General features: G+C 46.2%; 58 protein-coding genes, 1 tRNA gene and 1 pseudogene (2 of these 60 running past the window's edge). 42 read left to right on the top strand and 18 right to left on the bottom strand.

Features of this window, described 5'->3' with window-relative positions; all coding sequences use genetic code 11:
- Positions 1–512, top strand: partial view of an exonuclease domain-containing protein gene (locus FD967_RS07550; protein ID WP_215325371.1) — the 3' portion only. It extends 625 nt beyond the left edge of the window; 512 of the gene's 1,137 nt are visible here — the last part of the coding sequence; its start codon lies off the left edge, out of view; its stop codon occupies positions 510–512.
- A 1-nt stretch (position 513) separates the two neighbouring features.
- The gene (locus tag FD967_RS07545; RefSeq protein WP_215325369.1) at positions 514–786 is read left to right on the top strand and encodes a hypothetical protein; all 273 of its coding nucleotides are present in this window, start codon (positions 514–516) and stop codon (positions 784–786) included.
- A 15-nt stretch (positions 787–801) separates the two neighbouring features.
- Here FD967_RS07545 and FD967_RS07540 read toward each other — a convergent pair whose 3' ends face one another.
- Positions 802–1,044, bottom strand: a complete 243-nt coding sequence (locus FD967_RS07540; protein WP_215325367.1) for a GIY-YIG nuclease family protein — start codon at positions 1,042–1,044, stop codon at positions 802–804.
- Positions 1,045–1,158: 114 nt separating this feature from the next.
- On the opposite strand from FD967_RS07540, the gene clpB reads away from it, so the two are divergent.
- From clpB to FD967_RS07515, 5 genes are all read left to right on the top strand, one after another.
- Positions 1,159–3,753, top strand: a complete 2,595-nt coding sequence (gene clpB, locus FD967_RS07535; RefSeq protein WP_215325366.1) for an ATP-dependent chaperone ClpB — start codon at positions 1,159–1,161, stop codon at positions 3,751–3,753.
- A gap of 48 nt (positions 3,754–3,801) precedes the next feature.
- On the top strand, positions 3,802–5,040 hold the full coding sequence (locus FD967_RS07530) for an MFS transporter (RefSeq protein ID WP_215325365.1): 1,239 nt from the start codon (positions 3,802–3,804) through the stop codon (positions 5,038–5,040).
- Between the two features lie 282 nt (positions 5,041–5,322).
- Complete coding sequence (gene aceA, locus FD967_RS07525) at positions 5,323–6,621, top strand: isocitrate lyase (RefSeq protein ID WP_215325364.1); 1,299 nt, start codon at positions 5,323–5,325, stop codon at positions 6,619–6,621.
- A gap of 113 nt (positions 6,622–6,734) precedes the next feature.
- Positions 6,735–7,175, top strand: a complete 441-nt coding sequence (locus FD967_RS07520; protein ID WP_215325363.1) for an HIT family protein — start codon at positions 6,735–6,737, stop codon at positions 7,173–7,175.
- 35 nt (positions 7,176–7,210) lie between these two features.
- Entirely contained in the window at positions 7,211–8,086 is an 876-nt protein-coding gene (locus FD967_RS07515) for a DMT family transporter (RefSeq protein ID WP_215325362.1), read from the top strand.
- On the opposite strand, the gene FD967_RS07510 is transcribed toward FD967_RS07515, so the two are convergent.
- The 5 genes and pseudogenes from FD967_RS07510 to FD967_RS07490 all read right to left on the bottom strand — a co-directional run bounded on the left by FD967_RS07510 (position 8,083) and on the right by FD967_RS07490 (position 12,444).
- A complete protein-coding gene (locus FD967_RS07510) occupies positions 8,083–8,508 on the bottom strand; it encodes a DUF1841 family protein (RefSeq protein WP_215327233.1) in 426 nt (141 codons plus the stop codon). The genes FD967_RS07515 and FD967_RS07510 overlap by 4 nt on opposite strands.
- The gene (nth, locus tag FD967_RS07505) at positions 8,501–9,157 is read right to left on the bottom strand and encodes an endonuclease III (RefSeq protein ID WP_215327232.1); all 657 of its coding nucleotides are present in this window, start codon (positions 9,155–9,157) and stop codon (positions 8,501–8,503) included. Before nth ends, FD967_RS07510 begins: the two co-directional genes overlap by 8 nt.
- A 2-nt stretch (positions 9,158–9,159) precedes the next feature.
- Positions 9,160–9,843: pseudogene (rsxB, locus tag FD967_RS07500) on the bottom strand (electron transport complex subunit RsxB); the annotation flags it as partial.
- 60 nt (positions 9,844–9,903) lie between these two features.
- A complete protein-coding gene (locus tag FD967_RS07495; RefSeq protein ID WP_215325358.1) occupies positions 9,904–11,202 on the bottom strand; it encodes a polyhydroxyalkanoate depolymerase in 1,299 nt (432 codons plus the stop codon).
- A 42-nt stretch (positions 11,203–11,244) separates the two neighbouring features.
- Positions 11,245–12,444 (bottom strand): amino acid aminotransferase, encoded by a 1,200-nt coding sequence (locus FD967_RS07490; protein WP_215307952.1) that lies wholly within the window; start codon positions 12,442–12,444, stop codon positions 11,245–11,247.
- A 149-nt stretch (positions 12,445–12,593) separates the two neighbouring features.
- Here FD967_RS07490 and uvrB point away from each other — a divergent pair, with 149 nt between their 5' ends.
- From uvrB to FD967_RS07440, 10 genes are all read left to right on the top strand, one after another.
- Positions 12,594–14,747 carry an excinuclease ABC subunit UvrB gene (gene uvrB, locus FD967_RS07485; RefSeq protein WP_251369128.1) on the top strand — a complete coding sequence of 718 codons (2,154 nt, stop codon included), beginning with the start codon at positions 12,594–12,596 and terminating at the stop codon, positions 14,745–14,747.
- A gap of 117 nt (positions 14,748–14,864) precedes the next feature.
- Positions 14,865–15,434 (top strand): Fe-S cluster assembly transcription factor, encoded by a 570-nt coding sequence (locus FD967_RS07480; protein ID WP_215325357.1) that lies wholly within the window; start codon positions 14,865–14,867, stop codon positions 15,432–15,434.
- A 43-nt stretch (positions 15,435–15,477) separates the two neighbouring features.
- The gene (locus FD967_RS07475; protein WP_371819285.1) at positions 15,478–16,737 is read left to right on the top strand and encodes an IscS subfamily cysteine desulfurase; all 1,260 of its coding nucleotides are present in this window, start codon (positions 15,478–15,480) and stop codon (positions 16,735–16,737) included.
- A 57-nt stretch (positions 16,738–16,794) separates the two neighbouring features.
- The gene (gene iscU, locus FD967_RS07470) at positions 16,795–17,181 is read left to right on the top strand and encodes a Fe-S cluster assembly scaffold IscU (protein WP_046330506.1); all 387 of its coding nucleotides are present in this window, start codon (positions 16,795–16,797) and stop codon (positions 17,179–17,181) included.
- 19 nt (positions 17,182–17,200) lie between these two features.
- Positions 17,201–17,524: an iron-sulfur cluster assembly protein IscA gene (gene iscA, locus FD967_RS07465; protein WP_046330505.1), complete on the top strand. Its 324-nt coding sequence runs from the start codon at positions 17,201–17,203 to the stop codon at positions 17,522–17,524.
- The gene (hscB, locus tag FD967_RS07460; protein WP_215325356.1) at positions 17,490–18,029 is read left to right on the top strand and encodes a Fe-S protein assembly co-chaperone HscB; all 540 of its coding nucleotides are present in this window, start codon (positions 17,490–17,492) and stop codon (positions 18,027–18,029) included. The genes iscA and hscB overlap by 35 nt, the downstream gene beginning before the upstream one ends.
- An 18-nt stretch (positions 18,030–18,047) precedes the next feature.
- Complete coding sequence (gene hscA, locus FD967_RS07455) at positions 18,048–19,913, top strand: Fe-S protein assembly chaperone HscA (protein WP_215325355.1); 1,866 nt, start codon at positions 18,048–18,050, stop codon at positions 19,911–19,913.
- Between the two features lie 18 nt (positions 19,914–19,931).
- On the top strand, positions 19,932–20,270 hold the full coding sequence (fdx, locus tag FD967_RS07450) for an ISC system 2Fe-2S type ferredoxin (RefSeq protein ID WP_215325354.1): 339 nt from the start codon (positions 19,932–19,934) through the stop codon (positions 20,268–20,270).
- 49 nt (positions 20,271–20,319) lie between these two features.
- Positions 20,320–21,435, top strand: coding sequence for a DUF3300 domain-containing protein (locus FD967_RS07445; protein ID WP_215325353.1), 1,116 nt, complete (start codon positions 20,320–20,322; stop codon positions 21,433–21,435).
- Positions 21,436–21,452: 17 nt separating this feature from the next.
- Entirely contained in the window at positions 21,453–21,821 is a 369-nt protein-coding gene (locus FD967_RS07440; RefSeq protein WP_215325352.1) for a Rap1a/Tai family immunity protein, read from the top strand.
- A 152-nt stretch (positions 21,822–21,973) separates the two neighbouring features.
- Here FD967_RS07440 and FD967_RS07435 read toward each other — a convergent pair whose 3' ends face one another.
- Entirely contained in the window at positions 21,974–22,873 is a 900-nt protein-coding gene (locus tag FD967_RS07435; protein ID WP_215325351.1) for a LysR family transcriptional regulator, read from the bottom strand.
- Positions 22,874–22,955: 82 nt separating this feature from the next.
- Between FD967_RS07435 and FD967_RS07430 the strand changes: the two genes are divergently transcribed.
- The 7 genes from FD967_RS07430 to FD967_RS07400 are packed head-to-tail and all read left to right on the top strand — an operon-like array spanning position 22,956 to position 28,366.
- Positions 22,956–23,687, top strand: coding sequence for a succinate dehydrogenase/fumarate reductase iron-sulfur subunit (locus FD967_RS07430; protein WP_215325349.1), 732 nt, complete (start codon positions 22,956–22,958; stop codon positions 23,685–23,687).
- The gene (locus FD967_RS07425; RefSeq protein WP_215325347.1) at positions 23,684–24,034 is read left to right on the top strand and encodes a succinate dehydrogenase; all 351 of its coding nucleotides are present in this window, start codon (positions 23,684–23,686) and stop codon (positions 24,032–24,034) included. The genes FD967_RS07430 and FD967_RS07425 overlap by 4 nt, the downstream gene beginning before the upstream one ends.
- On the top strand, positions 24,031–24,390 hold the full coding sequence (gene sdhC / locus FD967_RS07420) for a succinate dehydrogenase, cytochrome b556 subunit (RefSeq protein WP_215325346.1): 360 nt from the start codon (positions 24,031–24,033) through the stop codon (positions 24,388–24,390). The genes FD967_RS07425 and sdhC overlap by 4 nt, the downstream gene beginning before the upstream one ends.
- Positions 24,391–24,401: 11 nt before the next feature.
- Positions 24,402–25,277: a fumarate hydratase gene (locus tag FD967_RS07415; RefSeq protein ID WP_215325345.1), complete on the top strand. Its 876-nt coding sequence runs from the start codon at positions 24,402–24,404 to the stop codon at positions 25,275–25,277.
- 8 nt (positions 25,278–25,285) lie between these two features.
- Entirely contained in the window at positions 25,286–25,897 is a 612-nt protein-coding gene (locus tag FD967_RS07410) for a fumarate hydratase C-terminal domain-containing protein (protein ID WP_215325344.1), read from the top strand.
- On the top strand, positions 25,894–27,612 hold the full coding sequence (locus FD967_RS07405; RefSeq protein WP_215325343.1) for an L-aspartate oxidase: 1,719 nt from the start codon (positions 25,894–25,896) through the stop codon (positions 27,610–27,612). Before FD967_RS07410 ends, FD967_RS07405 begins: the two co-directional genes overlap by 4 nt.
- A gap of 10 nt (positions 27,613–27,622) precedes the next feature.
- A complete protein-coding gene (locus FD967_RS07400; protein ID WP_215325342.1) occupies positions 27,623–28,366 on the top strand; it encodes a sulfite exporter TauE/SafE family protein in 744 nt (247 codons plus the stop codon).
- A gap of 64 nt (positions 28,367–28,430) precedes the next feature.
- On the opposite strand, the gene FD967_RS07395 is transcribed toward FD967_RS07400, so the two are convergent.
- On the bottom strand, positions 28,431–29,348 hold the full coding sequence (locus tag FD967_RS07395) for a tripartite tricarboxylate transporter substrate binding protein (protein WP_215325341.1): 918 nt from the start codon (positions 29,346–29,348) through the stop codon (positions 28,431–28,433).
- A gap of 357 nt (positions 29,349–29,705) precedes the next feature.
- Here FD967_RS07395 and FD967_RS07390 point away from each other — a divergent pair, with 357 nt between their 5' ends.
- The 7 genes from FD967_RS07390 (at position 29,706) to FD967_RS07360 (ending at position 35,845) form a co-directional block, all read left to right on the top strand.
- On the top strand, positions 29,706–30,716 hold the full coding sequence (locus tag FD967_RS07390; protein ID WP_215325340.1) for an Ldh family oxidoreductase: 1,011 nt from the start codon (positions 29,706–29,708) through the stop codon (positions 30,714–30,716).
- Positions 30,717–30,749: 33 nt separating this feature from the next.
- Positions 30,750–31,031, top strand: coding sequence for an SAF domain-containing protein (locus FD967_RS07385; protein WP_015421504.1), 282 nt, complete (start codon positions 30,750–30,752; stop codon positions 31,029–31,031).
- A gap of 41 nt (positions 31,032–31,072) precedes the next feature.
- Entirely contained in the window at positions 31,073–32,245 is a 1,173-nt protein-coding gene (locus tag FD967_RS07380; RefSeq protein ID WP_215307912.1) for a UxaA family hydrolase, read from the top strand.
- Between the two features lie 9 nt (positions 32,246–32,254).
- Positions 32,255–32,974: a GntR family transcriptional regulator gene (locus FD967_RS07375; RefSeq protein ID WP_215325339.1), complete on the top strand. Its 720-nt coding sequence runs from the start codon at positions 32,255–32,257 to the stop codon at positions 32,972–32,974.
- 4 nt (positions 32,975–32,978) lie between these two features.
- A complete protein-coding gene (locus FD967_RS07370) occupies positions 32,979–33,971 on the top strand; it encodes a YeiH family protein (RefSeq protein ID WP_215325338.1) in 993 nt (330 codons plus the stop codon).
- An 88-nt stretch (positions 33,972–34,059) separates the two neighbouring features.
- Entirely contained in the window at positions 34,060–35,319 is a 1,260-nt protein-coding gene (gene soxC, locus FD967_RS07365; protein WP_215325337.1) for a sulfite dehydrogenase, read from the top strand.
- Entirely contained in the window at positions 35,309–35,845 is a 537-nt protein-coding gene (locus tag FD967_RS07360) for a c-type cytochrome (RefSeq protein WP_251369010.1), read from the top strand. The genes soxC and FD967_RS07360 overlap by 11 nt, the downstream gene beginning before the upstream one ends.
- A gap of 19 nt (positions 35,846–35,864) precedes the next feature.
- On the opposite strand, the gene FD967_RS07355 is transcribed toward FD967_RS07360, so the two are convergent.
- Entirely contained in the window at positions 35,865–36,029 is a 165-nt protein-coding gene (locus tag FD967_RS07355) for a hypothetical protein (protein WP_215327275.1), read from the bottom strand.
- Between the two features lie 106 nt (positions 36,030–36,135).
- Entirely contained in the window at positions 36,136–36,912 is a 777-nt protein-coding gene (locus FD967_RS07350; protein WP_215325335.1) for a ferredoxin--NADP reductase, read from the bottom strand.
- A gap of 149 nt (positions 36,913–37,061) precedes the next feature.
- On the opposite strand from FD967_RS07350, the gene FD967_RS07345 reads away from it, so the two are divergent.
- The 3 genes from FD967_RS07345 to FD967_RS07335 are packed head-to-tail and all read left to right on the top strand — an operon-like array spanning position 37,062 to position 38,341.
- The gene (locus FD967_RS07345) at positions 37,062–37,334 is read left to right on the top strand and encodes a hypothetical protein (protein ID WP_215325334.1); all 273 of its coding nucleotides are present in this window, start codon (positions 37,062–37,064) and stop codon (positions 37,332–37,334) included.
- A 40-nt stretch (positions 37,335–37,374) separates the two neighbouring features.
- Complete coding sequence (locus FD967_RS07340; RefSeq protein ID WP_215325333.1) at positions 37,375–37,860, top strand: isoprenylcysteine carboxylmethyltransferase family protein; 486 nt, start codon at positions 37,375–37,377, stop codon at positions 37,858–37,860.
- A gap of 28 nt (positions 37,861–37,888) precedes the next feature.
- Complete coding sequence (locus FD967_RS07335; protein ID WP_215325332.1) at positions 37,889–38,341, top strand: OsmC family protein; 453 nt, start codon at positions 37,889–37,891, stop codon at positions 38,339–38,341.
- Between the two features lie 82 nt (positions 38,342–38,423).
- Here the strand turns inward: FD967_RS07335 and lysS are convergent, their stop codons facing one another.
- The 4 genes from lysS to FD967_RS07315 form a co-directional block, all read right to left on the bottom strand.
- On the bottom strand, positions 38,424–39,980 hold the full coding sequence (gene lysS / locus FD967_RS07330) for a lysine--tRNA ligase (RefSeq protein WP_215325331.1): 1,557 nt from the start codon (positions 39,978–39,980) through the stop codon (positions 38,424–38,426).
- 34 nt (positions 39,981–40,014) lie between these two features.
- Positions 40,015–41,119, bottom strand: a protein-coding gene (prfB, locus tag FD967_RS07325; protein WP_215325330.1) for a peptide chain release factor 2 whose coding sequence is annotated in 2 segments (ribosomal slippage) — positions 40,015–41,037 and positions 41,039–41,119 — 1,104 coding nt in all. Because the reading frame shifts where the segments join, the coding sequence is not laid out codon by codon here.
- A gap of 28 nt (positions 41,120–41,147) precedes the next feature.
- A complete protein-coding gene (gene recJ / locus FD967_RS07320) occupies positions 41,148–42,893 on the bottom strand; it encodes a single-stranded-DNA-specific exonuclease RecJ (RefSeq protein WP_215325329.1) in 1,746 nt (581 codons plus the stop codon).
- Entirely contained in the window at positions 42,890–43,849 is a 960-nt protein-coding gene (locus FD967_RS07315) for a hypothetical protein (RefSeq protein WP_251369009.1), read from the bottom strand. The genes recJ and FD967_RS07315 overlap by 4 nt, the downstream gene beginning before the upstream one ends.
- 67 nt (positions 43,850–43,916) lie before the next feature.
- Between FD967_RS07315 and FD967_RS07310 the strand changes: the two genes are divergently transcribed.
- The 4 genes from FD967_RS07310 to FD967_RS07295 are packed head-to-tail and all read left to right on the top strand — an operon-like array spanning position 43,917 to position 49,227.
- Complete coding sequence (locus tag FD967_RS07310) at positions 43,917–45,179, top strand: lipoprotein-releasing ABC transporter permease subunit (RefSeq protein ID WP_215325325.1); 1,263 nt, start codon at positions 43,917–43,919, stop codon at positions 45,177–45,179.
- Positions 45,172–45,867 (top strand): ABC transporter ATP-binding protein, encoded by a 696-nt coding sequence (locus tag FD967_RS07305; RefSeq protein WP_215325323.1) that lies wholly within the window; start codon positions 45,172–45,174, stop codon positions 45,865–45,867. Before FD967_RS07310 ends, FD967_RS07305 begins: the two co-directional genes overlap by 8 nt.
- Positions 45,864–46,724, top strand: coding sequence for a TatD family hydrolase (locus tag FD967_RS07300; protein WP_215325321.1), 861 nt, complete (start codon positions 45,864–45,866; stop codon positions 46,722–46,724). Before FD967_RS07305 ends, FD967_RS07300 begins: the two co-directional genes overlap by 4 nt.
- A 4-nt stretch (positions 46,725–46,728) precedes the next feature.
- Positions 46,729–49,227: a DNA internalization-related competence protein ComEC/Rec2 gene (locus tag FD967_RS07295; RefSeq protein ID WP_251369008.1), complete on the top strand. Its 2,499-nt coding sequence runs from the start codon at positions 46,729–46,731 to the stop codon at positions 49,225–49,227.
- A 235-nt stretch (positions 49,228–49,462) separates the two neighbouring features.
- Here the strand turns inward: FD967_RS07295 and FD967_RS07290 are convergent.
- Positions 49,463–49,539, bottom strand: a tRNA-Met gene (locus tag FD967_RS07290).
- Between the two features lie 156 nt (positions 49,540–49,695).
- Here FD967_RS07290 and FD967_RS07285 point away from each other — a divergent pair.
- From FD967_RS07285 to radA, 3 genes are read left to right on the top strand one after another with little or no spacing between them, the layout of a single operon-like run.
- Positions 49,696–51,636 (top strand): potassium transporter Kup, encoded by a 1,941-nt coding sequence (locus FD967_RS07285; protein WP_215325320.1) that lies wholly within the window; start codon positions 49,696–49,698, stop codon positions 51,634–51,636.
- A 59-nt stretch (positions 51,637–51,695) separates the two neighbouring features.
- The gene (locus FD967_RS07280) at positions 51,696–52,142 is read left to right on the top strand and encodes a hypothetical protein (protein WP_251369007.1); all 447 of its coding nucleotides are present in this window, start codon (positions 51,696–51,698) and stop codon (positions 52,140–52,142) included.
- Positions 52,143–52,146: 4 nt separating this feature from the next.
- Positions 52,147–53,511, top strand: coding sequence for a DNA repair protein RadA (gene radA / locus FD967_RS07275; RefSeq protein ID WP_215327227.1), 1,365 nt, complete (start codon positions 52,147–52,149; stop codon positions 53,509–53,511).
- A 12-nt stretch (positions 53,512–53,523) separates the two neighbouring features.
- On the opposite strand, the gene prmB is transcribed toward radA, so the two are convergent.
- Genes prmB through dapD form a run of 3 tightly spaced genes read right to left on the bottom strand, consistent with a single transcriptional unit; the run spans position 53,524 to position 56,456 of the window.
- A complete protein-coding gene (prmB, locus tag FD967_RS07270) occupies positions 53,524–54,420 on the bottom strand; it encodes a 50S ribosomal protein L3 N(5)-glutamine methyltransferase (RefSeq protein ID WP_215325318.1) in 897 nt (298 codons plus the stop codon).
- 39 nt (positions 54,421–54,459) lie between these two features.
- Positions 54,460–55,611 carry a succinyl-diaminopimelate desuccinylase gene (dapE, locus tag FD967_RS07265; RefSeq protein ID WP_215325317.1) on the bottom strand — a complete coding sequence of 384 codons (1,152 nt, stop codon included), beginning with the start codon at positions 55,609–55,611 and terminating at the stop codon, positions 54,460–54,462.
- Positions 55,612–55,628: 17 nt separating this feature from the next.
- A complete protein-coding gene (dapD, locus tag FD967_RS07260; RefSeq protein WP_215325316.1) occupies positions 55,629–56,456 on the bottom strand; it encodes a 2,3,4,5-tetrahydropyridine-2,6-dicarboxylate N-succinyltransferase in 828 nt (275 codons plus the stop codon).
- Between the two features lie 174 nt (positions 56,457–56,630).
- Here dapD and smc point away from each other — a divergent pair, with 174 nt between their 5' ends.
- Positions 56,631–57,353: the 5' portion of a chromosome segregation protein SMC gene (gene smc / locus FD967_RS07255; protein ID WP_215325315.1), read on the top strand. Its footprint extends 2,799 nt past the window's final position; only the first 723 of its 3,522 coding nucleotides appear in the window; its start codon is at positions 56,631–56,633; its stop codon lies beyond the right edge, outside the window.

Genomic DNA, 57,353 nt, shown 5'->3' with positions numbered 1-57,353 from the left:
ACATTTTTTATGGTGAGAATCAAATCCCGCTGTATATCGGTAAAAGCATTTCTCTACGCAGTAGGGTAATGGGTCATTTTCAAGGCGCGCTTACCCAGCGCAAGGAAATGAAGCTTTCGATGCAAGTCAGAGATATTGATTGGATTGAGACTAGCGGAGAGTTGGGCGCATTGATTTTAGAATCGCGACTCATTAAAGAGCGCATGCCCAGTATGAATATCAAATTGCGCCGCTCAAAGGATCTCTGCGCCTGGAAATTGGAGCTTGCTGAGGATGGTGTACTCATTCCTCATCTGGTGGGTCATCGCGAATTAGACCCTGGCATTCAAGAAAACTTATTTGGCTTGTTCTATAGCAAGCGAGAGGCCAATGCTTACCTCAAAGCGATTGCGAAAAAATATCGCCTCTGTGAGGCGCTGCTCGGTCTGGAGAAACGGATTGAAGGTAAAGCTTGCTTTGGCTATCAAGTAAAGCAATGCGGTGGCGCCTGTATTGGGGGGTTCTCCTATTGACTTGCATAATCTTCGGCTCAAAACTGCTTTGGAATTATTTCAGGTTCAAGTCTGGCCATATCCTGGGCCAGTGGCAGTAAAAGAGGCGGGCCACATGCATGTGGTGGATCGTTGGCGTTATTTAGGTACTGCTATAAACGAAGAAGAGCTCTATGAGTTGGCTGATTCAGGAGAGGCTGAGTTTGATCTAGATATTTACAAGATCTTGAAAAAAGCACTGACTGGAAGTTTCAAGAGTCAGGTGATTCCTTTAGCAATCAAAGATACTGCGTAAGCATTCACTAAAAGCCTAGGCTTTAAAAAACCCCAGCTTTTCTGATCTTGGTAGTTTCTTCAATCTAGCCTCGGCCTTAGATGCTTCAGATCGATCTGGGTGCTCTTGGCTCGCTAGAAGGATTACTGGTCTGCGAGCCCTCGTATAGCGAGCGCCATCCCCTGAATTATGAGCTGCCAAACGATGTTCTAGGCGATTGGTAATGCCAGCGTAATAGCTGCCATCAGAGCACTCTAAGAGGTAAACAAGCCAGGTCAAAATAGGGGTCAATTCACTTAAAAAGAGGTCTAACAGACTTGAAATTATGCAGAATGCCCCTATATTCTATAGATATAAACGCATAAAAATAGATAGAGCAGATAGGACTTAAAAATGAGAATAGATAAATTAACTACGAAGTTTCAAGAAGCGCTCAGCGAGGCACAAAGCCTTGCTTTAGCAAAAGACAATCAATATATCGAGCCAGCCCATTTGCTATTGGCAATGCTGCGTGACTCAGATGGTGGTGCCAAGAGTTTATTGACACGCGCTGGCGTCAACGTACCAGGTCTTGAAAAGGCAGCAGAGAAACTCATTGCGAATCTCCCAGAAGTGCAGGGCACTGGCGGGGAAGTTCAGCTTGGGCGTGATTTAAGCAACTGGCTGAACTTATGCGAAAAAGAAGCCAATAAGCGCAATGATCAATTTATTGCTGGCGAACTGTTTTTGCTAGTAGTGGCGGATGATAAGGGTGAGCTCGGCAAGATTGCTCGTGAGAATGGTTTAAATCGTAAATCGTTAGAGGCGGCTATTGATTTAGTGCGCGGAGGAGAGTCAGTGAATAGTGCAGATGCTGAAGGTCAACGTGAGGCCTTAAAGAAATACACCATTGATTTAACTGAGCGGGCTCGTATGGGTAAGCTCGATCCTGTGATTGGTCGTGATGATGAGATTCGTCGTACCATTCAGATTCTGCAACGTCGCGGTAAAAACAACCCGGTGCTGATTGGCGAACCAGGTGTTGGTAAGACTGCCATTGTGGAGGGATTAGCCCAGCGTATCGTCAACGGTGAAGTTCCTGAAACCCTCAAGAACAAGCGTGTCCTCGTATTGGATATGGCCTTGTTACTGGCGGGCGCCAAGTACCGTGGTGAATTCGAGGAACGTCTAAAGGCTGTTCTGAGTGATGTTGCTAAAGACGAAGGTCAAACCATTATCTTTATTGATGAGATTCATACGATGGTGGGCGCGGGTAAGGGCGATGGTGCAATGGACGCCGGCAATATGCTCAAGCCTGCTCTGGCACGTGGTGAATTGCACTGCATCGGCGCAACCACTTTAGATGAATACCGCAAGTACATTGAGAAGGATGCTGCACTCGAGCGCCGCTTCCAAAAAGTGATGGTGGAAGAGCCTAGTGTAGAAGCCACTATTGCCATCTTGCGCGGTTTACAAGAACGTTATGAGCTTCACCATGGTATTGAGATCACGGACCCTGCCATCGTGGCAGCAGCAGAGCTATCTCATCGCTATATTACCGATCGTTTCTTGCCAGATAAGGCTATCGACCTCATTGATGAGGCTGGCTCACGTATTCGGATGGAGATTGATTCCAAGCCAGAGGTCATGGATAAGCTGGAGCGTCGTCTGATTCAACTCAAGATTGAGCGTGAAGCGGTTAAGAAGGAAAAAGATGAGGCGTCACAAAAACGTCTTGGCTTGATTGAAGATGAGATCAAGCGCTTGGGTGCTGAGTATGCTGATTTAGAGGAAATCTGGAAAGCGGAAAAGGGCGCTGTATTAGGCGCCGCTCATCTTAAAGAGGAGATCGAAAAAGTCCGTGCTGATATTGCTAGATTGCAACGCGATGGTAAGTTAGAGCAAGTTGCAGAATTGCAATATGGCAAATTACCTGAGCTTGAAGCCAAGCTCAAATCTGCTGCGGCTGCTGAAGCCAAGGGCGATAAAGATGGCGTAGTCAAGAACAAGCTCTTGCGTACACAAGTCGGTGCAGAAGAAATTGCTGAGGTAGTTTCTCGTGCTACTGGTATCCCGGTATCGAAGATGATGCAGGGTGAGCGAGATAAGTTACTCAAGATGGAGGAGTTGTTACATCAGCGCGTAGTTGGTCAAGAAGAGGCTATTCGTGCCGTATCTGATGCTATCCGTCGTTCCCGCGCAGGTCTTTCTGAAGAGAATCGCCCTTATGGCTCATTCTTATTCTTAGGGCCTACTGGTGTGGGTAAGACTGAGCTTTGTAAAGCCTTGGCTGGTTTCTTATTTGACAGCGAAGAGCATCTTATTCGTATCGACATGAGCGAGTTTATGGAGAAGCATAGCGTTGCCCGTTTAATCGGCGCGCCTCCAGGCTATGTTGGCTACGAAGAGGGCGGTTACTTAACTGAACAAGTACGTCGCCATCCATACAGCGTTATCTTGTTTGATGAGATTGAAAAAGCGCATCCGGATGTCTTTAATGTGCTCCTGCAGGTATTGGACGATGGTCGCTTAACGGATGGTCAAGGTCGCACCGTAGATTTTAAGAACACCGTGATTGTGATGACCAGCAATATTGGCTCACATCTGATTCAGTCGATGGTTGGCAAGAAGCAGTTGGAGATTAAAGAAGCGGTATTCGAAGAACTGAAGAGTCATTTCCGCCCTGAGTTTTTAAATCGGATTGATGAGATCGTAGTCTTTCATGGTTTGGATAAAGGCAATATTGCCAATATCGCGAAGATCTTGCTTAAGAACTTGTCAGATCGTTTGGCTAAAATTGATATGCAGATGGATGTCAGTGATGCCGCTTTAGGTAAGATTGCGGAAGTCGGTTTTGATCCTGTATTTGGAGCAAGGCCACTAAAGCGTGCGATTCAGCAATATATCGAAAACCCAGTTTCCAAGATGATCTTGGAAGGAAAGTTTGGCCCTAAGGACACCGTTCCTGTGGGTGTTGATAAGAACGGCGATTTCAGCTTTAGTAAGTAATTCATCAAAAAATCAGCAGGAATATGCCTGCGCCAGTAAACTCGGTACATGACTGACGCTCTAAAAATGAGGCGCGCTAGTGATGTCCGGGTTGTTGGTCTCATTAGCCTGGCTCATGGCAGCTCCCATTTCTTTCATTTAATTCTGCCACCCATGTTCCCATGGTTGAAAGCAGAGTTTGGCTTTAACTATGCTGAGCTAGGTTTGCTCATGACCATCTTCTTTGTGGTCTCTTGCATTGTTCAGGCCGCATCTGGATTTTTAGTAGATCGTATTGGCTCTCGCCCTGTCTTGTTTGCTGGTGTGGCTTTGCTTGCATTGGCTGCGCTTATTTACTCACAAAGTAATGGCTACGCCATGTTGGTGCTGGGTGCAGTCATTGCAGGTTGTGGCAATGGCGTATTCCATCCAGTAGATTACACGCTGATTAATCACAAAATTTCACCACCGAATTTGCCTTACGCCTATTCTATTCATGGGGTAACGGGCTATATCGGCTGGGCTGCTGCTCCAGCATTGATGGTCGCTGTAACAACCATAGCAGACTGGCGCATTGCATTTTTGTCAGCTGCAGTGCTAGAGGCGCTGATTTTGGCAACTCTCTGGGTGAGTCGGGCTCGTTTAGTAGATGACGTGCAGGCGAGACGTGATGAATCAGAGGCTAATCATATTGCGAACAATCCCGGTGGCGCACCCATGAGTACTTTTGGTTTTCTGAAGTTACCTGTCGTTTGGCTCTGCTGGATTTTCTTTTTCTTTAGTATGGCTGCTACTACCGGCTTGCAATCATTTGCCCCAACTGCGCTTTTTAAAATCTACGACATTGCCGTGAGTTCTGGTAATTATTATTTGACCCTCATGTCTTTGGGTGGCGCTGGAGGAATGTTATTAGGCGGCTATTTGGCCACCAAATTAAAAGTGCCTGAGCGCATCATTACGATCTGCTTCACTGTGAACATTGTTATGGGCCTTTTAATGGCTACAGGTTTAGTGCCTGCGGAGTTAATCATCATTGGTTTCATTGTGATTGGACTTGGCTTAGGAATAGCTGCACCATCCCGTGACTTGATGATTCGCTCTGCAACTCCCTCTGGCTCATCGGGCAGGATTTACGGTATTGTTTATTCAGGTATTGATTTAGGCGCTGCCCTAAGCCCATTGATCTTTGGAATCTTCTTAGATGTAGGCTTGCCAAAGCTCTTATTCATTGGCGTGGCTCTTCTCCAGCTCATGATTATTTTGATTGGATTTAAGGTTGCGAGCATCGGCACCCCCAAAGCTAGCTAAAGCAGCCAATTCTTTTCACAATGTGAAAAGTCATTTCCGTACGCAAAATGCAGTGCAACATTGCAACCTAGGCATGATTTTGTTGTTTGGATTTATATTTCATATTATAAAAATTTAATTTCAAGTACTTGAATTTATTGAGTTAATTATTTTTATTTCACCCTAAAATAGTTCTTGCATGCTTTCCCCAGATACTTAAACTCTTATATAAGACATAAGACTTTATTGTCGGTACTGAGTGTCTCAATATTGGATGTACTTGTTTAACTTAGGGAGAAAAACATGGCAGATCGCAAAGCAGAAATTGCAGCACTACAAAAAGACTGGGATACCAATCCACGCTGGAAAGGTATTACTCGTGGTTACACGGCTGAAGACGTAGTTCGCCTTCGTGGCTCGTTGAAGATTGAGCACACCTTAGCTAAGCATGGCGCTGAGCGTCTCTGGGAATTGGTGAACAACGAAGCCTACGTTAACTGTTTGGGTGCTTTGACTGGTGGTCAAGCAATGCAACAGGTTAAGGCTGGCGTTCAAGCTATCTACTTGTCAGGTTGGCAAGTTGCTGCTGACGGTAACTCCTCTGCAGCGATGTACCCAGACCAATCCTTGTATCCAGTAGATTCAGTTCCAAAAATGGTTGAGCGTATCAATAACTCATTTCAACGTGCCGATGAAATCCAAACTGCTAAAGGCATTTATAAAGGTGACGCAGACTATATCGAGTATTTCGCCCCAATCGTTGCTGATGCTGAAGCAGGCTTCGGTGGTGTATTGAATGCATTCGAGTTAAGCAAAGCATTAATCAAACAGGGTGCAGCTGGCGTTCACTTCGAAGATCAATTGTCTTCCGTTAAGAAGTGCGGTCACTTGGGAGGCAAAGTATTGCTGCCTACGGCTGAGTCAGTGCAGAAATTGATTTCTGCACGTTTGGCTGCTGACGTAATGGGAGTTTCAACAATCATCTTGGCTCGTACCGACGCGGAAGCTGCTGACTTGTTGACATCAGATTATGATGCAAACGACAAGCCATTCTTGACGGGCGAGCGCACTCCAGAAGGCTTCTACAAAACACGTAAGGGCTTGGATCAAGCGATCTCCCGTGGCTTGGCATATGCCGCTTACGCTGATATGGTGTGGTGTGAAACCGGCACACCCGACTTAGATTTTGCTCGTAAGTTTGCTGAAGCCATTCGTGCGAAATTCCCGGGCAAGATGTTGGCTTACAACTGCTCACCATCCTTCAATTGGAAGAAAAACTTGGATGATGCAACGATTGCGAAGTTCCAGCGCGAATTAGGTGCAATGGGTTACAAGTATCAATTTATTACCCTCGCTGGTATTCACTCGATGTGGTACAACATGTTCGATTTGGCTCAAGACTACATGAAGCGCGGTATGAGTGCCTACATCGAGAAAGTGCAAGAGCCAGAATTCGCTGCTCGTGATCGTGGTTACACGTTCGTATCGCATCAGCAGGAAGTGGGTACTGGTTATTTCGATGATGTCACTACAGTAATTCAAGGTGGTAAGTCTTCAGTAACAGCATTGACTGGTTCTACAGAAGAAGAGCAGTTTCATTAAGAAATCCCTAGTTAGTTCATAATAGAACAGTAAAAGAATCCGCCCTTACTGTTACGGCATCTAAATTACCCCACAAGGGTGACTTAGATGCCGTTTTCGTTTACATTCTTCCCATGACTAATTGCGTACTCTGTAAAGAAGAGCTTAGACCTGAAGAAGGTCAATTGATCTGGCGTGGAGATGACTGCCGAGTCATCCTGGTGAATGATCCTGATCTGCCTGGCTTTTGCCGTGTGATCTGGAATCACCATATTGCTGAGATGACCGATCTGACCTATGGTGAGCGCGAACATCTGATGTCGCTAGTCTTTGCGGTAGAGGAGGCGATAAGGCATGTGATGTGTCCAGATAAGGTCAATATTGCAGCCTTAGGCAATATGGTTCCTCATATACATTGGCATGTGATTCCAAGGTATCAGGACGATGCCTTCTTTCCAGGATCTGCGTGGTCAAAAAAAGTTCAAGAATTACCGCCGAGTAAATTAGCGGAACGCCAACAGCTTGCCAGTCAATTGCCCGCAGCAATTAAAGCTGCTATCGCCACACTTTCTTAAAAATGGTTCAGTAGTTTTTTCTCCCAAGGTTGATAGTGAATAAAGAAACTAAGGGAATGCTCATTGGTTTTATTGGTATTCTTGTTTTTAGCCTAACCTTGCCGGTAAGTAAAATTACTGTTCAAAGCTTTAATCCTTACTTCATTGCATTTGGTAGAGCTTCCTTAGCCGGTTTAGTTGCTTTAAGCTATCTTGCGTATAAGCGAGTACCGCTCCCCAGTAAAACTGACTTAGTAAAGTTTGCTGTGATTGCATTGGGTGTAGTTTTTGGATTTCCAATTTTTACTACATTAGCTATGAAGGAGGGCTCGTCCTCTCATGGCGCTGTTATTTTGGGGATGATGCCCTTAGCTACGACAGTGATTGGAGTCATTCGCTTCAAGGAGCGCCCCTCTATCGGTTTTTGGCTTGTATCAATTTTAGGTGCTGCACTGGTAATGATGTATGCCCTTCTTAAAAGTGCTGGAAGTTTTACCTATATCGATATCCTGCTCGTGCTGGGCGGCATTTGCGCTTGCGTGGGGTATGTGGAGGGCGGGGAACTATCTCGAAAGATGAACCCACGTACTGTAATTTCCTGGGCGCTAGTGATTTCATTGCCTATTAATATCGTGGCAACTTACTTCACATTTTCTTCATCGTATTGGGGTGCTGATGTAGTTGCTTGGACAAGCTTTGTCTATCTGAGTATATTTCCGATGTATTTAGGCTTTTTCTTTTGGTATGAAGGTCTAGCTATCGGCGGAATTGCAAGGGTCAGCCAAGTTCAATTGATTCAGCCTTTTTGTACACTGCTGGCCTCAAGTTTTTTCTTGGATGACCGCATCACCTTAATGAATATGGTCTTTGCTTTTTTGGTTGTCTCTACCGTAATTCTGAGCAAGCGAATGCTCGTGAAGCGCAGTCACTAGATCAGTTTCTGTAGCGCCTCAAGATATTTCTCGGGGCTGAGTGCTTGTCCCTCACGTTGCGCCTCCCACATGACTTGTCCCAAGCATTCCATCATGGCGTGCTGAGCTTCATGTTCAGACCCCATCCTCTTTGCTAACTTTTCGGAGACTTCTTTAATACCTAGTGGTTGATCAATGGAGATTTGCTCACTAATTGACAGGTGCATTGAGAGATGCAAGAAGGGATTGGTCTCACCGCGCTCTGGCGTGTAGTCTTGTGCAATTGCGCCTTCCGGATCTGCTAGGAGAGCATGATATTCCGGGTGCTCCACCATCCAGTCGCTAGCAAGCGTTTCCATTGGCGTCAGAATTTGATCCCCAATTTTCTTCTTCCAGGTGTCACAAAAAAAGCGCCTTACCTCTTCGCGGGTGGGGTTAAATATTGCCACGAACTTTTCCTTTGCCAGTTTTCTGTTTAAAGCCGCAGAGAGGCTCAACAATACAGTGTTCACAATCAGGATTACGGGCCTTGCAGGTATATCTGCCATGCAGGATAAGCCAATGGTGCGCATCCATTAAAAACTCTTTCGGGATGCGTTTGAGTAACTGTTCTTCAACTTTCACAACATCTTTACCAGGCGCCAAACCAGTTCGGTTCGAGACTCTAAAAATATGGGTATCGACTGCCATAGTAGGTTGACCAAAGGCAGTATTGAGAATCACGTTCGCAGTTTTTCTGCCAACCCCTGGGAGTAACTCTAGCTCTTCGCGATTTTGAGGTACTTCGCCACCATGCTTTTCAAGCAGCAGTCGACAAGTCTCTTGAATATGTTTGCCTTTGGAGTTGAATAAGCCAATGTGCTGGATGAAGGGCTTCACACCTTGCTCGCCCAGATCCAGAAGGGCTTGAGGCGTATTGGCAATCTTAAATAGCTGACGCGTACCTTTGTTTACTGAAATATCGGTTGCCTGTGCCGATAGCAATACAGCAATGAGTAGTTCAAACGGGGAGCTATATTCCAATTCGGTTTCTGGATGGGGATTGTTTTCCCTGAGTAGCCCAAAGAAAGCCTGGCGCTTTTGCAGATTCATCATTTTTGTTGCTGGGCTCGCGCGATAGCAGCGGCAATGATGGCTCGCTTTCTTTCCTGCTCTTTTAGGGCGGCTTCTGAATCAGGATTCTCCGCGTTCACGATAACAAGTTTGGCGGCAGCTTTCTTTGCTAGTCGCTCGTCATTGTCACGTTGCTCGCGATCCAATCGGACATTACGAGCTGCATATCTTGCGCGCGCCATATCCGCTAATTCTGGAGACCAGGCATCCCAGCCAGTTTGTTTGTCAGTCACATCGAGCATGGTGATGCAGTCTACAGGGCAAGGAGGAATGCATAGATCACAACCCGTGCACCAATCACCTAAGACCACATGCATCTGCTTAGAGGCTCCCACAATGGCATCTACAGGACAAGCCTGGATACAGAGCGTGCAACCAATACAAGTCTTAGGGTCGATGAATGCAACAGGTCTAGGGCGCTCTAAGCCGCATTCAGAATTGATCGTAGGGTGTAGCTCAAACGCATCTTGAGGAAAGGTGGGTGCCAGCATTGCGCTCAGGCGTTTAATGCCTTCTACTCCGCCGGGAGGGCAGCGATTGGGCAAGGTCTCGCCAGTTGCCATTGCTTCTGCATAGGCTCGGCAATCTGGGTAACTGCATTTAGTGCATTGGGTTTGAGGAAGAATATCCTCGAGACGATCTGCAAGTTCTTTCGTCTGCTTCATGTTCATTGCAATTTGCACGCCCTAAAACGAGAAGCGCGACTCGAAAGTCGCGCCGCTGATTTATGCAGACTTTGAGCCCTCTAGTTTGGGAGGTCTAGCACGGGTTTTCTTCTGAACGCCTTGGTGCTCACGAATAAACGATTTAATCTTTGGATACACCTTTTCGCGCCAACGACGACCTGAGAAGATGCCATAGTGACCAGCGCCAGCAACTTCGTAGTGATCCTTATCGGCTTTTGGAATTCCTGCGCACAAGGCATGTGCTGCGCGAGTTTGTCCGCTACCGGAGATGTCGTCTAACTCACCTTCTACAGTAAGAAGCGCAGTTTTTTTAATATCTTGTGGTTTCACTAGATCGCCAGATACTGCCCATGTACCATTCGGTAGGGAATAGTCTTGGAATACAGTTTTGATTGTGTCTAAGTAGAACTTGGCGTCCATATCGAGAACAGCGTTGTACTCGTCATAAAAACGAATATGCGCTTCAGCGTCCTGCTCATCGCCGCGGACTAAGTTTTGGAAGTAGTCCCAATGCGACTGCATATGGTTCTGTGGGTTCATGGCAATAAAGCCAGTGTGCTGTAAGAAACCTGGATAGACTTTGCGGCCTGCACCAGGATAGCTTGGAGGTACTCTGTAAATCACATGACTTTCAAACCAGTCATAAGACTTTTGATCCGCTAAGTTGTTAACAGCGGTTGGTGATTTGCGTGCATCAATTGGGCCGCCCATCATAATCATGGAAGCCGGTGTTTTTTCTCCGGCCGAGGCCATCAATGAGATTGCGCCTAAGGTAGGAACTGTTGGCTGACAGACAGAGATAACATGTAAGTCCTCCGCACCGATCGCGCGGATGAAATCTTGAATATAGTGAACATAATCATCTAGGCCAAAATCCTCAGCGTCCGCAGGAACAATGCGAGCATCAATCCAGTCAGTGATATAGACCTTGTGATCTTGTAAGAGTGTGCGTACTGTATCGCGCAATAAGGTGGAATGATGTCCAGATAGGGGTGCAACCACCAACACCACTGGATCATCTTTCAGTTTCTTGATGATATCGAGATCGTCAGAGAAGCGCTTAAAGCGAATGAGGTTGCAGAATGGTTTAGCAACAATCGTTCTTTCATGAATCGCTACTTCGCGACCATGTGCCTGTACAGAGCGGATACCAAATTCTGGTTTCTTATAGTCTTTACCAAGACGATAGAGAAGTTCATAACTTGCAGCTAGACGTTCAGACCCCGGAACCTTTGATGCTGGATTGGAAGCGTTGATAAATGCTTCAGACGCAGCGCGAGCCCATGAGCTCATTGGTTGAAGTAAGGCTTTTTGAAATTCGTGTAACTGATATAGCATGATGCCTCCTGATAATCCAGTGTAACCGCTTATGACGCCTTGTTATGCTAATACACGAGCGATTGCTTTAGCTACCTTATCAATATTTTTAGTATTGAGGGCGGCTACACAAATACGACCTGTGGAGAGGGCGTAAATACCATCTTCCTTTTGTAGTCGTTCAACTTGTTCAGCGCTTAAGCCAGAGTAAGAGAACATGCCACGCTGAGCCTCAATAAAAGCAAAGTCTTGCTTTACGCCAGCAGCAGCCAATTTTTCTACGAGACCATGACGCATTGCTTTAATGCGATCACGCATCTGCGCTAATTCATCTTCCCACAGCTTTCTGAGTTCTGGTGAATTCAAAACAGCGGCAGCAATCGCAGCGCCGTGAGTCGGGGGATTGGAATAATTTGTACGAATTACGCGCTTCAATTGAGAGAGGACACGAGTGGATTCATCTTTGCTTTGCGTCACGATAGACAAAGCGCCAACGCGCTCACCATACAGTGAGAACGATTTGGAGAAAGAGCTCGACACAAAGAACGACATGCCAGACTGAGCAAACAAACGAACTGCAATACCATCTTGCTCAATCCCAGCGGCAAAGCCCTGGTAAGCCATATCTAAAAACGGGATGAGTTCTTTCGCTTTGCAGATATCGATCACTTGACGCCATTGCGCTTCGGTAATATCAGCACCGGTTGGGTTGTGGCAGCAAGCATGCAGCAATACGGTGGTGTATTTTGGGAAAGACTCTAAAGACTTCACCATGCCATCAAAATCTACGCCGCGGGTTTTGCCATCGAAGTAGGTGTACTCAACTACTTCAAAGCCAGCGGATTCAAAAATGCCGCGGTGGTTTTCCCAAGTTGGATTGCTAATTGCGCAAGGCGCATTTAAGTTAAGGCGCTTGATAAAGTCAGCGCCAACGCGCAATGCACCAGTTCCGCCAAGACACTCAGCAGTAACCACGCGACCATCTTTAATGAGGGATGAGTCGGTGCCGAACAATAAGTTCTGAACTGCGCTGTTGTATGGATTTGGGCCTTCGATTGGAATGTAGCTGCGTGGTGAGTGCTTTGCAACAATCGCCTCTTCAGCTTGAATCACCGCTTTCAAAAGAGGTACCTTGCCTTCGTCGGTGTAATAAACGCCAACACCTAGGTTGACCTTGTCTGCGCGTTGGTCGGCAACATAGGCTTCTGTGAGGCCAAAAATAGGGTCTTTAGGGGCTAGCTGGACTGAAGTAAAAAGGTTCATTTGATGGTCAAAAAAGGTGGATAAGGGGATATTTCAGTTAAATTTGCTTTAAGTGGCTGTTTTTGAGGCTAGATTCAACTATTTCCAAATAAAAACGGCAAAATCGATGTTTGTACAAAATTCGCTGTGAACTAAAACTTACAGTTGAAATGATAGCTGAGATGCCCCCCAAGTTGCCTAAAACTTCCTCGAATTCCCAAGTTGCCGAAAGCAAGAAAACCCCTGTAGCCGATCCTTTGGGTGAGGTGGGCCACGATTTAGACCCAGCCAAATTCGTTTCCTTCCCAGATTCCCCATTCCATCTCTATCAGCCATTTCCGCCCGCAGGCGATCAGCCGGCTGCAATTGACGCTTTAGTGGCCGGCATTGAGGATGGTTTGACCTTTCAGACGCTGTTGGGGGTCACTGGCTCGGGTAAGACCTTCACCATGGCTAATGTGATTGCGAGGACAGGTCGTCCCGCCATCATTTTTGCCCCAAATAAGACCTTAGCTGCCCAGCTCTACAGTGAGTTTCGGGAATTTTTCCCTAAAAATGCGGTGGAGTACTTTGTTAGTTACTACGATTACTACCAGCCGGAGGCCTACGTTCCGACACGCGATTTGTTTATTGAAAAGGATTCATCTATCAATGAACATATTGAACAAATGCGATTATCTGCAACCAAGAGTTTGCTGGAGAGGCGCGATGTCATCATCGTAGCCACTGTGTCCGCAATTTACGGTATTGGTAATCCGGGTGACTATCACAGCATGGTGATGACTTTGCGCCCTGGCGACAAGATGAGTCAGCGCGATATTTTGATGCGCTTAATTGCGATGCAATACGACCGTAATGAAACCGATTTCAAGCGCGGTGTTTTTCGGGTCCGGGGTGACACGATTGATATTTTTCCGGCTGAGCATAATGAATTAGCGGTGCGCGTTGAGCTGTTTGATGATGTTATTGAGAGCTTGCAATTCTTCGATCCACTCACTGGAAAGATTCGTCAGAAGATTCCACGCTTTACCGTTTATCCAAGCTCGCACTACGTCACGCCGCGTGATACGGTTCTCAAGGCAATTGAAACCATCAAAGCAGAGTTACGCATTCGCTTAGATGAATTTGTAAAAGACGGCAAGCTGGTTGAAGCGCAGCGTTTAGAGCAGCGTACCCGCTTTGACCTCGAGATGCTCAATGAATTAGGCTTCTGCAAAGGTATTGAGAACTACTCTCGCCACCTCTCAGGCGCTATGCCTGGTGAGGCGCCGCCTACCTTGGTGGACTACTTGCCCAATGACGCACTCATGTTCTTAGATGAGAGTCATGTCCTCATAGGTCAGCTCAACGCGATGTATAACGGCGATAAGTCTCGCAAACATACCTTAGTAGAGTTTGGATTCCGTTTGCCTTCAGCAATGGATAACCGCCCACTCAAATTTACTGAGTTTGAAACCAAGATGCGTCAAACCGTGTTTGTCTCTGCAACGCCGGCTGATTACGAAAATACGCATACGGGACAAGTGGTAGAGCAAGTGGCAAGACCAACCGGATTAGTCGATCCAGAAATCGAAGTATTGCCAGCAAGTACTCAAGTTGATGATCTGCTGAATCAGATTCATGAGCGTGTCAAAGTCCATGAGCGTGTTTTAGTAACGGTATTAACAAAACGTATGGCTGAGCAACTCACGGATTACTTATCGGATAACGGAGTAAAAGTACGCTACGTACACTCCGATATTGATACGGTGGAGCGAGTTGAAATTCTGCGTGACTTACGTTTAGGTGTCTTTGACGTATTGGTAGGTATTAATTTATTACGCGAGGGCCTAGATATTCCAGAGGTCTCTTTAGTCGCCATTTTGGATGCGGATAAAGAGGGCTTTTTGCGTTCTGAGCGTAGTTTGATTCAAACTATTGGTAGGGCGGCACGAAACGTCAAAGGTAAGGCGATTTTGTATGCTGACCGCATTACCGATTCCATGAAGCGGGCAATGGGCGAAACAGAGCGCCGCCGCACCAAACAAATTGCTTTCAATAAGGCGAATGGTATTGAGCCGCGGGGCGTTAAAAAGCGTATTAAAGACATCATTGATGGGGTCTATGACGTTAAAGAGAAGCGCTCTGAGATGCAGGTTGAGCAGGAGCGGGCACGCTATGAGGATATGAGTGAGAAGGATTTAGCGAGTGAAATCAAGCGCTTAGAGAAGCAAATGAACTCTGAGGCCAAGAATTTGGAGTTTGAAAAGGCTGCCTCTACCCGCGATAGATTGACTAAGGTGAAGGAAATGGCTTTTGGGGCACGTTCCCGGGACGCCATTTAAGTTGAGGGGTTAATGCCCGAGCAATTTAGTGGGGTATATGGTAAAGTTGAGTGGAATGGTCGGGTATTACCCGCCCGACTGTTAGCTGTCCATAACAATCCATTACCAAGGTGACATATGAGACTTACAACTAAAGGCCGTTTTGCAGTAACCGCAATGATCGATTTAGCCCTGCGTGAGACGCACGGGCCTGTAACTTTGGCTGGAATTAGCCAAAGACAGAAGATTTCCCTCTCGTATTTAGAGCAATTGTTCGGCAAGTTACGCCGTTTCAATATCGTTGAAAGTACTCGTGGTCCTGGCGGTGGTTACACCCTAGCCCGTAAATCTGAGGAAATTAGCGTAGCCGATATTATTGTGGCCGTAGATGAACCCCTAGACGCAACTCAATGCGGCGGCAAAGGAAGCTGTCATACCGATGAAGAAAGCCAAGGTCATTGCATGACTCATGATCTTTGGTCAAACCTGAATGCCAAGATGGTGGAGTACTTGAGTTCCGTGTCTTTACGAGACTTGGTGCAACAGCAATCTGGACGCGGGATCGTATTGCATGATTTGCGCCCCAAGAAAATCAAGGCTGACAGTGTTAAGGCAGAAAAGCTAGCACCAGCAGTCGCAGCAAAGAAAGAAGACGCCCCGAAGCGCCCTCTTGTGAATTCTGTTTTTAATCTAGCTCGGCAAAGTTAATCCAAGAGATTAATCTCCTTACCTATTAATCGATAAGCAAAAAATGAACGCACCGCAAGACATTCCCCAGCAGTCAATACCGATGTTTAGTCCTAAGCATTTCCCGGTTTATATGGACTATTCGGCTACTACTCCGATTGATCCGCGCGTGGTAGATAAGATGTTGCCTTACTTGCGTGAGCAGTTTGGTAATGCCGCATCTCGTAGCCATGCCTACGGTTGGGCTGCAGAGGAAGCGGTTGAGTGGGCGCGTTCAGAAGTGGCTCAGTTGGTTCATGCTGACCCAAGGGAGATTGTATTTACTAGTGGTGCAACCGAGAGCATTAATTTGGCGCTCAAAGGTGCGGCACACTTTTATAAAGATCGTGGCAACCACATCATTACCGTGAAGACAGAACATAAGGCCACCTTAGACACTTGTCGTGAGCTCGAGCGCGAAGGTTTTGAAGTGACTTACTTAGATGTCATGCCAAACGGTTTGATTGATTTCGCTCAGCTGGAAGCAGCAATGAAGCCAGGCACTATTTTGTTGTCAGTGATGTACGTCAATAATGAGATTGGCGTGATCCAAGATATCCCACGTATTGGGGAGCTATGCCGCTCACGTGGTGTGATTTTTCATGTGGATGCAGCGCAAGCCACCGGTAAAGTTGAAATTGATTTAGAGAAAACTAAAGTGGATTTAATGAGCTTTTCTGCTCACAAGTCCTATGGTCCTAAAGGTATCGGCGCCTTATTTGTGCGTCGTAAGCCCCGTATTCGTATTGAGGCGCAGATTCATGGTGGCGGACATGAGCGCGGTATGCGTTCTGGCACTTTAGCCGTCCACCAAATCGTTGGTTTAGGCGAGGCTTTCCGTATCGCACGCCTTGAGATGGCCTCGGGCAATGCTCGCATCCGCGCGTTGCGTGATCGCTTGCTCAACGGTTTGAAGGATATTGAAGAGGTTTACGTTAACGGAGACATGGAGCATCGTGTTCCGCATAATCTCAACATCAGCTTTAACTATGTTGAGGGTGAGTCGATGTTGATGGCGTTAAAAGATCTGGCCATTTCCTCTGGTTCTGCATGTACTTCAGCATCCTTAGAGCCCTCTTATGTATTGCGCGCTCTTGGTCGTAATGATGAATTGGCGCATAGCTCAATTCGTTTTACTTTGGGACGCTTTACTACTGAAGAAGAAGTAGATTTCACGATCAAATTAGTTAAAGAGAAGATTGCGAAGCTACGCGAACTTTCACCTCTGTGGGAAATGTTTAAGGATGGTATTGATCTCAGCACCATCCAGTGGGCAGCGCACTAAGTAATATTGAATATATTTAAGCAAGTTAGAAGACAAAAGAGATAACGAGGAAATACCATGGCATATAGCGACAAAGTAATTGATCATTATGAAAATCCCCGCAATGTGGGTTCTTTTGAAAAAGGCGATGACCAAGTAGGTACTGGTATGGTCGGTGCACCTGCATGTGGTGACGTAATGAAGCTACAGATTCGTGTAAACGATCAAGGCGTGATTGAAGATGCCAAGTTCAAGACCTATGGCTGTGGTTCCGCGATTGCATCCTCCTCATTAGTCACTGAGTGGGTTAAAGGCAAAACCTTGGATCAAGCCTTAGAGATTAAGAACTCCTTGATTGCTGAAGAGTTAGCTTTGCCACCAGTAAAAATTCATTGCTCTATCTTGGCTGAAGATGCCATCAAAGCAGCAGTGGCTGATTACAAAGAAAAGCATCCGGCCCTGTAAAGATAAAGAGGCTTTCATCATGGCAATTACCTTAACCGACAAAGCAGCTAAACATGTTCAGCGCAATTTAGATAAGCGTGGAAAAGGTTGCGGCTTACGCTTAGGTGTTCGCACTACTGGTTGCTCAGGCTTGGCCTATCAACTGGAATATGTGGATGAGGCTGCTCCTGAAGATGCGAAATTTGAATCTAATGGCATTACCATCTTTATTGACCCCAAGAGCTTAGCCTATTTAGATGGCACCGAATTAGACTTTGTACGTGAAGGTTTGAACGAAGGCTTTAAGTTCCAAAACCCGAATGTAAAAGATGAGTGTGGTTGTGGTGAATCCTTCCGCGTCTGACAATTACTTTCGTTTCTTTGGTTTAGAACAGCAATTCAACCTAGATTTGTCTGCATTGGATCAAGCCTATTTGTCGATCCAAAAAGAAGTGCACCCTGATCGCCATGCTCGCGGTAGCGATACCGAGCAAAGATTGGCAATGCAAATGGCTACCTTAGCAAATACTGCTTTTCAAACTTTGAAAAATCCCATTCAGCGTGGGCTCTATCTTTGCCAACTTCACAAAGTGGATGCGCGCCTCGAGACTAATACGGCTATGCCGGCTGCTTTTCTGATGAAGCAAATGGAATGGCGTGAAAGTCTCGAAGATCAGGATGAGGATCTCGGTGCTCTGGAAGCTCTAGCTGAAGAGGTTGATCAAGCTAAACGAGATCTCTTGGTAGAAATTACACAGGCTATCGATGGGGCTAAGAACTATGAGCGCGCAGCTGAGTTACTCAGGGGCCTGCTTTTTATCGATAAGTTTGCCCTAGAGCTAGATGATGCTATCTCAGCTTTGGTATAGCTTTACACATTAGACCCCATGGCCTTATTACAAATCTCCGAACCTGGTAAATCACTTGCTCCGCATCAGCGTCGGATTGCGGTTGGAATTGATCTGGGTACCACCAACTCTTTGGTGGCGATTGTGAGAGATGCCTTGCCCAAGGTGCTCCCTGATTCAGAAGGGCGAGAATTACTCCCTTCAGTGGTGCGTTATCTCCCAAATGGCAGAACCCAAGCGGGTTTTGAGGCTGCAGAAAGCATTGTCTCTGATCCTAAAAATACGATCGTTTCTGTGAAACGTTTCATGGGTCGGGGTATTGTTGATGTAGAGAATATCGAAAGCACTCCCTACGACTTCGTTGATGAGCCTGGGATGCTCAAGATCAAAACGGTAGCGGGTGACAAGAGTCCCATTGAAGTTTCAGCAGAAATTCTGGCACGCTTGCGCCAATTGGCAGAAGACTCTGTTAATGATGACATCGTTGGTGCAGTGATAACCGTGCCCGCCTACTTTGATGATGCTCAGCGTCAAGCCACTAAAGATGCTGCAAAGTTGGCTGGCATTGAAGTTTTACGTCTCCTCAATGAGCCTACTGCTGCTGCCATTGCCTACGGTTTAGATAACGCCTCCGAGGGCATTTACGCAGTTTACGATTTGGGTGGCGGGACTTTTGATATCTCCATTTTGCGTATGAGCAGAGGGGTATTTGAAGTGCTCTCTACTGGCGGCGATTCTGCTTTGGGCGGCGATGATTTTGACCATCGTCTCTATTGTTGGGTGATTGAGCAAGCTAAGCTTCCACCACTGTCGATTCAGGATCACCGTAAGCTCTTACTCTCTTGCAAACATGCTAAAGAGCAATTGAGTCATAACCCATTAGCACGTGTTCATGAAACCCTTGCAGATGGCACTGTGATTAACGTGGGAGTGAGTCAGGCACAGTTTTTTGATATAACCCAAAACTTAATTAACAAGACTTTGGCTGCCGTGAAGAAGGCTTTGCGCGATGCCGGTCTTAAGGCTGATGAAGTCAAAGGCGTCGTGATGGTTGGTGGAGCAACTCGCATGCCTCATGTACAACGCGCGGTTGGCGAACTCTTCGGCACCAAACCCTTAAATAATCTCAATCCAGATCAGGTTGTCGCTTTAGGTGCCGCAATGCAGGCTGACTTACTTGCTGGCAATCAAAGTAAGGATGATGAGTGGCTCCTCTTAGACGTCATTCCACTATCGCTTGGTATTGAAACCATGGGTGGATTGGTGGAAAAAATTATTCCTCGCAATACACCCATTCCGGTAGCGCGTGCTCAGGATTTCACGACTTTTAAAGATGGCCAAACTGCCCTAGCGATTCAGGTGGTGCAGGGCGAGCGAGAGTTGGCACAAGACTGTCGATCTTTAGGTAAGTTTGAATTGCGTGGCATCCCGCCAATGGCTGCAGGCGCTGCCCGCATTCGTGTGACCTATCAAGTAGATGCGGATGGATTGCTTTCTGTAAGCGCCATGGAGCAAGTTTCAGGTGTGCAAGCCTCAATTGATATCAAGCCATCCTATGGTTTGACTGATGCTGAGATTGCCCGCATGTTGCAAGATGGATTTGCTTCGGCCAAAGTGGATCTCCTATCCAGATCTTTGCGTGAAGAGCAGGTGAATGCACAGCGTTTATTGGATGCTGTGCAAACTGCTTTGGATTCTGATCGTGGATTGTTGAATCCTCAAGAGCAGGCTGAGGTTGATCAAGAAATGGTCGTCTTGCAAAAGATGCTTACAGAAGAAACTGACAGTGCCATTCTCAGAAAAGCAGTCGATCATGCTGCCAAGGCAACCGACGAGTTTGCCCAAAAGCGCATGAATGCCAGTATTAAGAGGGCATTAGCCGGTAAGAATGTTGCAGAAATTTAAGAAAAGAAAATTACCAAAATGACTCAGATCGTTGTTCTACCCCATACCGAGTATTGCCCTGAAGGTGCGGTGCTTGAAGTCACTCCAGGCACCTCTGTTTGTGAAGCTTTGCTAGAAAATAATATTCCGATTGAACATGCTTGCGATATGGTCTGCGCTTGCACTACCTGTCATGTGATTGTGAAAGAGGGTTATCAGAGTCTGAATGAGCCTGATGAGAATGAAGAGGATTTGTTAGACCGTGCATGGGGCCTGAATCCTCAGTCTCGCTTATCTTGCCAGGCTATTGTGGCGCGTCAGAATTTAGTCATTGAGATCCCGAGGTACTCTATCAATCACGCTAAAGAAAATCACTAATTTCTGGCTCGGTATTACACTCTAGAAATACAAGAGGATTAATGAGTGTATGAATATTCAGAATAAAGTAGGATATTTGATTGGGCTTACAGCGCTCTTGAGTGCTTGCTCAAATAATAGTGATCCCTATCAAAATATGGATTACCCACAGTCCTACACTCAAAGTGGTGGCTATAACAGTTCACCACAGTTGATCTCATCAGAGCAATTGCAGTCCCTGCTTTCTCCGATTGCCTTATATCCAGACTCCTTGCTGTCATTGATGCTGTTGGCATCAACTTATCCACTAGAGGTGGCCGAGGCCTATAACTGGCGCAATAGCAACTCCAGTCTAAATGGCACTGCATTGCAAGATGCTCTCAAAGTGCAATCGTGGAACGATAGCGTGAAGTCACTGATCTCATTCCCGCCAGCATTCAATATGATGGGTAGTAAATTACAGTGGACCCAAAATCTGGGTAATGCTTATAAGCTACAACCAGCAGATACGATGAAGGCGGTGCAGGTTTTACGCAAGCGTGCCGTTCAAGCTGGAACTCTCAAAACAAATCAGCAAATTACAGTAAGTACTGACGCTAACTCGAACGTATTAATTGGTCCCGCCAACACTCAACTTGTCTACGTGCCGAGCTATAACCCCACTGTTGTTTATGGGGCGTGGCCTTATCCAGATTACCCGCCATATCCTGCTTACAACCCTGCCTGGGGAATGATGTCATTTGGTCTTGGGATGGCAGTAGGTGGCGCCTTTTGGTCCACACCTAGCTGGTCTGACGGCACGATTAATGTGAATAATACAAATTCTCCTGGAAGAACGAATAGGGGGCTAATTGGCCCGAGTAGCATTCAGAACCAACAGCGACTTCTGAGCGATTGGAAAAATAATGCGACTCCACAAGATCGACAGGCCGCAAGAGCGGCCGGACAGAGGGCTGACAATGCCTTTCAAAAAAATGCTACGCCACAAGAGCGCGCTCAAGCTGATCGCCTAAATCAAGAGGCCAGAAATGATTACCAGCAGGATCGAAACAATCCAAATGCCTACCGTGAGGCAGCCCAAGAAAATGCCATGCGAGACCAAGCGCGATATGACCGAATGAATGATGACCGATTCAGTGGTCGTGGTGGTTTTGGTGCTGGTCGTATGGGTGGATTTAGGCGCTAATCTTTAAAGAAGACACTATGAAACTATTCCGGACAATCTCACTCGTCATTGGTGCGGTCTTACTGTTGCAGGCAAACACTTTTGCTCAGTCTGACTTGCCTAAGAATGATGCATCTACCGCTGCATTGGTTGAGCTGTGCAAAAATTTTAACGATGCGGATGCGCAGAACTTTTGCTTTGGCTTTGGCGAGGGTGTTTATCAGGCCTATCTTGCCAACCGAAATTCAAAACAAAAGCCGAGCATTTGCTTCTCATCGGAAACTGGCACAAGAGAAGTCATTCTTCAGGAGTTCCTGACTTGGAATCAAAATAACCCCCAATTCAATCAGGAGCGCGCAGCTAAGACGCTGGATCGATTCTTTAAAGCAAAGTATCCCTGTAAATAGCGGGTGCTTAGGCACTAACACCCATTGCACCAATGTAAGGCATTGCGCACATTAAGTAAGCAATACTTCATTGGGGTAGGCTTTCACTGGAATACGATGAAGTTGTTGTTCATTCTTAGGCAGTACCTCCATAGTTTTTCTTTCAAACCACCCTACGGGGTGGTTTTTCTTTTTGTAATAACTTCATCTAAGAAGTATTTCTTAATCTCTTGGGTAATATTTTCACGAGAATGTTTACGTTTTTCTAGTAAGCCAACTTTTCGGTAAATTGTTTTTCCAGGCAATTCAGATATCTTTAATTGGCGGTCATTTTCCCAAGAGACGTTAGCTAGCTTGGGAACAATGGAATACCCAAGCCCCTGTCTTACAAGCTCAATAATCGCCTCTACTGAATTGAGCTCCATACCTTCTTTAATATTTAATTTATTTGCCCGAATGGTTTGATCTACGAGGTGGCCAGTCCATGTGTTTCGCTCAAAACGGATAAATGGAAATTGATTTGCCAACTCCTTTGGTGTAAATCCTTTTTTATTTTTGATTGCCGGATAGATCACAATCATAGGCTCTGTATATAGTTCGGTCCATTGAATATTTTGGGGTAATACATAGGGTGACTCAGTCACTATTGCTGCATCCAGGCTACCTTCGATTACTTGCTCCAGAAAGTTACTAGAAAGACCTGCAATGAGTTTAATTTCAAGTTCTGGATAGTTCTGCTTGAGCTCATTCAATGTATTTCCAAAGGCACCCATTAAGGTTGAGACCAGTGCGCCTAGAACAATAGTGCCACTGAGTTCGGATTTAAAGTCTGACCCCAAGGCCTCGTAGCGGACAATAATTTCCTGAATTGGTTCAACCAATGATCTGCCATGGTGATTGAGGGTCATGGAGCGTTTGGTTCTATCAAATAGCTCAACACCAATATCTGCTTCTAACAGTTGCAATTGCTGTCCTGCGGCAGCAGCCGTAAGGCCTATTTCACGTGCAGCGGCTGCCACGCTCTTATGCCTTGAAATAGCCAGGAAGTTCTTGAGTACTCGAATGCTAGACATGGGTTTAAATATAAAGTATTTTTTTATCTCGTAGAAAATTATATTCGATTTATTTTTTACTATCTATCGATATAATGAGTTCATGTCTAATACAGATCTCAAAGTAAAAGTCTGGCGCGGCGCTCAAGAGGGTGAGTTTGTTGAGTATTTGGTGCCTCGAAATCCAAATCAAACGGTGCTGGATGTCGTTACCTTTATTCAGCGTAAGCTAGATCCAACTCTCAGCTACCGATTCGCTTGTCGGGTAGGTATGTGTGGTTCTTGCGCCATGACAGTGAACGGCGTTGCTCGCTGGACCTGTCGTACTCACGTTTCCAAAATTGTTGAAGGGGATTCCCTGGAGATTGCCCCTCTGAATAATCTGCCAGTCATTAAAGACCTTGCTACAGATATGCGAGAGTTCTTTAATAAGTGGAAGGGTGCGGTTGGTTTCTTCAAGGGGGATAAAACCCGTCATGATGATTTTGCAAGAGTAGAGCCGCAGTCACCTGAACGTCAATTAGCCAATGCTGGTATCGAATGTATTGGTTGTGCAGTGTGCTATTCCTCCTGTGAAGTTGTTCAGAGCCGCCCTAACTACCTCGGGCCAGCCGCCTTGAATCGTGCTTGGACCTTAACGAATGATGTGCGTGATGTGCAGCAATTAGATCGACTTCGTGCTGTTGCTGGTGATGAAGGTTGCCACGCATGTCATACGCAGGGATCCTGTACAGAGCGTTGCCCTAAGAAGCTTGAACCTACGGCTAGTATTGCTGGCTTGAAAAAGTTAGTAGCAAGAGCTGCTGTGCGAGGAAGCAAGTGGGGCAAGTTATGAGTCAAGCCGTGATGCAGGCAAAGCTTTGGTATGCCCAAAGAATCAGCGCCATGGTTTTAGGTCTTTGCGTCAGTATCCACCTGGTCATCATTTTTTATGCAATACGCGGCGGCTTAACTGCTGAGGAAATTCTGGGGCGTACTCAAGGCAATATTGCTTTTGCTATTTTTTATGAGATTTTTGTTTTAGCCTGCTTTGTACATGCGCCTATTGGCTTGGCCAATATTCTCGAAGAAACGTTTTCTAAGGGATTCATTTCTAAGACCCTATCTTCGCTCCTAGCAATCCTGATTCTCATTCTTGGAACCACAGCAGTGATTGGCGTCTATACCGGAGGTGCGTTATGAGCCCGAGGCCAAAGCTCGATTTACGCGCGAAGTCTCATCTCTCCTACTTTGCTTATGCATGCCATCGCTTCTCCGGACTGCTACTCGCTTGCTTCATCCCCTTACATTTCTTAATGCTGTCTCAGTCTTTGCGTGGCGCCAGTGGGTTTGAGCGCTATCTGGGCTTAACGGATTTTTGGGCTTTTAAATTCGGAGAGTGGGCGTTGGTTATTTTGTTAGCGATCCATTTAGTGGGCGGAATTCGACTCATCATGATTGAGTTTGGCTCATGGCGCGGATTGCGTAAGGCTTGGACCCAAGTAGCTATTTTGTTTGGTATTACTTGCGGCCTTCTATTTTTGTATTTGGCAAATTGATTGGGTAATTTATGCGGTTGCAAATGAAAGCAGTTGAGGAGGCTTGCAAGGAGCTCTATATTCGCGCCTTAAAAGTGCTGCCAGATGATGTCAAAGCGGGTATTGAGCGCTTAAATCGGGGCGAATCAGATGCACGTGCACAGGTGGTCCTCAAAACCATGATCACCAACATAGCTGTTGCAGAGCGCGAGGATAATCTACTTTGCCAAGATACTGGTTTGCCAATTTACAAAGTCAAGATTGGTCGTAATGTGCAGCTTGATGGCATGGAGCTCAAGGCGGCGATTCGTAAAGGTTGCGAGCGTGCAACTACTGAATACCCATTGCGATCTTCTGTAGTACATCCGATTACGCGCAAGAATAATCACACATCTTGCGGTATTGATATGCCGGCAATCAGCATCGATTTTTGTGATGATGAAGAGATGATTGAAATCGAGATGGTTCCCAAAGGTAGTGGTTCAGAAAACAATTCCTTTTTGAAGATGGCTATTCCTGCTGATGGAATTAATGGCGTTAAAGCATTTGTTATCGAGAGCGTTGTTTCTGCGGGAGGCAAGACTTGTCCGCCAACCATCGTCGGTGTTGGTATCGGTGGCACCTCTGAGCAATGTGTTGCCATGGCTAAGCGTGCCGCTACAAGAGCATTGGGTAGCGTATGCAGCGATGAAGAAGGCGCCAAGTTAGAGCAAGAATTAACTGCTGCCGTGAATAAATTGGGTATTGGCCCTCAAGGCTTGGGTGGTGATGGCACAGCGTTTGCCGTGCATATAGAGCTTGCCCATACTCACATCACCTTAAATCCAGTAGCTGTCAATATGCAGTGTCACTCAGCGCGTAGAGCGCGAGCAACCTTCACGCCTGATGGTGTGACTTACGGATTCTAGGAATCAAGATGGCCCACTATAACCTTCCAACTCCTGTTAGCGAATCGGATATTCGAAAGCTGCGTATTAATGACACAGTGACTCTTCAAAATACTTTATTTGGTATTCGGGATGCTACGCAGATTCATATGTTTGATAAGGGTCGAAAAACTCGCTTTGATCTCAATGGTCATGCAGTGATTCATACGGCGCCGAATGTGCGCAAGGTGCCTGTGAGTGTGGAGTTTCCGGCTGGATACCAACCCATCTGCATTGGCACCACTACCTCAGATCGCATGGAGCGCTTTACTCGCCCATTGATGACTGAAAATGGTGTTCGAATGATTGTAGGTAAGGGCGGTATGCGGGAAGAATCTGCCGCAGCGTTTCAGGTAATTGGTGGCGTGTATCTGGCAATTATTGGAGGTACAGCAGCACTTGAGACAACCTGGATTGAGCAAATTGAAGACGTTGACATGGATGATCTCAATCCAGAGTCTCTGTGGCGCTTCAAGATTAAAGACTTTGGCCCTTTGCTAGTGGCAATGGATAGTCATGGTGGCAGTATTTATCAAGAAGTGAAAAGTGATGTTGCGCGTAACAAAGAGGCGGTATTAAAGAGCTTAGGAATTTCCTTATGAATATCAGCACTCTTGAGACAGACATTCTTATTCTAGGTTCTGGTGGTGCAGGACTTTTTGCGGCTCTGCACGCCCACCAAACCAATCCAAATCTACATATCACTATTGCTGTAAAGGGATTGCTAGGTAAATGCGGTTGTACTCGAATGGTGCAAGGTGGCTATAACGTTGCACTGGCAGAGGGGGACTCTGTTGAACGTCATTTTATGGACACAATCGAGGGTGGTAAATGGTTGTCAGACCAAGAGTTAGCCTGGACGTTGGTAAGTAAGGCGGTTGAACGCATTCGTGAGCTTGAGAATGAGCTCGGCTGCTTCTTTGATCGCAATCCAGATGGCACAGTTCATCAAAAAGCGTTTGCAGGACAAACTTTTGACCGCACTGTCCACAAGGGCGATTTAACTGGAATTGAAATTATCAGTCGACTGGCTGAGCAAGTGTGGGCTAGAGGAATTCACCGTCTTGAGGAGCATAGGGCGGTTGAGTTAATCCATAGCGTGGATGGAAAGTCACTCGCTGGTGTATTAATGCTCAATATGACGACTGGTCAGTTCACACTGGTACGAGCTAAAGCGGTTTTGTTAGCTACAGGTGGCGGACCAACAATGTACAAGTACCACACACCTTCGGGTGACAAGAGTTGTGACGGCCTAGCCATGGCACTTCGTGCGGGTCTTACTTTGCGCGACATGGAGATGGTGCAATTTCACCCAACCGGACTTCTCGCTGGCTTAGACACTCGTATGACGGGTACAGTTCTAGAGGAGGGTTTACGTGGCGCTGGTGGCTATCTCTTGAATGGAAATCAAGAGCGCTTCATGGGTAACTATGATCCGCGTAATGAGCGCGCTACACGAGACATTGTTTCTAGATCTATTAATTCTGAAATAAGAGCCGGTAGAGCAACTCCGAACGGCGGTGTCTATATTCAGATGAGTCACTTAGGTCCTGATAATGTGCGCAAGCTATTTAAAGGTATGGTCGAGCGATGTGCTGACAGTGGCTTTGATTTGGCAGGAGATCTAGTAGAGGTGGTTCCAACTGCGCATTACATGATGGGTGGTCTTATATTCAAGAAAGATTGCAGCACTGAATTGCCAGGACTTTTTGCGGCCGGAGAAGATACCGGCGGTGTTCACGGAGCAAATCGCCTTGGCGGCAATGGTGTTGCAAACTCAACGGTATATGGCGGTATAGCTGGCGAGGAAATGGCACATTGGGTGATGTCTCAAACTTTACAAGAGTGCAATATGGATGAGGTGCGCATGAGCATTACAGCGCATGAGGCTCCATTAGAGCGGCCAGCAGGTGATATCGAATCGATTCGAGATGCTCTTGCAGAGTGCATGTGGGATGACGTAGGTATATCTAGAACTAAAGACAGTTTATTGCGTGCTCGTAGCAAGTTAGATCAGTTAGGTCAGCAGTTAAACCAAATGGGAGTGGGTGACATTCAAAGGCAGTACAGTGTTACATGGCAGGATTGGATGAATCTAAATAATCTCATTTTGGTGAGCAAGTCTGTCACAGAGGCCGCTCTTTCTCGTGAAAACTCAAGAGGGGCACACTATCGCGAGGATTTTCCTGATGCAGGATCTTTGGAAGACTCTTATTTCACGGCAGTCCATCTGCAATCTCGAGGTTTAAAAATTGAAAATAGACCCGTTCAATTTACGATGGTCAAGCCGGGCGAGACAGTCTTAGTAGAGGCTTAATATTTTTGAATTGATTGAGCCAGCCTCATTAGCGCTAGCAGCTTTAATAGTTCTTTGCGGATTCTTCATCTTTGGCATTTCTGGATTCGGCTCGTCAATAGTATCTGTACCTCTATTGGTTCAGATGTATCCGCTAAAGGTTGTGGTACCAATGATGGTCATCATTGATATCTGCGCCTCACTTTATGTCGGCAGGAAGTCATCCGGCGATGCAAACATTCAAGAATTGAAATGGCTATTTCCTTTTAGCTTAATCGGAATGATATTGGGTATTTTTTTATTGATAAGAGCACCAAGCGAGCCCTTGCTGTTAATTCTTGGGCTATTTGCAGCCATTAACGGTATTCGTGTTTTGGTTCAGAGAAATATCGAGTCCAGAGATCCGATTAAAAAATGGTGGGCAGTACCATTTGGATTCTTTGGTGGTGTATTTACAGCCCTTTTTGCTACAGGGGGACCGGTGTACGTCTCTTACCTCGGTTTAAGAATTAATAATCCCAAGGTGCTTCGTGCAACGATGGCATTCGCTATTTTTATGCTGACATTTTTGCGGCTAACCTTAATGCTAGTTACGGGACTCATCTTGAGCTGGGAGGTAATCGGCCTTGCGGTTTGCCTACTGCCAGTGACTTTCTTGGGAATTTGGGCAGGCTCCCATGTTCACACTAAACTTAGCAATGCTTCTATGCGTATCGCCTATGGATCAATATTGGTGTTTGCGGGTTCAATGTTGTTGCTTAGACAGATTACATAAAATATTTTCTAGGCAAATAAAAAGCGAGGATGAATCCTCGCTTTTTATATCCCGCTAGCAATGATTACTGAGTGCTAATATTGCGCCCCTTAATCACTTTCTCCCAATTGGCTAACTCAGCTTTAATCTGAGCATCAAAGTCTTTCTGAGAATTCATAACCGGGGTTAAGCCGTTAAGATCCAAGCTCTTTTTCATGGCTTCCGAGTTCACTGCCTTTATGGTAGCGTCATAAATCTTATCGGTAATCACCTTGGGCGTATTAGCTGGCGCAACCAATCCAAACCAACCAGTACTTTCAAAACCAGGGATACCGCTTTCAGCCACTGTTGGTACATCAGGAAGCTGCTTAACTCGTTTTGAACTAGTAACCGCAATTGGCTTAATTTGTCCGGTTTTTGCAAACCCTGTTGCAGCTGTCAAATTACCGACCATGAAATCAATTTGACCGGCTACGAGATCGTTAATGGCTGCAGACTCACCCTTGTAAGGTACGTGAGTTGCGGGAATGTTAGCTGCGTAGGTGAGGTTCTCACCAGCCATATGAACCTGGCTACCGATACCCGCAGATCCAAAATTGAGATCTTTGGTTTTTGCATAGGCAATAAATTCATTTAAGTTCTTAACGGGGATTTTGCTGCTAACAGATAGCAGCATTGGGCCGCTAGCAACATTAGTAATGTTCACAAAATCCTTGCTGTAGTTGACCGGCAACTTTTTATATAAACTAGGATTCACGGTAAGCATACTTCCGGAGGCAAGCATGATGGTGTAGCCATCTGCGGGCGCTTGCGCTACAAATTCGGCAGCGATATTGCCGCCAGCGCCACCTTTATTTTCAACAATGACGTTTTGCCCCAAATCTTTTGTTAACTGCTGGGCTAAGAGTCGCCCAAGAATATCAGTAGTACCACCGGCCGCAAAAGGAATAATTAATTTGATTGGCTTTGTTGGCCAGGATTGCGCTGTTGCTAATTGAGGCAAAGCAAGGGTGAGCGCTCCTACTAGTAAAACTAAACGTCTACTTAAATTATATTTTTTATTCCCAAACATCGGTGACCTCCAGTGGTAATTTAATCTTTATATCTTAGCTATATAGCTATGAAAAAAATATACTCGACTGCTACTTAATAGTTATATGCTTATTCAATACTTCTATCTCCTCCATCCATCCTGCGGTACTTCGAGATACTCCTGGCACCGCACCACGAATTGGGTATTGCAACATATCTAAATCATCTATATGATTCAGATATGTTAGCTATTTTGTTCCCTAAAGCTAGGTCTAGTCAAGCCCTGAAAAACCCTGCTTTTGAGCGACCTCATTCATAGGGGGCAATCATGAACTTAACCTATCCAGAGATTCTTGCCTTGGCACATTTAGGTCTTCAGGCTGCCGGGATCAATTCAAAAGCAGCTTATGAGACCGCACAGTTTCTGGCGCTGGCGGAGTTAGATGGGCTAGCCTCGCATGGCTTGGCGAGAGTTCCCCAATATGCTGCGCATGCAAAAAATGGCCGCATTGAATTAGATCCCAAGTTAAGCGTCCGTCCATTTAAAACGGCGGCTGCTTTGGTTGATGCGTGTGATGGTCTGGCTTTTCCTGCACTTCGGTTTGCAACCGACCTGTCTGTCAATCTAGCCTCAAAAAATGGTCTTGGTTTGGTAGCTGTTACCAATAGTCATCATTTTGGTGTTGCAGGGCATTATGTTGAGGCTGCGGCACGAGCTGGTTACGCCTCTCTGTTATTTGGAAATACTCCAGCTGCGATGCCTATGGTTGGCGGTACGAAAGCAATCTTTGGGACTAACCCACTAGCCGCAGCTTTTCCCACCGCCAGCGGCGACCCTTTAGTTATAGACATGTCACTCTCTGCGGTAGCCCGCGGAAAATTGTTGGTTGCGGCAAAAAATGGTCAATCGATTCCAGAAGGGTGGGCATTGACTGTGGATGGTAAGCCAACTACTGACCCACAAGAAGGCTTAAAGGGTTTAATGCTCCCTTTGGGTGGTGATAAAGGAGCTTTGCTTGCCCTCATCGTTGAATTGCTGGTCGTCGGGCTTTCAGGAAGCCGCTTTTCTTATGAAGCAGATTCCTTTTTTGATCCTCAAGGCAATCGCCCGCGCATTGGTCAGCTGATATTGACTATTGATACCGGTTTAGCAGGTAAATCTGTTTTTGCCAGTCGAATCCAAGACTTCATCAAGGTCTTAAGTGTCGATCCAGGAATTCGTCTTCCTGGACAGCGTCGTTTTAAGCAGCGTGCTACAGGATTTAGTGGTGGCGTCACAGTTTCAGATGTGGTTGTGGAAGAAATTCAGACTGGCATTCGCCAGTCATGGACTGAGTAGTTTTTTATAAACAAGATTATTGAGGAGATAGTAATGATCCACTTTGTCGTGCATGAGCCAGCAGATGGCGTAGGTGTAGTAGTAGTTGAGGGTGTCAAGGCCGGAACTGACTTAATTGGTTGGGTAATGGATGGCGACCTTACTTTGAATATCAAGTCTGAAAGCGATATTCCGATTGGTCACAAAATTTCATTGAACGATTTCAAACCAGGTGACACGGTCATGAAATACGGCGTTGATATTGGCAAGGTAGTGGCCCCAATCAAAAAGGGCGAGCACCTTCACGTCCAAAACGTAAAAACTAAGCGCTGGTAATCCGGCACCTTACTACCTATTCATTGAGAAAGATATAAAAAATGACTAATTTGAAAGACGCGACCTTTTTAGGTTATCGCCGTGAAAACGGCCGCATGGGTATTCGTAATCATGTATTGATTTTGCCTTTGGATGACTTATCTAATGCAGCCTGTGAAGCAGTAGCCAACAATATCAAAGGAACGATGGCAATTCCTCACTCCTATGGTCGTTTACAGTTCGGAGCTGACTTGGATTTACACTTTCGCACCTTAATTGGTACGGGTTCCAATCCGAATGTAGCTGCTGTAGTGGTTATCGGTATTGAACCGCAGTGGACAAAAATTATCGTTGATGGCATCAAGGCATCAGGTAAGCCAGTTGAGGGATTCTGGATTGAAGGTAATGGCGACACAGCAACCATTGCTTCCGCTAGTAAAGCTGCCTACAACATGATGAAGCATGCATCTAAGCAAAAACGTGTTTCCGCTCCATTGTCTGAGCTATGGGTTTCCACAAAATGCGGTGAATCCGATACTACCTCTGGATGTGGTGCAAACCCAACCGTAGGTGATGCTTTTGATAAGTTGTATGCAATTGGCTCCACCATGGTGTTTGGTGAAACTACGGAGTTAACTGGTGGCGAGCATTTGGTTGAAGCGCGTTGCCGTACCCCTGAAGTGAAGAAAAAGTTCCGCGAAATGTTTGATCGCTACCAGGATGTGATTGAGCGTCATAAGACGAGCGATCTGTCTGACTCTCAGCCGACCAAAGGGAATATTGCAGGTGGTTTAACAACCATCGAAGAAAAGGCTTTGGGCAATATCCAAAAAATTGGTAAAAAATGTATTGTGGATAGCGTGCTGGATAAGGGTGAAGAGCCGAAGATTCCTGGATTGCATTTTATGGACTCATCATCAGCTGCCGCTGAAATGGTCACCCTGTGCGCAGCAGCTGGTTTTACTGCCCACTTCTTCCCAACGGGTCAGGGTAATGTGATCGGCAATGCAATTCTTCCAGTAATTAAGATTTGCGCCAATCCAAAGACTGTTCGTACTATGGGTGAGCATATCGACGTTGATGTGTCTGGCTTATTACGTCGCGAAGAGAACATGGATCAGGCGGGAGATAAGCTATTGGATTGCTTGAAACGCACAGCTGATGGTGAGTTGACTGCTTCTGAAATTCTCGGTCACCGTGAGTTTGTATTAACTCGTTTATACGAATCAGCATAAGACTGCAGCATGAGAAACCTGACCGCTTACGAGGAAGTGAAGCAAAAGATTACCGAGGATCTGGTCAGGGGTCGATATCCTATGGGGCAGGCGTTACCTGCCGAAAAGGACTTATCAAAAGAGTTAGATGTATCTATAGGTACCCTGCGCAAAGCGGTGGACGAGTTGGTTGCGGAAGGTATCGTAGTTCGACGCCAAGGCAGGGGAACCTATGTTGTTGAGCATGATCTCAAAAGACTTTTGTATTATTTTTTCCACATTGTTAAACACGATGCTGAGAAAAAGATTTACCCAAAAGTTGAGTTAGTCTCTTTAAATAGCGCCACTGCTAATAAGGAGGAGGCGAGTAAGTTAGAAATAAAAGAAGGTGCCCCAGTTTGGAGGATTACCAATCGCCTGTCATTGGAAGGGCAGTGTGTCATGATCGATCAGATCACGCTAGATAAAAAGCGGTTTAAGGAATTAACCCGTGCAGACTTTATTGACCGCAAGGGCAGTATTTATCAGATGTATCAAATGGAATATGGCCAGACCGTTGTGCGAAGTAGTGAGCGTTTGCGTGCTGGCTTAGCAGGGAAGCAACATGCTGAATGGCTTGGATTAAATCCAGAGTCTCCCGTCCTGGTGATAAGAAGAGTGGCACTGGGCATTCAGGATGAGCCTCTAGAGTGGCGCGTTTCCACTTTAAATACTACTCAACATGAGTATTTCAGTGAGCTAGTAGCTTAGTTTTATGTTGACTACTGCTCGGAAGAATATTCCAGGACTTTTAGTTTGCCTGGTGATTGCTATGTCGACCAGTTTTCTTTCTGAGAATTATGGTGGCCCACAGTTGTTGTATGCATTACTGATTGGTTTGTCGCTCCATTTTCTATATCTCAATGAGGCTGTAAAGCCAGGAATTGATTTTTGTGGCAAAACGGTTTTACGTTTGGGCGTTGCATTTCTAGGTATTCGGATTACATTTGCTGATATTGGCGCAATCGGTTTGAATACCGGATTAATGGTGATGTTTGCAGTTGCTGCTACGGTAGCCCTTGGATATTTCCTTGCTAAATTCTTAAAGCTGTCTCCAGACTTTGGATTGATTGCGGGCGGATCAGTTGGTATTTGCGGAGCTTCAGCGGCCTTAGCAGTAGCTTCAGTTCTGCCAAAAACAAAAGAGAATGAGCGATTTACTCTACTTGTAGTAGTTGGGGTAACCGTTCTCTCCACTATTGCCATGGTGGTGTACCCCTTCGCGTTGCAGTTGCTCAATATCACTGCCTTACCTGCAGGCATCTTTCTGGGAGCTACCATTCATGATGTGGCGCAGGTAGTTGCTGCAGGCATGTTATTTGGCCCTGAGGCAGGTGATGTAGCGACTGTTGTTAAGCTTTTCCGTGTCGCTCTTTTGTTGCCTGTCGTTTTATTTATCTCTATTTTCTTTGGTGCTGAAAAATCATCTCAGCCCTTAGGCTGGGGCAGCCTACGTCTGATACCAACCTTCTTATTGGGGTTTGTGGCGCTATCAGTTGTTGCATCTATGCAGATTTTGCCAAGCTCCGTTACCCAATCTATTGGGGGAGTATCTCGCTGGATGTTGGTGATTGCTATTGGTGCGGCTGGACTAAAAACAAACTTTCAGGAGTTGGCAAAGTTAGGTTGGCAACCGGTAGTCATGTTGCTAGTGGAAACCCTATTTATTGCTTCAATCGGCTTAATATTTATTTTCAATCTTGCTTAATAGGATTGCCAATAATAATTATTTTGGCGGTATTCTTCAAGGAATGCACTCACAAAGGATGTATGTATTTTAAAAAGGTGAACTACCTATGTCGGATAAAGACAATCTTCCTAGCCGTCGAAAGTTTCTAAAAAATTCTGCTGGCCTTGGCGCGGGACTCAGCGCTGCACTAGCCTCTAGTACCACATTGGCTCAAGCCTCAGCTAGTGAATTTTTAGAGGTAGACCCATGGACCAAAGTGCAGGGCTCCACCTTTATCAATCCGCCTTATGGTCTCCCCTCAAAATATGAAAAGAATGTAGTTCGAGTCTTGCCGTCTCCTGCACCTACTTTTTTAACGGGGTCCAGAACACCGTTGCAAAATTTGCATGGCATCATCACGCCAAATGGACTCTTCTTTGAGAGGCATCATGCTGGTGTACCCGATATCAATCCTGATCTGCATCGCTTAGCCATTCATGGCATGGTTGATAGACCCCTGATGTTGACCATGGAAGACATCGTTCGTTTTCCGTCAGAATCTCGTATTTATTTTTTGGAATGCTCCGGTAATAGTGCTGCTGAATTAAAGAAGGCAACCGGTAAAACCGCTCAGGAAATTCATGGGCTACTTTCTTGTTGTGAGTGGACCGGCGTTCGTCTCTCGACCATCTTTCAAGAATGCGGAGTCCAGCCTGGTGCTACATGGGCCTTAGCAGAGGGTGCTGATGGCGCTGCAATGACTCGCAGTATTCCGATGAGCAAAATGATGGATGATGCGCTTTTGGTTTATGCCCAAAATGGTGAGATGTTGCGGGCTGAGCAGGGTTATCCTCTGCGTCTATTGTTGCCGGGCTTTGAAGGGAACATGAGTATTAAGTGGCTGAGACGCCTTAAATTGGGCTCTGAACCCTGGCAAACTCGTGAAGAAACATCGGCTTATACCGACTTGCAAGCTGATGGCAAGGCCCTTCAATTTACTTTCGCTATGGATGTAAAGTCTGTCATCACGCAACCATCTGGCATGATGAAACTCAAGTCCAAGGGATTCTATGAAGTTTCGGGCGTTGCTTGGTCTGGTAACGGAAAGATTAAAAGGGTCGAAGTATCAACGGACGGTGGAAAGTCTTGGGCTGATGCTATCTTGCAAGAGCCAGTCATGGATAAATCTTTGGTGCGCTTCCGCTATCCCTGGGTTTGGAATGGTGAACCAACTGTGTTCATGAGTCGAGCGATTGACTCTAGTGGTGACACTCAGCCAAGCATGGAGGCCTTATTAAAGGCAAAAAGTCCGAATAGCTTCTATCACAACAATGCAATTCAGCCATGGCGTGTTGCTGCTAATGGGGAGATTACAAATGGTCGTTAAATCTTTTGTGAAACTGACTCTGGCTTTTGCATTGTCTGGAGTTTTAGTGGCTTGCTCGAGTGGATATTATGCTACTGGACCAGTTGGTCTTGGTAAGTCTGTTACCGAAAATCAAATCAAAGCATGGAATATTGATGTTGGGCCAAGTGGAGCAGGTTTGCCCTCTGGATCTGGTACGGCTGTAACTGGTGAAATCATTTACCAGCAAAAATGCGCATCCTGCCATGGAGACAAAGGGCAAGGCGGAATTGCTAACCGATTAGTTGGTGGCGGTAACTTAAATACAGACAAGCCTGTTAAAACTGTTGGTAGTTTTTGGCCTTACGCTACAACTATATTTGACTATGTAAAGCGAGCCATGCCACATCAGGCGCCGCAATCGCTGACAGATGATCAGGTGTATGCCTTAACTGCCTACATCTTGTATATGAATAAGATTGTTTCAAAGGATGAGGTAATGAATGCAAAGTCATTACCGTTGGTAAAGATGCCGAATCGAGATGGGTTTATTCCAATCGTAAGATAAGCATCAGTGCCGAGTTTTCTTAAGCGTAAGAGTCCTCAAGCTCTTCCATCTTGATAGTAGTCATTAGGAACAGAATTCTGCGTTGGAAGTTTTTTCGTTCAGCCACATTCTCATGCGGCAAGCTATCGTGCTCACGCAATAACTGCGTAATAATCGGGTTGTAGTACTCTCGGACAGGTGACATCTCAATTCCTTGGCAAATATCTTCTGAGGACTAATTTACCAAGGTGTCTATATATCTACAAGAAACATATAGCGATAACTTAATTACTTTTGGGTATATAGCTTATTTATTTTTCTACGAATGCGCGCTCAAATACGTAGTCGCCTAATTGACCAAGGCTAGGAGACACCTTGAAACCTTTGGAATCAAGCATCTCAGCAGTTTCTTTGAGCATCGATGGGCTACCGCAGATCATAGCGCGATCGACTGCTGGATCTAATGGGGGTAGGCCAATATCTTTAAATAGTTGGCCTGATTCAATCGCAGTAGTTAAGCGGCCAGTGTGCTTAAAAGCTTCGCGTGTCACTGTTGGGTAGTAGATTAATTTCTCGCGAATGATTTCACCAATGTATTCGTCTTGAGTGAGTTCCTCTTTAATGTAATCACCATAAGCCAGCTCGCTTACCAAACGAACACCATGAATCAAGACTACTTTTTCAAACTTCTCATAAGTATCCGGATCACGAATAATGCTCATAAAGGGCGCTAACCCTGTCCCGGTACTAAATAAGTAGAGGTGTTTTCCTGGGTTTAAGTCATCAATCACTAAGGTGCCCACGGATTTCTCGCTCACCAAAATGGGGTCACCCACCTGAACCTTCTGAAGACGAGAGGTGAGGGGGCCATCTTGAACTTTGATGCTTAAAAACTCTAAATGCTCTTCATAATTAGGGCTCGCCACACTGTAGGCGCGAACTAATGGCTTGCCTTCAACTTCCAAACCAATCATCAAAAAATGGCCGCTACGAAAGCGTAAACCTTTATTTCTGGTGGTAGTGAAGCTAAACAGGGTGTCATTCCAGTGATGAACGGTGAGGACAGTTTCAGTGTTGTAAGCGGCCATAAATACTAGTTAATAGTGTGTAAATCCTAATTATCCTCATTCTGGGGATGGTTCTATAGATAAAAAAGTATTTAGCATATAAAAAGGGAGTCTTTTACTTATGCCGGCTAGCCCCCTATGATCATTTTATGCCCAATCGAAAGAGCCATATGTCTAATAAGCCTGTAGCCCAAAAGTCCCTATTTCTGAGCGTAATCCAGATATTTTTGGGTGTGGCTCTATTGAGCTTATCTACCCACCTTGCCTTTGATGGCGACCTTTATCTGGAGGTGCTTAATCGGAATGGTTTGAACCAGTATCACGCCTTTGGACTATTGGTTTGCCTTAGTTTCGTTTCAGGCGTTTTCCTAATTGCACAACAGGTGTTGACCCAAGAAGCAGGTAGTGTTGATGAGCACTTTAATCAGGCCTTGAACCTCTAAACCAAGATAGACTGTGATCTTATCTTAATAAGGCCACACTATGAGTCCATTGCCACATCAATCGATCTTTGCGAGAGGCGCATGGTATGTGGTGGTGCAGGGCATTCTGATTGGCCTTCTCTTATGTGGCCCTAAAGGCTCTCTTTTAATCAGCTCAGAACCAATTGCTTCTATTCTGCAATCCTGTGGCATTGCCATTGGATTACTAGCTTGTTTGATCATGGTAATTGCCGTCATTAATCTCGGTAAAAATCTCACCCCTTTACCTTGCCCAAAAGAGAATGCTGTTCTGATTCAGAATGGCTTATATCAATTTGTACGGCACCCGATCTACTTTGGGGTGCTCTTAGCAGCACTTGCTTGGCTACTCATCTTCCCCGGCATTTATGTATTGATCTATGCCATTAGCCTATTTTTCTTATTTGATATCAAGGCGAGGCGGGAAGAGGTCTGGCTGGTAGAGCGTTTTCCAGATTACCGAGACTATCAGCTTAGGGTCAAAAAGTTAATTCCTGCTATCTATTAATATGGTGTTTTAAGTTATTGGAGTTTTTATGAGTGGCGAACCCTCTGTAAGACTAGTTCAGCAAGCCGATTATCAATTTGCGATTTATTACAACGAAGAGCGTGATCCCATTTATGGAGATGAGCCGCCACCCCTTGGAGGATCGCAAGGTGCTACACCATCACAGTTCTTGTTGGCAGGTGTAGCTAATTGCCTGTCTGATTCGCTACTCTTTGCGCTCAGAAAGTTTAAGCAAAATCCCGAGCCAATCGAAACGAAGGCCAGTTGCGAAATCGGTAGAAACGCAGAAAACCGTTTACGTATATTGGTCATCAATGTAGAGATTCGGATTGGCGTTCCGGGAAATAGCCTTGAGAATCTCGAGCGTGTATTGGCGCAGTTTCAGGATTTCTGCACCGTATCCTCTAGCGTGAGTCTTGGTATTCCGGTTAATGTGACCGTAATTGATAGTGAGAGCGTAAAGTTATATCCAGCCATTTAACTGCTCGTGATGTAGCTCAGAAAAAAGCCGCAGAGGTTGAAGTCTGCGGCTTTTGATTTCTGAAGAAAGATATTCGAACTGCTTACTCTTCTTCACGACGCAGATGTGGGAACAAAATCACATCACGAATATTAGGCACGTCAGTTAGTAGCATAACTAAGCGATCAATGCCTATACCGCAACCACCAGTCGGAGGCATACCGTATTCCAGCGCGCGAATGAAGTCATGGTCAAAGTACATTGCCTCTTCATCACCTGCTTCTTTTTGCTCTACTTGCTTACGGAAGCGATTGGCTTGATCTTCCGCATCATTTAACTCTGAGAAGCCGTTGGCAATTTCACGACCGGTAATGAATAATTCAAAGCGCTCGGTAATACCAGGGCGGGTATCCGATTCACGGGCAAGAGGACTGACTTCGATTGGGTAATCGATAATGTAAGTTGGCTCCCATAGGTGTGACTCGGCAACTAATTCAAAAAGCGCTAATTGAAGAGCGCCAATACCAGCATTCTTGAGTGTAGGGGAGTCTGGATTCTCGCCACCTTTTTTCAGTTCAGCGCGGATGAATGCAGCGTCTTCTAACTGAGCCACTTCATAACTCTTGTTTGACTGGCCACAGTATTTCAAGATGGCTTCAGTAATCGTTAAGCGCTGGAAGGGCTTGCTCAGATCCAGCTCACGACCTTGGTGGGTTAGTACAGCAGTACCTTGTGCATCCATTGCAGCAGCGCGAATTAAGCTCTCCGTAAAATCCATCAACCAACGGTAATCGGTATAGGCTGCATAGAATTCCATCATCGTGAATTCTGGATTATGTCGTGGGCTCACGCCCTCATTGCGGAAATTACGGTTAATTTCAAACACACGCTCAAAGCCACCCACTACTAAGCGCTTCAAATACAACTCTGGTGCAATACGCAAGAACATTTGCATGTCTAAAGCATTGTGGTGCGTAGTGAAGGGTTTAGCAGTTGCGCCACCAGGAATCGGATGGAGCATTGGTGTTTCTACTTCCATAAAGTCTGCATCAAGCATATGGCGACGCAAGGAGGCAATCGTATTGCTACGTGCCCTGAAAGTATTGCGACTTTCTGGATTGACGATCAAGTCAACGTAACGTTGGCGATACTTGGTCTCTAGGTCCGATAAACCATGGAACTTATCTGGCAATGGACGTAAAGACTTGCTCAGCAGGCGCAGCTTGCTACATTCAACGGAGAGCTCGCCTTTATTGGTCTTAAATAAATTGCCCTCAGCGGAGATAAAGTCACCCATATCCCAGTGCTTAAATGCACCATGAATATCGGCACCACTGATTTCATCATTAATGTAGAACTGAATCTGGCCACTACGATCTTGAATGGTGGCAAAGCTTGCCTTACCCATCACCCGTTTGAGTACCATGCGGCCAGCCACTTTGACATGCACCTTCTTGGCGGCTAATTCCTCTTTGGTGAGGCTGTCGTAGTGAGTATGCAGATCTGCTGCTAAGTGGGTCGGTACGAAGTCGTTCGGAAATGCGATGCCACCTTCACGTAGCTTGGCTAATTTCTCGCGACGCTCGGCGATGATGTGGTTTTCATCTACAACTTCAGTAGCTGCAGCTTGGTGAGGAGTTGAATTCACTGGATCGTTCATATTGAATATTAATAACTGGAATGGGAGTAATGAATCAAACGCCTTGCTTCAGGCTGGCTTCAATAAAGGCATCAAGATCACCGTCTAATACTTTTTGTGTATTCGAGATCTCAACGTTAGTACGTAAGTCTTTGATGCGACTCTGGTCTAGCACATAAGAGCGGATCTGATGACCCCAGCCCACATCAGTTTTACTGGCTTCAAGCTTATCCTGTTCTGCACGACGTTTTTGCATCTCGTGTTCATATAGACGTGATTTCAGCATCGTCATCGCCTCAGCCCTGTTGCGGTGCTGACTTCGGTCATTCTGACACTGCACCACGATCCCGGTGGGCAGGTGGGTTAAGCGAACAGCAGAGTCGGTTTTATTAATGTGCTGACCACCCGCACCAGAGGCGCGATAGGTGTCGGTACGAATATCGGCTGGATTAACGTCAATCTCAATCGAGTCATCAATCTCCGGGTATACGTAGATACTGGCAAAAGAAGTATGGCGACCATTAGAGGAGTCAAAGGGTGACTTGCGCACTAAGCGGTGCACACCAGTTTCTGAGCGCAGGTGCCCGTAAGCATATTCACCATCTACCTTGATAGTGGCGCTCTTGATGCCGGCAACATCACCATCGGATTCTTCTAGGATTTCTGTCTTGTAGCCTTTGCGCTCGCAATATTTAAGGTATTGGCGCAGAAGTATGCTGGCCCAGTCGCAAGCCTCTGTTCCACCGGCGCCCGCTTGAACATCGATAAAGCAATTACAGGAATCCATTTCGTTATGGAACATACGGCGGAACTCGAGATCATGAATGATCTTGCTATAGCTTTCAACGTCTTGTTCGATAGCGCCAATCGTTTCAAAATCACTCTCTTCTTTAGCCATGTCGAATAATTCGAGGGCACCAGTGATATTGCTATTTAAATCAGTGAGTGTGGCAACGACACCATCAAGCAATTTCTTCTCTTTGCCGAGGGCTTGCGCTTTCTTTTGATCATCCCAAATGGTGGGATCTTCAAGAATAGAATTAACTTCAGTAAGGCGTCGTGACTTTACTTCGAAGTCAAAGATACCCCCGAAGTGCTTGCTCACGGGTGAGCAGATCGGACAGGGTATTTGAAATAATGTTGAGTTGTTCGGCTTCCATCCCCTGATTATAAGGGGGTTATTACAGCCTAGCCTTCGTCGTGCGCCTCAATCATGAGTTGTACGCGTGCCTGCCCTTGAAAACGGTCAGTGACTAGGCGATAGGCTAGCTTGGCTTTGGCTGGCAAGGGCTGGGTCCGATTGAACCAAACGCCTGTAAATGGTTTGCTGGCCAGTTGACCGTCCCCAATGGGACGAAGCTGCAGGCGCAGATGTTTTTCTTTCATGAGGCTTTGCTGACCAATCTCAAATTCACCGTAAAAAATGGGTTGCGGAAAGCCTTGCCCCCAGATTTCTTCAGCCAGGAGATCACCGGTTTCAGGTGTGAATTCAGATAGTCCTAGTGGACCATCATGAATATGGCGACGCTCTAGTAATTCATCATTCAGTAAGCCATTGGCAACCTGCTGAAACACAGTATCAAACTTTTCAAAATCGGCTTTTCTAATGCTAAGACCTGCCGCCATAGCATGCCCTCCAAATTTGAGAATCAGACCCGGCTCACGTTTAGAAACAATATCTAAGGCATCTCGCAGATGAAAACCTGTCAGCGATCTACCGGAGCCACGCAACTCTTCCCCGCTAGAGCCATCGGCTGGAGCAAAGACAATCGCGGGACGATTAAAACGTTCTTTCAGACGAGAGGCCACGATGCCAACCACGCCTTGGTGCCATTCTGCATTCCAAAGGCAGATACTGGAACGCTCTGCCATACTTCCTGCTAATTGATCTTCAGCGAGATGGGCGAGAGCGGCTTCTTGCATACCGCCTTCAATAACGCGTCTCTCGCGATTAATGCGATCGAGTTCGTAAGCCAGTTCAATAGCTTCTTCGGGCTTATCGCAAATTAATAAGCGAATACCTAAAGTCATGTCCGCTAGACGTCCTGCTGCATTTAAGCGAGGGCCGATGGCAAAACCTAAGTCAAAGGTATTAGCCTTGCGAGGATCGCGCACAGCTGCCTGAAACAGTGCTTGAATACCAGCTTGCGATACTCCTGCACGAATACGTTTCAGACCATTGGAAACCAAGATGCGGTTATTGCGATCAAGCTGTGCCACATCCGCTACGGTACCTAAAGCCACGAGATCTAATAGGTTCTCAATCTTGGGTTGAGTTTCAGTAGTAAATTTGCCGCGCTGACGAAGCTCGGCTCGCAAAGCAACTAGCAAATAGAACATAACACCTACACCAGCAAGCGCTTTGCTTGGGAAGTGACAACCCGGTTGATTGGGATTGACGATTGCAGTGGCTTTGGGCAGTCGATCTCCTGGCAGGTGGTGGTCAGTCACGATCACTTCCATTCCGAGCTCGCGAGCTCGGTCTACTCCAGCTTCGCTGGCAATACCGTTATCGACTGTAATAAGATATTTGGGTTTGGGGTCTTGCTGAGCGGCAAGATCAACCACCTCTGGAGTTAGTCCATAGCCCATCGTAAAGCGATTGGGCACCAAGAACTGAATGGGAGTATCTGGCCCACCCAACATCTTCAATCCACGCAGAGCAACAGCGCATGCAGTAGCGCCATCACAGTCATAGTCGGCTACCACCAGCATGGACTCTTTACGTTCCAAAATATCTGCTAGCAGGGCGGCAGTACTAATGCAGTTTTTCAACTCGACTGGTGAGAGTAGTTGCTTTAGATCTAAAGAGAGTTCATCTGGTTTATCAATGCCACGAGCTGCATATAGTCTTGCTAATAATGGGTGCAGACCACTTTGCTGTAACCAGCTAGCTGCGCGATCAGAGAAGGGGCGCTGAGAGAATAGACTCATGATGAAATAATTTTTTGCCAAGTTAAGGGTTCTGGTTTTTTCCAGAAGGCCCATGACTTTTTGTTTAAGTCTTTAGCTGTGAAGATTCTGTGGCGAGTTTGACCCTTGGGAAAATCGATCACTTCGATTTCATCTAGCTCATTACTCAACAGCACTCTTCTCAAGTTATCCCAAATACTCGCCGGACGATCAATCCAAGCAAAGGCATTTTGCAGCTTTGAGAAATCAATTTCACACTGTTGAGGGATTGAAAGGTATTTAGCTAACCCAGCTAAGAGGGGATGATCTCCATATATCTGGCCTACATTCTCAAGCAATGGAGGAGTCTGAATATCAGCTAGTTTACCGATACCGCTAATCCATAAGGAGTTGATGCTGGGGTATCCGCGTTGTTCACGCTCCTGATTGACTGGATCAATATGCCAGAGCATCTGAATTTCATTTTGGAGTTTGCGCCAGAGCTTAGCAACTCCAGTCACGTTTGTATCGCGCGGCATCCACCAATCAATATTGCGACCATGCGCTTGATCAATAGAGTGCGTTGCAAGACTAGCAAATGGACCGGCTGAAATAAACCAATCACGCTGGCCTTGGAATAACACCTTGCTTCTAAAATCTTCTTCAATGAAGGGGAGGGCAACTTGAAGCAAGCTGGCAGATTCATTTGCCGTCAGATCAATCTGACTTTGGGCCATCAGGATTAAATGATCCCGGGTGGCATGAAGGTGGACTGGTTGTAGGCAGGCAATAGCTTCATTTGGGTTAACTGCTAGGTTGCTTTGACCCAATAGCAAGACTGAGGCAATCGGCAGTTGATCGCCTAGTAGAAAGCGCTCCTGCGGAAGTCCGCTGGGTGGGGTATCACGCTCTAATCCAGCGTCAATAGCATCTTCGCCCGACACCATCAGGGTAAAGCGTCGCAAAGAACTTATTTGGGAGGTCAAATTGGCAGTCATTTCCCTGATTTTAGGTGGCATTTACAGAATCCATCAGTTTGCTCGTTTAATTCACTAAACTGTAAGTATGTTGAGACTTCCTATTGAGCTAGAAATTGGCCTGCGCTACACCCGATCTAAGCGTCGCAAGACGGTCGGTAAGCGTGATGGCTTCCTGTCTTTTATTTCTGGAATCTCCACAGCAGGTATCGCCTTGGGTGTTGCCGCCCTGATTGTAGTGCTCTCAGTGATGAATGGCTTTCAGAAGGAAGTGCGCGACCGCATGTTGTCCGTCCTTTCTCATGTTGAAATTACTGCCCCAGATGGTTTAGCCAATTGGGAGCCGATAGCACTCAAGGTAGCTGCCCAGCCACACGTTGTGAGTGTCGCTCCGATGGTCAGCTCGCAAGGTTTACTCAGTCGCGAGAATGTAATGCGTGGCGTATCTATTCGGGGAGTATTGCCAAGCGAGGAAGGTAGGGTTTCTGATTTACCTAAGCAGTTTATTGCTGGCAGCATCGAGGATCTCAAGCCAGGTGCGTTTAGCGTTGCCTTGGGCGCACAGCTTGCCAACATGGTTGGGGCGCGGGTTGGTGATCGTATTAACTTGATCGTGCCAGAGAGCGACCTCACTCCTGCAGGTGCCATGCCTAGAATGCGAACACTACAAGTGGTGGGCATTGTGGATAGTGGTCATTATGAATACGATAGCTCTTTAGCCATCATGCATTGGAAAGATGCCGCTGCTTTATTGCGTCTACAAGATCCATCTGGGTTACGCGTGAAGGTCGATGATATGCAGCGTGCACCAGAGATTGCTTCTGAATTGGCTCAAGTTGTGCCACAAGCTTTGTGGGTGAGCGACTGGTCGCGCTCGAATCGTAATTGGTTTGCTGCTGTTCAAACTGAACGAAAGATGATGTTCATCATTCTGACCTTAATTATTGCGGTTGCTGCTTTTAATTTGGTATCCACCCTAGTGATGACAGTAAATGAGAAGCAGGCTGATATTGCTATCTTAAGAACGATGGGTGCGAGCCCAGGACTCATTCAGCGAATCTTCTTAGTACAAGGTTTGGCGATTGGCTTACTAGGCTCTTTGGCCGGTGTTGGCTTGGGTCTCCTGATTGCTTTAAACATCGACGTGATTGTTCCTGCAATTGAAGCCATCTTCCGTGTGCGCTTCTTGCCACGCGATGTGTACTTTATTAGTGAGCTGCCATCGGACGTTCGTTTGTCGGATGTTGTTACGGTGGGCTTGATGGCCTTTGGCCTCTCCGTATTGGCCACCCTGTATCCAAGTCGACGAGCTGCCCAAGTTCAGCCTGCGGAGGCATTGCGCTATGAGTGATCCCAATCAAATCATTTTGAGTGCATCAGGTCTAGCAAAGACCTATGGCAAAGGGCCCACCGCTGTCGATGTCCTGAAGGAAATTGATTTACAGGTGAGTACTTCTGAGAAGGTCGCCATCGTAGGATCTTCTGGCTCAGGTAAAAGCACCTTACTGCATTTATTGGGTGGCTTAGATACCCCTAGTGCCGGTACTGTGATGCTTGCTGGGCAGAATCTCCACAAATTACCGGCAAGCAAACTAGATCAATTACGCAATCACAGTCTGGGTTTTATTTACCAGTTCCATCATCTTTTAGATGAATTCAGTGCTGTTGAAAATGTCGCCTTACCTTTACGTATCCGTGGCTTGAGTAATGAAGAGTCTATGGAGCGAGCAAGCACGATGTTGCATGCGGTTGGTTTAGCGAAGCGTGAACAGCATACGCCAGGTGAATTGTCTGGTGGTGAGCGTCAGCGTGTTGCGGTGGCCCGTGCACTAGTTGGTAATCCTTCTTGCGTTCTGGCAGATGAGCCAACGGGTAATCTTGATACCGAAACTGCCGATGGCGTATTTGACTTGATGTTAGATATTGCTCGTGAGCAGGGTACTGCTTTTGTGATCGTGACTCATGACCCCATTCGCGCAAAACGTTGTGACCGAATTTTGCATTTAGAGCGCGGAGTATTAAAGATCTTCGCACAATGAGCGAAGCTCATAAAGAACTTGCATGGGTGGATACCCATTGCCATGCAGATGCTCCGGAGTTCAAAGATATTCTTCCAGAGATTATTTTAGGTGCGGCTGATAAAGGCGTTAAAGCTATTTTGCTACCTACGGTTCAGGCTTCTGATTGGGTGCCAGCTAAAAATTTAGCAAACCAGTTCGGCAATCAAATCCCAGGATTGGTTTACACGCTAGGTATTCATCCACTGTATATCAATCGCGCACAAGATAGCGATATCGATGCCCTTAAAAATCAAATTGAGCAATCACTAGATGATCCTCGATTTGTGGGTATTGGTGAGATCGGCTTGGATTATTTTGTTGAGGGGCTCGATCCTCAGCGGCAAGAATTTTTCTTTCACAAGCAATTGGATTTGGCACAGCAATTTCAGTTGCCGGTGATTTTGCATGTGCGTCGTTCACAGGATGCCATTCTTAAGGCTCTGCGTAAAAGAACAGTTCCTTGCGGGATCGCACATGCCTTTAATGGTAGCCATCAGCAAGCCGAGCAATTTATTGAGCTGGGATTCAAGTTGGGCTTTGGTGGCGCTGCAACCTACGATCGAGCATTGCAGATTCGCCGTCTCTTAAAAGAGCTGCCTCTAGAAAGTATCGTTACTGAAACTGATGCACCGGATATCCCCCCAGTCTGGCTAAAGGAAGAGGGCGGTCTATTTAATGAGCCTGCTTTACTCCCCAGAATTGCGCAGCAATTAGCGGGCATTCGTGGAATCAGTGAAGAAGTATTTTCAAAAGTAGTTTGGCAAAACGCCATGCAAGCATTCCCCCGTTGGTCATCCCTGATGACTGACAACCCAAGCCTACAATCCACTTCTTAAGAACTTGCGCATCAACATTACGGCGTTTATCGCCGGGGGATCGCTACTTCTATTTTTACCTACTGTGCCAGAGTATTGGCGCTGGATGTCTACGGCGACCATCATCGTTTCTCTATTGGGTTTGTACCTCAATCGCTCATTGATCCAATATCGCCATGCTAGCGGCCTATTGCTGGCAGTCTGTTGTTGCACCTTGGGATTTGCTTGGAATGCCCATTATGCACAGGATCGTTTAAGCAATATCCTATCCATAGAGTATGAGGGTAAAGATCTTGTGCTGGAGGGTAGGGTCAACGCTTTACCCCAAAGCGCTCCCAGCGGCGCAAAGTTTTCTTTTGCGGTGGATCAGGCATTTTTGGGGCGCGAGATGATTGAATCATTTCCCCCGCAAATCTATTTAATCTGGCAGCCCGCATGGCGTAATCCTCAGGATGTCCCAGAAGTCATTCCGGGTCAGCGTTGGGAATTTAAGGTCAAAATTAAAAGACCTTATGGATCTCTTAATCCCCATACTTTTGATTTTGAGCGTTGGTCATTTCATCAAGACTTTGGTGCCAGTGGATCAGTCAGGTCAGGACAATTAATTCTTGATAGGGATATTGCTCTGACAGAATTTGCTCTAGCTATGGAGTATCAGCGCTGGAAGTTAAGGCAAAAGATTCAGCGCTTATTACCAAAAGATGCTCGTTATGGCGGAGTGATTGCTGCCCTGGTAATGGGCGATCAAAATGCAATCGATCAAGAAGACTGGCGTGTATTTAATGCTACTGGTATTGGGCATCTCATCTCCATATCTGGTCTTCATGTAACGATGTTGGCTGGATTTGGCGCTATGCTCGCCACGTTTCTCTGGTCTCGTAACACACTGCCACTCTGGGTTCCTGTTGGCAAGGTCGCTACTGCAGTAGGTTTTTTGACGGCCTTTATATATGCGTGGTTGGCAGGATTTCAGATTCCGGCGCAGCGAACGATGTATATGGTGGGGGTAGTTGCTTTTGCCTTATGGTCCGGCAGAAATCCTCGTTCATTTGATATCTGGTGGTGGGCTCTATTTTTTGTACTTGTCATTGATTCGATGGCACCCTATACGCCAGGTTTCTGGCTTTCGTTTGGAGCGGTAGCTGCGATTTTGTATGCCATGCAGGATTCTGATGGTTTGCTGGGATTGCCTACTGGTAGAGAGCTGGAGGTTCACTGGAAAGATAGGGTGATTCAAGCACTTCGCGAAGCTTGCAGAGTTCAGGCAGTCGTCACCATCGCACTTTTACCATTGACTTTGTATTGGTTTTATCAAGTCTCAATCGTTTCGCCACTAGCAAATGCTGTTGCTATCCCTGTAGTGAGTTACATCGTGACACCCTTGGCTATTGCTGGCGCTTTGTTGCCTGACTTCATTGGTAAATGGTTGTTGATACCAGCGCATGCCACGATGGACTACTTGGCAATCATGCTTGCATGGATGGCTAGCTGGAGATGGTCAATCGCTTGGTCTAGCCAGCCAGCCTGGTGGGCAATGGCTATGTCAACGATCGGAATCATCATAGCGATTCGTCCTGGATCTATTCAAGAGAGCTGGATGTCAAGAATAGCGAGTCTCGTATTGTGCGTAACCCTATTTATTCAGCCGCTGACTAATAGTCATTTGGGAAAAGGCGAGTTTCGTGCGACGGTACTTGATATCGGCCAGGGTACAGCGGTGCTGATTGAAACCAAAACAAAACGGCTGCTATACGACACCGGACCCATTCAGGGAAAAGATAATGCTGGTCAAAGAATCATCCTTCCGTACTTGAGGGGGAGGGGGATCAATCACATTGATCGCATGGTAATTAGTCATAGTGATAGCGACCACATTGGAGGTGCCGCAACTCTACTTAAAGAAATCAGCTTCGACTCCATGATGGGATCTTTGCCAAGTACTAATCAATTACTCGCCAATTTAGAAGAAAGGAAAATATCTGCGATTCCCTGTCGCTTCGGTCAGCAATGGTCATGGGACGAGGTGGACTTTCATATTTGGCATCCAAATGCACAGACAGTCTTTGAGGATCGGCACCCTAGAAAGCCCAATGAAGTCAGTTGCGTTTTGGAAGTTCGCAATCAAACCACTTCATTCTGGTTGACGGGTGATGTTGAGAAACAGGGTGAGTTTGAAATAACTGAGCGCTTAACCCAAATAGCCCTCAATCATTTAAAGGATAAGTATTTAATATTCATGGCACCACACCACGGTAGCAAAACATCCTCTTCCCAAGAGCTATTGATGAAATTGAGCCCTGATGAGGCATTTGCACAAAACGGATATCGCAATCGTTATGGTCATCCACACCCAACAGTCACTGCCCGATACCAAAGTATGAATATCCCGTTTTATCAAACACCAACTACTGGTGCACAGGTTTGGAATTTTTATAACGTGAACAAGTTAAATGAAGATCCCTTGTTTCAGAGAAGGTATTCGCAAAGGCTGTGGCATCGCCATCCGATAGAAGTAGGTAAATGACTGCTGGTGCCCGTCTGACAAAATATCAGCCTAAAGGTCATGGAAAAGGCCAAAGAAGCTATAAATGCCTGGATTAAGGTGTGCCATCAATCGCAATGAAGAAATACCTGCTGCAAGCGAATTAAAAGTGATACAGCAAAGAGGAGAATTCAAAGGTATGCATTGGGCGCTTGCGGATCCCAAATCCCAGAAAAGCAAAAAGCCCTTAAAAATTAAGGGCTTAGTACTGAAATACTGGTTGCGGGGGCAGGATTTGAACCTACGACCTTCGGGTTATGAGCCCGACGAGCTGCCAGACTGCTCCACCCCGCGTCTGAAGCTGTAATTCTACCATTTTTTCACCCCCTCTGTCGAGATATACCTTAATTTGGTGCTTAAAAAGATGATTTTTAAACAGAAATATGACTTCAGAGTCAACCTGCATAAGGTGTAACATACTGCAACGCAATATTACTCAAAGGTGATGAGATGTCCATTAGCAATCCTGAGTTTTCAAGTTCTGATTTATTAAAGCCCGTTGATCTGCATGGTGATCACGATAACCATAAAAAAGGCCTTGCGACAATGATGCTTGCCGCTATTGGCGTAGTGTTTGGTGATATTGGCACTAGTCCTTTGTATGCCCTCAAGGAGTGCTTTGATCCGCAGCATGGCATCCCATTTTCTCCAGAGGCATTATTTGGCGTGATTGCGATGATGATCTGGTCTTTGATCTTAATCGTGACCTTTAAATACGTTCTATTTGTGATGCGTGCTGATAATAAAGGTGAGGGTGGTGTTTTATCTTTGATGGCTTTAGCGCTTAGATCTTTTGATAGCAAATCAAAAGGCTATTTCTTCTTAATGATTTTAGGCATGCTCGGCGCTTGCATGCTACTCGGTGAGTCTGTCATTACCCCAGCGATTTCTGTTTTATCTGCTGTTGAGGGTATTGAGATTGCGGCTCCTGGCTTGCATAAATTCATTATCCCTATTTCCCTCGTGATCTTAGTTGCCTTATTTATGATTCAAAAATATGGCACGGCGGCTGTTGGCAATCTATTTGGTCCAGTGACCCTCACTTGGTTTATTACTCTAGCAGTATTAGGTGTCATTAATATTGGCGCAGCGCCGCAAATCATAGGCGCAATTAATCCAATGTATGCGGTGCAGTTTGTAATAGATCACCCAACTACTGCCTATATTGTGATGGGTGCTGTTGTCTTGGTTGTTACTGGTGTTGAAGCACTGTACTTAGACATGGGGCACTTTGGAAGAAACCCTGTCCGTTATGCTTGGCTCATTGTTGTCTTGCCTAGCCTTTTAATTAACTATCTAGGGCAAGGCGCACTCTTGTTGTCTAATCCAGAGGCTGCTTCTAACCCATTTTATTTAATGGTTCCAGATTGGGCTTTATGGCCTGTTGTTGGTCTTGCTACTGCTGCTACAGTCATTGCATCGCAAGCGGTGATTTCAGGTGCGTACTCTTTAGTGAGTCAAGCAATTTTGCTGGGCTTTATGCCGCGCATGACCATCATGCACACCTCTGATTCTGAGCAAGGACAGATTTATATTCCAGTAGTGAATTGGGCTCTCTTATTTATGGTGGTTGTCACCATTATTGAATTTAGAGAATCAGTGAACTTGGCTGCAGCATATGGTATTTCAGTTACCTCAACCATGATGATTACCGCAATTTTATTGGGCGTGGTCATGTATCGTGAGTGGAAGATGAATCTCTTCTTAGTACTGTCCTTGACGGCCATTTTCTTTACTTTAGATTTTGCTTTTTGGAGTGCTAACTTAATTAAAATTAAAGATGGTGGTTGGTACCCTTTATTTTTAGGCCTCATCATTTTTACCTGTTTGATTACTTGGTATCGAGGACGCAAACTCTTGCGCGATAAATTGGTTGAAGGATCGATCCATTTGAAAGAATTTGTGGCTAGTTTATTGGCCCACCCCCCACACCGTGTTGAGGGAACAGCCATCTTTTTAACTGCGCACATCGATTATGTGCCAATCGCGATGTTGCATAACTTAAAACATAACCGAGTAATGCATGAGCGCATCTTTTTTGTGAAGCTCAGCACCTGGGATGTGCCTTACGTCAATGATCAGGAGCGTCTGAGCATCAACGATTTGGGCGGCAATATATTCTTAGTCAGGGCGGTGTATGGCTTTAAAGAATCGCCCGACATCAATAAGGTGTTGTCGTTACTCAGTGAGCAGAAAAATATTCAATTTAATTTAATGGATACCTCATTCTTTGTTGCGCGTGACACTATTGTTCCATCGGCAAATCCTGGGATGGCCTTATGGAGAGAGAAACTGTTTGGTTGGATGATGCAAAACGCAGCCAAACCATCAGACTTCTTTAAGATTCCTACCAATCGTTTGGTTGAACTTGGCGCAAAGGTAGAGATTTGATACAGCCACTTTCTTTGCGCTTCTTAAGTGCATTCGGGGTTTTCCTGTTGGCCTGCTCCTTGAGCACTCTTTCACTTGCCACTCCTGCTGAGGAGGCTCAGCTGGAGCAACTTGATAAGATTGAGAGAGAGCTCGAGTTGCAACGTGATTGGGCTAAGTATCGCTGGGATAAAGCCAACTTCGAGTGCTATCAGCAGTATTGGGTAAATGACTGCTTAAAAGATTCACGTGCACAATACCGCAAAGAAATTGATCCCATACGTGTGCAAGAAGTGGAGTTACATGAGGTGCAGCGCAAGTTACGGGCCAGTATTAAAGATCAACGCGATGCCACTAAGATTGCTGAACGTGCTTCTGCTGAAAAAGCGGCTGAGCGCTCAGCCAATCAAAAAGAATTCGAAGAGAAGCAAAAAGCAGCAGCCGCTCGCGCAGCCGATTTAGAACAGCGCCGTAAAGATGCACCTAAACGTGCTCAAGAAAACAAAGCGGGCACTCAGCTCGATTAATTCATTGGCAAAAATAAAAACAATCTATATCTGTCAGTCATGCGGTGGGACCTCTGCCAAATGGCAAGGTCAGTGCCCCTCATGTCAGGCATGGAATACCTTGGAAGAGGGTGTTCCAGAGGTGAGCTCAAACGCCCGCTTTCAGGGATTGGCGCAGTCGCTCCCCCGTCAAAAGCTTTCTGCTATTTCTGCTGAAGACCTTCCGCGCTTTAGTACGGGCGTAGAAGAGTTTGATCGCGTATTAGGTGGCGGATTAGTTCCCGGTGGTGTTGTTCTGTTGGGGGGTGATCCTGGCATTGGCAAATCCACTCTCTTGCTCCAAGCCCTTGCTGAGATGAGTGCTGCAGGTATGAACGTTCTTTACAGCAGTGGTGAGGAGTCTGCGGCGCAAATTGCATTACGTGCAAAACGCATTGCACTCGATGCGCCACAATTAGAAGTGCTCGCTGAGATTCAGTTAGAAAAGCTCTTATCCATTATGGATACAGTGAAGCCACAGGTCTTGGTAGTGGATTCCATTCAGACTTTGTATTCAGAAGTGTTGAGCTCAGCTCCAGGTTCAGTTGCGCAAGTGCGAGAGTGTGCTGCGCAATTAACTAGAGCTGCTAAATCTAGCGGTATTTGCGTGTTAATGGTGGGGCACGTGACTAAAGATGGTCACTTGGCTGGCCCTCGTGTGCTCGAGCATATTGTGGATACCGTCTTGTATTTCGAGGGCGATACCCATTCTTCATTTAGATTGGTCCGCTCGATTAAAAATCGCTTTGGCGCAGTTAATGAGCTTGGTGTATTTGCGATGACCGAAAAAGGGTTGCGTGGCGTTGCAAACCCTTCAGCAATTTTTCTTTCCCAGCATGCAGAGATGGTGCCTGGCGCCTGTGTATTGGTTACACAAGAAGGTAGTCGACCGCTCTTAGTCGAAATTCAGGCGCTAGTAGATACTGCGCATATTCCTAATCCACGTCGCTTGGCAGTTGGTTTGGAACAAGCGCGTTTAGCCATGCTCTTAGCAGTATTGCATCGTCATGCTGGTGTTGCCTGCTTTGATCAGGACGTCTTCTTAAACGCAGTAGGTGGTGTGAAGATCTCAGAGCCAGCAGCTGACTTAGCAGTGCTATTAGCAATTCAGTCTTCGATTCGCAATAAGGCCTTGCCTAAAGAGTTGATCGTATTTGGTGAGGTTGGTTTAGCGGGGGAGATTCGTCCATGCCCACGTGGTCAGGAGCGTTTGAAAGAGGCGGCCAAGCTGGGCTTTACCGTAGCCATTATTCCGAAGGCTAATATGCCGAAGACAAAGATTCCAGGGCTAAGAGTGATTCCAGTAGAGCGTATTGATCAGGCTATCTCTGCAGCAGCAGAGCTCAGTTAATGCAATAACAATTTAGCGCAAGTCTTCCGCTTGAATCAGAAGTACCTGTTCATCTCCTGCGGATACTTCCATCCAGATGACAGGAAGTTGAGGGAAGGCTTTTTTAAAGTGCTCATACTCATTGCCAATCTCAATCAGAATGGCGCCACGCTCAGATAGATAGTCTGGTACGCCAGCAATAATCTTCCGAATCAGATCCATTCCATCATCGCCACCTGCTAATGCAAGAGTAGGCTCCGCATGGTATTCAGCAGGCAGGGCGTTCATCGAGTTGGCATTGACGTAAGGCGGGTTGCAAATGATGAGATCAAATAGATTATCTTCATGGGGTTCTGGCAATGCATCCCAGAGATCACCCTCAAAAAGTTCCACTTGAGAAGTAAGGCCATGACGATCGAGATTACGTGACGCCACTGCTAATGCGGGTAAGCTGATATCACAAGCACTCACATGAATATCGGGGCATGCTAAGGCTAACAAAATTGCTAGAGAGCCATTGCCGGTACAAAGATCGAGCGCTTTGCCATCAGCTGGTAACCAGGGCTCTAGTGAGCCATCTACGATGAGCTCGGCTATCCAGGAGCGGGGAACAATGCTTTGCTCGCTGGAGAAAAAAGGCACACCCATTAACCAGGCTTCGCCCAAGATATAAGCTAATGGCTTGCGTGTAGAGATGCGGGTTTGTGTAACTTCAAGTGCACTAGTAATTTGCTCGGCACTCATCACTTGCTGCAAGTGGTCCAGTGCATCTGTAGGACTTAAGTCAAGTTGTTTGCTGACAATCCAGAGGGCTTCACTTTGCGCATCAAGAGCGCCATGACCATAATGCAAATCTGCTGTTTCTAGTTGTTGTGCAATGTGATCAATGCATTGATCAAGCGTCAGAGATTGCTGGGGCGCAGGGTCCATGAGGAGTTTTTATAAGAAAAAGTAATTGACGAAACAGTCTTAAGCAACGAGTTGCTCGAGTGTCTTGCGATAGATATTTTTGAGTGGCACAACATCATCCACAATCACGCACTCATCAATCTTGTGGCTGGTCGCATTAAGCGGACCAAATTCGACAACTTCTTTACAGATCTTCGCAATAAAGCGACCATCACTTGTGCCGCCAGTGGTGGAGAGCTCTGCATCAATTTTGGTTTCAGCTTTAATGGCTTTACGCAGGGCACCAGCAAGAGCGCCATCGCCCGTAATAAATGGGCTACCGCCCAAAACCCAATCAATTTCAAAATCGAGACCTGCGGCACTAAGAATTCCCTCTAGGCGACTACGTAGTTCTTCCGGTTTGCTCTCGGTAGAGAAACGGAAGTTGAAATCAATCGCTAGCTCGCCAGGAATGACGTTATTAGCACCAGTACCTGCATGAATATTCGAAATCTGAAAACTTGTCGGCTGGAAATACTGATTCCCTTTGTCCCACTCAGTCTCAACGAGCGCTTGAATTGCAGGCGCTGAAAGGTGAATAGGATTTTTACCCAGGTGAGGGTAGGCGATGTGTGCCTGAATGCCTTTAACCCGAAGCTTGCCAGAGAGCGATCCACGGCGACCATTCTTAATCATGTCGCCGAGTTGATCAACTGAGGTTGGTTCACCAATTACGCAGTAATCTAAACGCTGACCTTGTTTTTGCAAGCGCTCGCACATGATGACAGTGCCGTCGTTGGCTGGACCCTCTTCATCACTTGTAATCAAAAAGGCAATCGTGCCTTTGTGGTCTGGGTGGGTGATGACAAATTCTTCGGTAGCGACTACAAATCCTGCAAGAGAAGTTTTCATATCCGCAGCCCCGCGACCGAAGAGCATGCCATCTCTAATGGTTGGGGTAAACGGATCATTGGTCCATTTCTCTAACGGGCCAGTTGGTACAACATCAGTATGACCAGCAAACACTAAGACCTTGCCCTGATCTCCGGATACACCCTTTTTGATTGCCCACAAATTGGTAACCTGAAAATTCTCGGGGCCACTAACAACACTCTCAGTGTGAAAACCAATCGCTTGCAGGCGTTTAGCAATGAGCTCCTGACACCCTCCGTCCGCTGGGGTTACCGAGCGGCAGGAGATGAGGGCTTCTGTTAATTCTAGGGTGGCGCTCATGTGTCTGGCTCTACAACTTAATCGCGCAAGAGTTCGTTAATCGCAGTCTTTGCCCTAGTTTGAGCATCCACCTTTTTCACGATGATTGCAGCGTACAGGCTGTACTTGCCACAAGCAGAGGGAAGAGAGCCTGGAACTACAACAGAACCTGCTGGTACACGGCCGTAATGGATCTCACCGCTTTCGCGGTCATAGATCTTGGTACTTTGACCAATATAGACACCCATAGAGAGAACGGCGTTTTCTTCAATAACCACGCCTTCCACTACCTCAGAGCGGGCGCCAATAAAGCAGTTATCTTCAATAATCACTGGGCCAGCTTGGATTGGCTCCAAAACACCACCAATACCAACGCCACCAGAAAGATGCACGTTTTTACCAATTTGAGCACATGACCCTACAGTTGCCCAGGTATCAACCATGGTGCCTTCACCAACATAAGCGCCGATATTGACGTAGGAAGGCATTAAAACGGCATTTTTGCCGATAAATGAGCCTCGGCGTGCCATTGCAGGGGGAACCACTCGGAAACCGCCATTGGCGAAGTCTTCAGCGGTGTAGTTCTCAAACTTGCTTGGTACCTTATCGTAGAACTGGGTATAGCCACCAGCGCCCATAGGTTTGTTATCTTCCAGGCGGAAAGACAGCAAAACTGCCTTTTTGACCCACTGGTTCACTTCCCATTTGCCGACGCTGCGGCGCTCGGCTACGCGAATACTGCCTGTATTGAGGCCCTCGAGTACGGCGTTTACGGCGTTGCGGATTTCCCCGGAAACGGCCTCAGGAGACAGGTTTGCGCGGTTTTCCCAGGCTTGATCGATGATGCTTTGTGGTGATTTGCTCATGCTTTTCAGTTAACTATCAGATTGTTAAGGGGTTTTGTCCCTGGATATAGATTGATCATTATATCGGTGGGGCAAAAACCCGTGTGGGGAGCCTTAAGCTTGCTATCATCTTCCCACTTTAGTAATAATTTTTACCCCCTTATTTGAACCCCCTTTTTTCCTGCAAAGTACGCCGTGCAACTGAAATCCATCAAACTTTCCGGCTTTAAGTCCTTCGTCGATCCAACCCATTTTGAAATGCCAGGTCAATTGATCGGTGTTGTGGGCCCTAACGGTTGCGGAAAGTCAAACATTATTGACGCTGTGCGCTGGGTTTTGGGTGAGTCTCGCGCTAGTGAATTGCGTGGTGAGTCGATGCAGGACGTGATTTTTAATGGCTCTGGTTTGCGTAAACCATCGGGTCGTGCCAGTGTGGAACTCATTTTTGATAACTCAGAAGGGCGCGCTCAAGGTCAGTGGAGTGCTTTTACAGAATTAGGAATCAAACGCGTTCTGACGCGTGATGGCAATTCTAGTTATTACGTCAACAATCAAGTAGTGCGCCGTAAAGATATTCAAGATATTTTCTTGGGTACCGGTATGGGTCCAAGAGGCTATGCGATCATCGGGCAGGGCACTATCAACCGCATCTTGGAGGCAAAGCCAGAAGAGTTGCGTGTTTTCTTGGAAGAAGCGGCTGGTGTTTCTAAATACAAGGAGCGTCGTAAAGAAACTGCCTCCCGTCTTGAAGATACGAAAGAAAACTTAGTTCGCGTAGAAGATATATTGCGTGAACTCGATCAGCAGGTTACGCGTTTAGAGAAGCAGGCCACTGTTGCTGAGCGCCATGCTGAATTATCTACTGCAATGAAGTCGCAACAGCAGTTACTCTGGTTTGTACGTCAGACCGAAGCTGGT

The sequence above is a fragment of the Polynucleobacter sp. JS-Mosq-20-D10 genome, assembly GCF_018687755.1.
GTDB lineage: Bacteria > Pseudomonadota > Gammaproteobacteria > Burkholderiales > Burkholderiaceae > Polynucleobacter.
This window is presented reverse-complemented; position numbering and strand designations above follow the sequence as displayed.

Bases quoted from the DNA above. Each gene is read 5' to 3' on its own strand.
- clpB (WP_215325366.1), top strand. From the start codon at position 1,159: ATGAGAATAGATAAATTAACTACGAAGTTTCAAGAAGCGCTCAGCGAG.
- FD967_RS07530 (WP_215325365.1), top strand. From the start codon at position 3,802: ATGACTGACGCTCTAAAAATGAGGCGCGCTAGTGATGTCCGGGTTGTT.
- aceA (WP_215325364.1), top strand. From the start codon at position 5,323: ATGGCAGATCGCAAAGCAGAAATTGCAGCACTACAAAAAGACTGGGAT.
- FD967_RS07520 (WP_215325363.1), top strand. From the start codon at position 6,735: ATGACTAATTGCGTACTCTGTAAAGAAGAGCTTAGACCTGAAGAAGGT.
- nth (WP_215327232.1), bottom strand. From the start codon at position 9,157: ATGAATCTGCAAAAGCGCCAGGCTTTCTTTGGGCTACTCAGGGAAAAC.
- FD967_RS07495 (WP_215325358.1), bottom strand. From the start codon at position 11,202: ATGCTATATCAGTTACACGAATTTCAAAAAGCCTTACTTCAACCAATG.
- FD967_RS07490 (WP_215307952.1), bottom strand. From the start codon at position 12,444: ATGAACCTTTTTACTTCAGTCCAGCTAGCCCCTAAAGACCCTATTTTT.
- uvrB (WP_251369128.1), top strand. From the start codon at position 12,594: ATGATAGCTGAGATGCCCCCCAAGTTGCCTAAAACTTCCTCGAATTCC.
- FD967_RS07480 (WP_215325357.1), top strand. From the start codon at position 14,865: ATGAGACTTACAACTAAAGGCCGTTTTGCAGTAACCGCAATGATCGAT.
- FD967_RS07475 (WP_371819285.1), top strand. From the start codon at position 15,478: ATGAACGCACCGCAAGACATTCCCCAGCAGTCAATACCGATGTTTAGT.
- iscU (WP_046330506.1), top strand. From the start codon at position 16,795: ATGGCATATAGCGACAAAGTAATTGATCATTATGAAAATCCCCGCAAT.
- iscA (WP_046330505.1), top strand. From the start codon at position 17,201: ATGGCAATTACCTTAACCGACAAAGCAGCTAAACATGTTCAGCGCAAT.
- hscB (WP_215325356.1), top strand. From the start codon at position 17,490: ATGAGTGTGGTTGTGGTGAATCCTTCCGCGTCTGACAATTACTTTCGT.
- hscA (WP_215325355.1), top strand. From the start codon at position 18,048: ATGGCCTTATTACAAATCTCCGAACCTGGTAAATCACTTGCTCCGCAT.
- fdx (WP_215325354.1), top strand. From the start codon at position 19,932: ATGACTCAGATCGTTGTTCTACCCCATACCGAGTATTGCCCTGAAGGT.
- FD967_RS07445 (WP_215325353.1), top strand. From the start codon at position 20,320: ATGAATATTCAGAATAAAGTAGGATATTTGATTGGGCTTACAGCGCTC.
- FD967_RS07440 (WP_215325352.1), top strand. From the start codon at position 21,453: ATGAAACTATTCCGGACAATCTCACTCGTCATTGGTGCGGTCTTACTG.
- FD967_RS07435 (WP_215325351.1), bottom strand. From the start codon at position 22,873: ATGTCTAGCATTCGAGTACTCAAGAACTTCCTGGCTATTTCAAGGCAT.
- FD967_RS07430 (WP_215325349.1), top strand. From the start codon at position 22,956: ATGTCTAATACAGATCTCAAAGTAAAAGTCTGGCGCGGCGCTCAAGAG.
- FD967_RS07425 (WP_215325347.1), top strand. From the start codon at position 23,684: ATGAGTCAAGCCGTGATGCAGGCAAAGCTTTGGTATGCCCAAAGAATC.
- sdhC (WP_215325346.1), top strand. From the start codon at position 24,031: ATGAGCCCGAGGCCAAAGCTCGATTTACGCGCGAAGTCTCATCTCTCC.
- FD967_RS07415 (WP_215325345.1), top strand. From the start codon at position 24,402: ATGCGGTTGCAAATGAAAGCAGTTGAGGAGGCTTGCAAGGAGCTCTAT.
- FD967_RS07410 (WP_215325344.1), top strand. From the start codon at position 25,286: ATGGCCCACTATAACCTTCCAACTCCTGTTAGCGAATCGGATATTCGA.
- FD967_RS07405 (WP_215325343.1), top strand. From the start codon at position 25,894: ATGAATATCAGCACTCTTGAGACAGACATTCTTATTCTAGGTTCTGGT.
- FD967_RS07390 (WP_215325340.1), top strand. From the start codon at position 29,706: ATGAACTTAACCTATCCAGAGATTCTTGCCTTGGCACATTTAGGTCTT.
- FD967_RS07385 (WP_015421504.1), top strand. From the start codon at position 30,750: ATGATCCACTTTGTCGTGCATGAGCCAGCAGATGGCGTAGGTGTAGTA.
- FD967_RS07380 (WP_215307912.1), top strand. From the start codon at position 31,073: ATGACTAATTTGAAAGACGCGACCTTTTTAGGTTATCGCCGTGAAAAC.
- FD967_RS07375 (WP_215325339.1), top strand. From the start codon at position 32,255: ATGAGAAACCTGACCGCTTACGAGGAAGTGAAGCAAAAGATTACCGAG.
- FD967_RS07370 (WP_215325338.1), top strand. From the start codon at position 32,979: ATGTTGACTACTGCTCGGAAGAATATTCCAGGACTTTTAGTTTGCCTG.
- soxC (WP_215325337.1), top strand. From the start codon at position 34,060: ATGTCGGATAAAGACAATCTTCCTAGCCGTCGAAAGTTTCTAAAAAAT.
- FD967_RS07360 (WP_251369010.1), top strand. From the start codon at position 35,309: ATGGTCGTTAAATCTTTTGTGAAACTGACTCTGGCTTTTGCATTGTCT.
- FD967_RS07355 (WP_215327275.1), bottom strand. From the start codon at position 36,029: ATGTCACCTGTCCGAGAGTACTACAACCCGATTATTACGCAGTTATTG.
- FD967_RS07350 (WP_215325335.1), bottom strand. From the start codon at position 36,912: ATGGCCGCTTACAACACTGAAACTGTCCTCACCGTTCATCACTGGAAT.
- FD967_RS07345 (WP_215325334.1), top strand. From the start codon at position 37,062: ATGTCTAATAAGCCTGTAGCCCAAAAGTCCCTATTTCTGAGCGTAATC.
- FD967_RS07340 (WP_215325333.1), top strand. From the start codon at position 37,375: ATGAGTCCATTGCCACATCAATCGATCTTTGCGAGAGGCGCATGGTAT.
- FD967_RS07335 (WP_215325332.1), top strand. From the start codon at position 37,889: ATGAGTGGCGAACCCTCTGTAAGACTAGTTCAGCAAGCCGATTATCAA.
- lysS (WP_215325331.1), bottom strand. From the start codon at position 39,980: ATGAACGATCCAGTGAATTCAACTCCTCACCAAGCTGCAGCTACTGAA.
- recJ (WP_215325329.1), bottom strand. From the start codon at position 42,893: ATGAGTCTATTCTCTCAGCGCCCCTTCTCTGATCGCGCAGCTAGCTGG.
- FD967_RS07315 (WP_251369009.1), bottom strand. From the start codon at position 43,849: ATGACTGCCAATTTGACCTCCCAAATAAGTTCTTTGCGACGCTTTACC.
- FD967_RS07310 (WP_215325325.1), top strand. From the start codon at position 43,917: ATGTTGAGACTTCCTATTGAGCTAGAAATTGGCCTGCGCTACACCCGA.
- FD967_RS07305 (WP_215325323.1), top strand. From the start codon at position 45,172: ATGAGTGATCCCAATCAAATCATTTTGAGTGCATCAGGTCTAGCAAAG.
- FD967_RS07300 (WP_215325321.1), top strand. From the start codon at position 45,864: ATGAGCGAAGCTCATAAAGAACTTGCATGGGTGGATACCCATTGCCAT.
- FD967_RS07285 (WP_215325320.1), top strand. From the start codon at position 49,696: ATGTCCATTAGCAATCCTGAGTTTTCAAGTTCTGATTTATTAAAGCCC.
- prmB (WP_215325318.1), bottom strand. From the start codon at position 54,420: ATGGACCCTGCGCCCCAGCAATCTCTGACGCTTGATCAATGCATTGAT.
- dapE (WP_215325317.1), bottom strand. From the start codon at position 55,611: ATGAGCGCCACCCTAGAATTAACAGAAGCCCTCATCTCCTGCCGCTCG.
- dapD (WP_215325316.1), bottom strand. From the start codon at position 56,456: ATGAGCAAATCACCACAAAGCATCATCGATCAAGCCTGGGAAAACCGC.